Raw genomic sequence first — 57,671 nt, forward strand, 5'->3', positions numbered from 1 at the left:
TTAGGGCTTTTTTACGTCTGAAGAAAAGTAAATGAATTTGTAACCACATGTAGGTATGACGAAGTGTAGTTAATTAGTTTATGAACACTATAAAGATCTAACATTTCCAATTGATTTGATTATAGGAACTTTTAGTGATAACGATTCTACTAAAGTCATTTCAGTATCACTGACATGAGAGTAACAACTATTGTTGATAATAAAAATACTGCATTATCCTTTGCTTAAAACTTAAGATACTTCCTCGAGTCTTTCTATAGCTATGTGAATGTGAACTAATTCTTACTAGGTGGAGCTGATCTTAATCCATTAAATGATTAGTATCATATACTTATGATTTAAAGTTTCTGATGTCAATATAGATTGATTATTTTAGGTATTTTTTCGAATTTAGATCTAATTGACGTTTGATTTTTTGAATTGTTTATATTGGAATTATATAAGCTGATAGAAAAGATATGATAGCTCTTACAAAAACGCTCGATAATAATATCGAGCGTTTCAGTAAAGTCTAATTAGATGAGTTCAATATTATTGAGCTTGAGTTGTTTTTCCTGCTTTTAAACCCGTATTGATATCCATGATATCTTGCTCGCTTAGCGTACCAACCGCTTGTTTAAGTTGTAGTACACTGATGATGTAATCGTAACGAGCATTTGCTAGGTTACGGTTTGCATCATATAAACGACGCGTTGAATCTAATACATCAACAATAGTACGAGTACCAACATCAAAACCAGCTTCTGTTGCTTCTAATGCAGATTGTGCTGAAATAACAGTTTGCTCATAGGCTTTTAAGGCGCCAATAGAGGCATTGATATTGTTATTGAAAGCTCGAACATCTTTGGTTACTTCACGATAAGTTTCTTCTAATGCTTGGCTTGCTGCAACGTATTGGAATTCTGCTTGGCTTGTTAATGAACTTGTATTACCACCTGTATAGAGTGGGATGTTTAAGTTAATACCTGCATTAATATCTCCGTAGCTGTCATCATTGAAACCATTTTTAGTACCACTTTGATCGGTGTAGTTATAACCTGCATCAAAGGTAAGTGATGGCATATGACCAGAACTTGCTAGAGATATATTGTCTTTTGCGATATCTGCACTAATACGAGAAGCTAATAGGCTCAAGTTTTTCTGTTGAGCTTCGTCAATTAAAGTATCTGATGATTGCTCAGATGGGCTTGCTGAAAAGCGCTCAGTATCTAACACACTTAATTGAGTATGACCTTGTCCGGTGATGACTCGTAAATCTTCATAGCTGTTAACTAGTTGGTTTTCAGTGAGTACTTCGTTTGCTAATACGCTATCGTATTCTGCTTGTGCATCGTGTACATCGGTAATTGCTGATAAACCAACATCAAAACGTTGTTTAGTCTGTTCAAGTTGACGGCCTACTGCCGCTTTTTCTGAACGAACAAATTCTAAATTATCATTAGCGCGCAGTACATCAAAGTAAGCTTGAGCAACACGTAAAATAACACCTTGTTGTTCTGCTGCATAAGTAGAATCAGCCTGACGAGCCGTTTTTTCTGCAATATCTAAACTTACCCAGCTTGATTGTTGGTAAAGTTCTTGAGATAAATTAATACCCGCAGTTAGACGGTCATTTTCACGTAGATCTTCATCGCTACGTAAAATATTGTAACCAGCAGTTAAATCAATTTGAGGTAATAACGAACTTTGAGATGAGTTTACCGCTTCAAAAGCTGCATCTTTAGTTGCAGCTGCTCTTAATAGTTGAGGATCATTTTCTTTAGCTTGGTTGTATATTTGCGCAAGGTCATCGGCAGCAGCTAAAGAGCTGAAACTACCTAATGCCATTCCAATAAAGAGTGGAAGCAGTTTTCTCATGGTGGTTTGTCCTGCAAAAATTGTTTTATATAATATAGTACATAGAGTGTACCTTATCTCTACATATTATAGCTGTAAAGATTACGTTTTTTTACGTTGTATCAATTTTTTTGTTGCAATCTTCTGGAAAGGTTCTAAAAAAAATGTAAGCATTATCTTTAATTCTTAGTTAATCATTTTTCGTCATATCTATGAATGATAAAAAAGAGTACAAATATTAAGGAAAATAAATGGGTTCATCATCAAATAGACAATTAAAGAATCAATTTACGCGTGATGATGTTGATATTTTGTCAAAACAATCGCTTTATAATGGTTTTTTCAATATGACTAAAATCACGTTTCGCCATAAATTGTTTAATGGTGGTTGGAGCGAGTATATTGACCGCGAACTTTTTGAACGAGGTCATGCTGTTGCTCTTTTACCTTATGATCCAATTACAGACAAAGTGATTTTGATTGAACAAGTTCGTGTCGGGGCGTTAGAATCAGATAATCCTTGGCAATATGAAATTGTTGCAGGAATGATAGATAAGGATCAAACATCTGAACAAGTTGCAATTAGAGAGGCTGATGAAGAGGCCGGAATTAAAGTATCTAATTTAGAAAAAATATCGAATTTTTATCCTTCATCTGGAGGGTGTACTGAGCAGTTAGATGTATTTATCGGTTGCACTGATGCATCTAAAGCGACTGGTATTCATGGTTTAGATGATGAGAATGAAGATATTCGAGTTCATGTGTTTACTAGAGAAGAAGCATATGCTTTGGTGACTAGTGGTATAATTGAGAATGCAGCCTCAATTATTGCTCTTCAGTGGTTGGAGTTGAATATTTCGCGTTTACGATCACAGTGGAATATGTAATAAAATGCGTAAATACCATGTTGATTTATCCAATTTAATGCGGATTTATGAAACTAATTATGCGAAATTAGTTTCTCTTTTGCCTAGAAATGAAATAATTGGAACTCTGGTTGGCTATAAGGTTTGTCAGCAACAATATCAAATAAAAATAATTGAAGTGACTGTGTATACTACATTAGTTGACATTTATCAGATTGATGAGAAACCGATATACCCGCTTCCTAAGTTGACGGTAAGGCTATATCACGATGCCAGGGTAGCGGAAGTATGTGGAAGTCAACAGCTTACATATATTAAAGCAAAGTATGATTACCCAAATGGAAAGATGCTTCAAAAAGATGAGAAGCACCAATTAAACCAGTTTTTAAGTGACTGGCTGACGTTTTGTTTAAAAAATGGAATAAGCCAAGAACCCATTTTTTAGAAAAGAATTTAAAGGTTGTAGCTATTTTGCTCTCTGAAACACTACTCAATAATAAAAGCGACCTAATACGGTTGTTACAGATAACTGATACTCACTTATTTGCGCCCGAAGATGGGGCGTTACTTGGCATACCTACGCTATATAGCTTTCAAAGCGTAGTTGAACAGGTACAGTTGTTGACTCCTGATTTTGATGCAATTTTAGCCACTGGTGATATTTCTCAAGATCATACTGTTCAATCTTATCAACATTTTGTAAATGGCATCAAGCCATTAAAGAAGCCATGTTATTGGTTGCCTGGGAATCATGACTATAAACCTAGTATGGGAGGAGTATTACCATCTCCTCAAATTAAATCCTCTGAACATGTGCTTATTGGTCTTAATTGGCAATTAATTATCTTAGATAGCCAAGTAGTTGGTGTTCCTCATGGCTTTTTATCTATTGAGCAATTAGACCTATTAGATAATGCTCTTTCCCTGAATCCAGATCGGCACTCCTTGATTTTACTGCATCATCATCCTCTACCTGCTGGTAGCGCATGGCTTGATCAGCATAAATTAAAAGATAATGAGCACCTGTGGAGTATTATAGCTAAACATACTAATGTTCGAGGCGTTGTATGTGGTCATATTCATCAGGAATTGGATCTAATGATTAATGGGGTTCGCTTACTTGCTACACCATCAACCTGCGTGCAATTCCTTCCTGATTCTGATGATTTTGCATTAGATTCTCAATCACCAGGCTGGAGAATTTTAAACTTGCTGCCAAATGGTGATATTGATACAGAAGTGCACCGCCTAGCACATAGTGATTTTTCAGCGGATGCTGATGCAGGAGGATATTAAGATGAAAAAGCCAAGTTTATTATTGTACATTCATGGTTTTAACAGTTCCCCATTGTCACATAAAGCTCAGGTCATGAGTCGTTATTGTAAAAATGAGCGTCCTGATATTCGCGTTATAACCCCACGCTTGCCTTCTTATCCTAAAGAAGCCGCTGAATTTTTAGTGAATCTAATTGAAGAATATAGATCTGATTATACGATTGGTTTAGTAGGAAGTTCACTTGGTGGGTATTTATCAACATGGTTACATGATCAATATGGTTATAAAGCCGTCCTAGTTAATCCGGCGATTAAACCTGACGAGTTGTTAGCAGATTATTTAGGTAAACAAGTTAACCCTTACACAAATGAAACGTATTTTCTTGAAGCGAAGCATATGGCTGAGTTACAAGCATTAGCAATAGCGACCCTTACTTCACCAGAAGATCTGTGGTTATTGCAGCAAGAAGGTGATGAAGTTTTAGATTATCGTCAGGCTGTTGAGAAATACGCACAAAGCAAACAAATATTAGAAAAAGGCGGCGATCATAGTTTTGTAGATTTTGAACGCTATCCAGAACAAATAATTCAATTTCTAAATTTATAGTTACTGTTTATCTACAGTGAACACACACTAACTATACAATCTTTAATACAAAGCCACATATTTAAAGAGGAATAGAGTCGATTACTTGACTTTCCTTCCTCCCTTTCAGACTATGTAACAAATTTTAAGAAGCCTTCCGAGATATGACTGAACAATATAATGCAGGAGCCATTGAGGTTCTAAATGGCCTTGAGCCCGTTCGTCGCCGTCCTGGTATGTATACCGACACCTCTCGCCCTAACCATTTAGGGCAAGAAGTTATAGATAACAGTGTCGATGAAGCTTTAGCCGGACATGCGAAAAAAGTTGAAGTAATCTTACACGCTGATCAATCACTTGAAGTTATTGATGACGGGCGTGGTATGCCTGTAGATATTCACCCTATAGAGAAAATCTCAGGGGTGGAGCTTATTTTATGTAAGCTTCATGCTGGTGGTAAATTTTCAGGGAAAAATTACGAATTCTCAGGTGGTTTGCATGGCGTTGGTATTTCAGTAGTAAATGCCTTATCAAAACGTGTAGAAGTCACTGTGCGTCGTGATGGCGAAATCTATGAAATTGCATTTGAGCATGGCGAAAAAGTATCTGACTTAACTGTCGTTGGCACTTGTGGTCGACGTAATCGTGGTACCAGTGTGCATTTTTGGCCGGATACCAGTTACTTTGATTCCCCTAAATTTTCGGTTTCTCGCCTTGTTAATAATTTAAAAGCCAAAGCAGTATTATGCCCGGGTTTAGAAATTGTTTTTAAAGATAAAGTAAACGATAAAGAATACCAATGGTGTTATGAAGATGGTTTAAAAGATTATCTTTTAGAAGGTGTTGCGGGTTATACCCTATTACCTGAAATTCCATTCACTGGTACATTTTTAGGTAAAGGCGAGGCTGCTGATTGGGCGGTTACGTGGTTACCTGAAGGTGGAGAATTAGTTTCTGAAAGTTACGTTAATCTTATTCCTACTGCGCAAGGCGGTACACACGTAAATGGGATGCGCCAAGGACTTCTTGATGCAATGCGTGAGTTTTGTGAATTCCGTAACTTGCTTCCACGCGGAGTCAAATTAACCGCAGATGATATTTGGGATCGTTGTGCTTACGTCTTGTCGGTTAAGATGCAAGATCCACAGTTTGCGGGTCAAACCAAAGAACGTTTATCATCGCGCCAATGTGCTGCGTTTATATCTGGTGTGGTTAAAGATGCCTTTAGTTTATGGTTGAACGAAAAACCACAAATTGCAGAGTTGATAGCAGAGGCGTGTATTGCTAACGCCCATCGTCGTATGCGTGCTGCGAAAAAAGTCGTCCGTAAGAAAATTGCATCAGGTCCTACATTGCCAGGTAAATTGACAGACTGTTCAATTCAAGATTTAGCTCGTACCGAACTTTTCTTAGTGGAAGGGGACTCGGCGGGTGGTTCTGCAAAACAAGCGCGTGATCGTGAATTCCAAGCGGTAATGCCATTACGAGGTAAAATCCTAAATACATGGGAAGTATCAGCTGACCAAGTATTAGCCTCTCAAGAAGTTCATAATATTTCTGTCGCGTTAGGTATTGACCCTGATTCCGACGATTTATCTGGTTTACGTTACGGCAAAGTTTGTATCTTAGCCGATGCCGATTCAGATGGTCTTCATATCGCAACATTGTTATGTGCTTTATATCTAAAACACTTCACGTCTTTAGTTCGTGCTGGTCACGTCTATGTGGCAATGCCGCCACTGTATCGTATCGACTGTGGTAAAGAAGTTTTCTACGCCCTTGATGAGGCAGAGAAAGAAGGTGTGTTAGATCGTTTAAGTAATAAACGTGCAAAAATTAATGTTCAACGATTTAAAGGATTGGGTGAGATGAACCCACTTCAACTTCGTGAAACAACCATGGATCCAAACACCCGTCGTCTTGTTCAACTGACCATTGATGATGATGAAAAAACTAATGAAATGATGGATATGCTTTTAGGTAAAAAACGTGCTGACGATCGTCGAGCTTGGTTACAATCTAATGGCGATCTGGCAGAGGTATAACAAATGAGTGCAGAAATGTCCTTAGAAGGTGTTGAACAGCTGCCGCTGCGCAAGTTTACAGAAGACGCTTATCTAAATTACTCCATGTACGTAATCATGGATCGCGCGTTACCTTATATTGGTGATGGTTTAAAACCGGTTCAACGTCGTATTATTTTTGCGATGTCTGAATTAGGTTTGTCTGCGAATGCAAAATACAAAAAATCGGCACGTACGGTTGGTGATGTACTCGGTAAGTATCACCCACATGGTGATTCTGCGTGTTACGAAGCAATGGTATTAATGGCTCAACCTTTCTCTTATCGTTATCCATTGGTTGATGGTCAAGGCAACTGGGGGGCTCCAGATGACCCTAAGTCGTTCGCCGCAATGCGTTATACAGAATCAAAACTGTCTAAGTTTGCCGACGTATTACTTGGTGAGATAAGCCAAGGTACGGTTGATTGGCAGCCCAACTTTGATGGGACGATGAAAGAGCCAAAAATCCTACCAGCACGTCTGCCTCATATATTACTGAACGGTATTATGGGAATCGCGGTTGGTATGGCGACAGATATCCCACCTCATAATGTACGTGAAGTTGCGAATGCGACCGTGCATTTATTGGATAATCCCAAAGCGGATTTAGATGAAGTGATGAACTTTATCCAAGGCCCAGATTACCCAACAGAAGCTGAAATCATTACATCGCATTCTGATATTAAGAAGATTTATAGTACGGGTCGAGGCAGCGTTAAAATGCGCGCAGTGTGGCATAAAGAAGGCAGTGATATTGTTATTACTGCATTGCCACATCAAGTGTCGGGCAGTAAGTTATTAGAACAAATTGCCAATCAAATGCGAGCGAAGAAGTTACCAATGGTAGACGATCTTCGTGATGAATCGGATCACGAAAACCCGACACGTATCGTGATTGTTCCTCGTTCAAATCGTATTGAAGCAGAACCATTAATGAATCATTTGTTTGCATCAACGGATCTTGAAAAGAGTTTCCGTGTAAACTTAAATATGATTGGTTTGGATTTACGTCCACAGGTGAAGGGCTTAGTTAGCATTCTTAATGAATGGATTGAATTCCGTCGCACCACGGTACGTAAGCGTCTGCAGCATCGTCTGGATAAAATATTAGCGCGTTTGCATATTTTAGATGGTTTACTTGCTGCGTATTTGAATATCGATGAAGTTATCGAAATTATTCGTACAGAAGACGATCCTAAACACGAGTTAATGACTCGCTTTGATTTAACCGCGATTCAAGCTGAAGCCATTTTAGAGATTAAACTTCGTCAGTTAGCAAAACTGGAAGAGATTAAGATCCGTGGTGAACAAGATGAATTAGCGAAAGAGCGTGATCAACTTGAGAAACTGTTGGGTTCTGAGCGTCGTTTAAGTACATTAATTAAGAAAGAAATCTTAGCCGATGCTGAAAAGTTTGGTGATGATCGTCGTTCTCCATTAATTGAACGTGAAGAAGCGAAAGCAATGACCGAACGAGATCTAATCCCAAGTGAAGCGATTACGGTTATTCTTTCTGATAAAGGTTGGATACGTCATGCAAAAGGCCATGAGGTTGATCCAAAAACGCTAAACTTTAAATCCGGTGATAAATACCTTACTCATGCTCATGGTAAAAGTAATGCACCAGCCGTATTTATCAGTAATAATGGACGAAGTTATGCGCTTGAATCTCATACATTACCGTCAGCAAGAAGCCAAGGTGAGCCAATTACAGGTCGTCTAAATATTACTGCTGGCAGCCAAATTACGCATGTGATTATGGGTGAAGAAGATCAAACGTGGTTAATCAGTTCTGATGCGGGTTATGGTTTTGTCTGTAAAGGTAGTGATTTATTATCGAAAAATAAAAACGGTAAAACATTACTGACTCTTCCTGAAAATGCTTTAGTGATGAACCCTGAAACCGTTGCAGACTTAGATAATGATGAAATCTTAGCGATTACCAATGAAGGGCGGATGTTATTATTTCCAATTAAAGATTTACCTCAATTAAGCAAAGGTAAAGGAAATAAAATTATTAATATTCCAGCTGCACGGTCTAAATCTCGTGATGAATTCTTATCTCACTTATTGCCTTTACCGCAAGGTGCAACAATTACCTTGTATGCTGGTAAGCGTAAGTTAGGTTTGAAACCAACTGATCTTGATAACTTTAGAGGTGAACGTGGTCGTCGTGGCAGCTTATTACCTAGAGGCTTACAACGAGTGACTCGAATTGATATCAATGGTGAAAGTACTTCGATAGAAGACAGTGAATAATAATTAATAAGTTTAATAGCTGAATATAAAAATAGCGCATGATAAATGCGCTATTTTTTTGATTAAAATTAAAATGAGTTAATTTGAGGGTGACTCTTCAATAGTCACCTTGATAATTTGAGCGACACCTTTCCGAATAATATCAACATCTACTTCGGTTCCAGGGCGAAGTTCAGTGACGATATCAGTGACGTTTTGTCGATTAAGAACACTTTTCCCATCAATACTGGTAATAATATCTTGTGTTTCAATACCACTTTTTTCAGCTGGGCTATTTGGCGAGACACCTAAAACTAAAATACCGTTAATGTTATCTGCATTCATTAGGCGAGCCATTGCCGGATTAATATCACGGCCATCAATACCAATATAACCACGAATAACTTGGCCATCAGCAATGAGACGGCGCATTATTTTATCGGCAAGAGCGTAAGGTATTGCAAAAGAAATACCATAGGTTTCGAGTTCTGTAGTTTGTTGGAATGAAGCTGTATTGATTCCGACTAATTCTCCTCGAGTATTGACGAGCGCTCCACCTGAATTACCGCGATTAATTGCGGCATCTGTTTGAATGAGCCCTTGCGTGCCATCTGAACTTAGCGCAGCACGACCGGTTGCAGAAATAATACCAAATGTAGTGGTTTGTCCTAAATTATAAGGATTGCCAATCGCCAATACTACGTCACCAATATCGGCTTGGTAATTAGGGTTTAAGGGGATGACAGGAAGATTAGTATCTTTAATTTGAAGAACAGCGAGATCGGTTCGCTTATCTTTACCAACCAACTGTGAATTAAACAAACGACCATCTTGAAGGGCTACAATTACTTGGTCAGCATCTGCAACGACATGATAATTAGTAATAATATAACCTTTATCACTAACAATAACCCCAGAGCCTAATCCTTCAGTATCTAAACGTAAACGATCTTTATCGTTGTATTTTCGACTATAAATATTAACGACAGCCGGTGCTGCGCGGCGAACTGCGTAATTAAATGAAATTTGATTACTAATTTGTTGTGCATTTTGTTCTGTGGGATTTTGTTCTGTGGTAATTGATGAGCGAAGATTAGGAAATGCAAATAGTAGTACTGTAGCGGTTACGGTACCAATAATAGCTGAGCGCAATAAGAATGAAAGCATTGCCTTCCTAACCTTTAAAAATCCAAAAATAGTGAGTTAGGATAACATTGAACGTCTATAAAAAGTAGGGATTGAATTTGGGATTGAATCGGTAAATTTAATGGATTAAAAATGAATAAAGGTTTCAGTATCAAAACATACTATTGTAAGTAACGAGTATATATGATTGAGAAACCTTCATGAAAGATCGTAATAATAGAGATGCTATACGATTTTATCTTCTTTTTTTACGCTACTCTCGACAACGGACTCATCTTTAAATAGACCAGTTGCACCATTTGCATAATCTTTTGGTTGTTTATTTACTTCTTCTTTTATATGAGCGACTTTTTTGTTCAGCTCAGGCGAAAGTGTCATTTCATCTAAACGAGCTGAAAATGGGTTATCTTGTTCTGGTAAGTTAGGCATGAGTTCTTTTGAGGTCGCAGCCATATGGTCATACATTTTATTAAAATCTTTAGCTAATGCTTCTAACATTGTTGCACTTGTAGCGAAGTGGTCTACAAGTTCTTGTCGGTATTGTTCTAATTCATATTTTGATTTTTCTAAATCTTGTTTTAATGATTTTTGTTCTTTGATACCAGGTACCGTAACTCGAGAAATTATAAAACCAATAATAATACCAACGGCTAAGCCAATTAAGGCATAGGTCCAAGCCATGAAGTGCTCCTTATCATTTATTTAGAGTGATGAGTCGACGTAACTGTGAGTTAGCCCACTCATCGAGTGTATTGAGATCATGCTACTATGAAGCCAGTCAATCAACAAAAGAAAAGATTAAAACTGATGACACCATTAGAAAAATATAATCTCGATTTACAACAGGACAACTTTCATCATGATAATGCTCAACAACAGGCGGTTGAACATTTAGATGAGTTATATCGACGCTTAACTGAACCAAAAGTTCCTTTAACTGATGTTAAAAAAACATGGAGGCATATTTTTAGAAAAAAAGAACCTCAACAAGTGGTTCCAGAGAAAGGATTGTATTTTTGGGGAGGAGTGGGGAGAGGGAAAACGTATTTAGTCGATACTTTTTACGATGCCTTGCCTACTGAACGTAAAATGCGAGTGCACTTCCATCGGTTTATGCAGCGAGTTCATGATGAGCTTGGTGAGCTTCAACAACAAGCGGATCCATTGTTGATTGTGGCTGATAAATTTAAACAAGAAACCGATATTATCTGCTTTGATGAATTCTTTGTTTCTGATATTACCGATGCCATGATATTAGCGACATTATTAGAGGCGTTATTTGAACGAGGCATTGCCCTTGTTGCGACATCAAATATTGTCCCTCAGGAGTTATACCGAAATGGATTGCAAAGGGCGCGTTTTATTCCTGCTATTACGTTGATCGAACAACACTGCCAGATAGTTAACGTGGACAGTGGTATTGATTATCGTTTAAGGACGTTAGAGCAAGCTGAAATCTATCATTTCCCTCTCGATAGTTTAGCTCAACAAAATATGTTGGATTATTTCCATCAGTTAACGTCAGAAACGGAACATGAAGAGAAAGAGATAGAAATTAATCATCGGATATTGTCTGTGAATGCAGAAGGAGATGGGGTTGTGCATTTTGAATTCACTTCTCTATGTGAAAGTGCGCGCAGTCAACATGATTACATTGAATTGTCTCGTTTGTATCATACGGTTCTTCTTTCTAACGTTAAGGTCATGGGAGAGCTCAATGATGATGCAGCTCGTCGTTTTATTGCCATGGTTGATGAGTTTTATGAACGAAACGTGAAATTAATCATTTCAGCGGAAGTCCAATTAGCTGATTTGTATCAAAATGGACGATTAACCTTTGAATTTAAACGTTGTCAGTCAAGGTTGATTGAAATGCAAAGTCATGAGTATCTAGCAAAAGAACATTTATCTTAGTCGAAATGGGATGATTTTCTTTTGTTAACGTATTTATTTAGTGTGATAAGGCTCAAATTTCATTTTTTTTAATGTTTTTTACTGATATGTGAAAAATCTTCAAAAAAAAGGTGATTTTTTCTTCACGCTTCACTATAATCCTCCGACCCACCGTTACTGTACTGGCTTAATAGCCAAGAGTGCCAACCACTCGAAGGGGTGATGACTGGGCTCGAAAATATACAGTGGGAGCGAAAGCTCCTAATCAGTGAATTTATTTAATAACGGGTATCATTAGCATGAAAACTTTCGTTGCTAAACCAGCCGCTGTAAAGCGTGACTGGTATGTTGTAGACGCTGAAGGGAAAACTCTTGGTCGTATCGCAACTGAAATCGCATCTCGCCTACGTGGCAAGCATAAAGCAGAATACACTCCTCACGTAGATACTGGTGATTACATCATCGTTATCAACGCAGAGAAAGTTCGCGTAACTGGTAACAAAGCAGCTGGCAAGATCTACTACCGCCACTCAGAGTTCCCAGGCGGTCTAAAATCTATTTCTTTCGAGAAACTGATTGATCGTAAACCTGAAATGGTTATTGAATTAGCTGTTAAAGGTATGCTTCCACGTGGTCCTCTTGGTCGTGCTATGTACCGTAAACTTAAAGTTTACGCTGGCGTTGAACATAACCACAGTGCTCAACAACCACAAGTACTAGACATTTAACCGAGGATCATGGCAATGGCAGAGAATCAATACTACGGCACTGGTCGCCGTAAAAGTTCAGCAGCTCGTGTTTTTATCAAACCGGGTACTGGCAACATCGTAATCAACAAGCGTAGCCTTGAAGTTTACTTTGGTCGTCCAACAGCACGTATGGTTGTTAACCAACCTCTAGAGCTAGTTGAAATGACTGATAAACTAGACCTATTCATCACTGTTTCTGGTGGTGGTATTTCTGGTCAAGCTGGTGCGATCCGTCACGGTATCACACGTGCGCTTATGCAATTCGATGAAACATTACGTCCTGCACTACGTGCTGCTGGCTATGTTACGCGTGACGCTCGTTGCGTTGAACGTAAGAAAGTTGGTCTACGTAAAGCACGTAAGAAACCACAATTCTCTAAGCGTTAATATTACGCTTACCAAGTGGCTTTGTTTCAAAGCTACTTTGGTTATTGTGGAAAAAGCTCAGCATTTATGCTGGGCTTTTTTTGTTTTTGTGAGGTGTAAACATCTTTAGTCCTTGAATCCTTTCCTCTTTTCTTATCATTTCTCCTATCTCGACGTAAAAAGTAAATCTAGTTCACAAATGTTGCAAAAAAGTAGCTTTACCTTGTCAAAAAGTAAGGATTTCTTTATCATTTATGGGTTAAAACAACGGTGTAATAATAATGAACAAGTTATTAGCTTTTATTTAAAGCTTTGGACATCAATATTCTGTTGTATCACACCTTAAAAAGTTAGCCGTAGCTCGACAATGTATGGACATAATAAAAACTATATAAAGAGCACATGGGAGAAAGTTGGATGAGCAATGCGCCAGTGAGTAATGGTCGACGTCGTTTCTTGACTGCAACAACAGCTGTTGTTGGTGGTTTAGGAGCTGCAGCGGTGGCCGTACCTTTTATTAAATCTTGGAACCCGAGTGCGCGAGCGAAAGCCGCTGGTGCGCCGGTAGAAGTCGACATTAGTAAACTTGAAAACGGACAAATGGTTCGTGTTGAGTGGCGAGGTAAGCCTGTATGGGTAGTTCGTCGTTCAGAAGCACTTCTGCAATCATTAACTGAAATTGACGGACAACTTAGAGATCCTTCTTCAGGCGAAGAGCAGCAACCTCAATATGCACAGAATGCATATCGCTCAATTAAACCTGAGATATTTTTAGCCGTTGGTATTTGTACTCATCTTGGTTGTTCACCTACCTATTTACCTGACAGTTTTAGTGAGCAAGTTAAAGGAGTTAACTCTGGTTTCTTCTGCCCATGCCATGGTTCTAAATTTGATATGGCAGGTCGAGTATTTCAAGGCGTACCTGCACCATTGAATCTCGTGGTGCCAAAACACATGTACCTTAGTGATACTCGTATCCTAATTGGGGTTGATGACGGAGGGGAAGCCTAATGCAACCATTACTTGATTGGGTAGAAAAACGTCTACCTGCAATGAATGCCTATAAAAAGCATTTATCTGAATATCCAATGCCGAAAAACTTTAACTTTTGGTACTTTTTTGGCTCATTAGCAATGCTTGTACTCGTTAATCAGTTAATTACGGGTATTTGGTTAACAATGAATTATGTTCCTTCTGGAGAGGGGGCATTTGCTTCTGTTGAATACATCATGCGTGATGTCGATTACGGTTGGCTATTACGTTATATGCACTCCACTGGGGCGTCAGCTTTCTTTGTTGTGGTTTATCTTCATATGTACCGCGGTTTAATTTACGGCTCTTATCAGAAGCCACGTGAACTGTTGTGGTTATTTGGTATGTTGATTTTCTTAGTGTTAATGGCTGAAGCTTTCATGGGGTATTTATTACCATGGGGACAAATGTCTTACTGGGGAGCTCAAGTTATTATCTCTCTGTTTGGTGCTATCCCTGTTATTGGTGATGATTTAACACTGTGGATCCGTGGTGATTATGTTATCTCGGGTGCGACGCTCAACCGTTTCTTTGCCTTACACGTTATCGCTTTGCCGATTGTCTTATTGCTTTTAGTTGTTCTACATGTTCTTGCTTTGCATGAAGTAGGGTCAAACAACCCAGATGGGATTGAACTTAAAAAACCAAAAGCGAAAGATGACAAGGGTGAGCATAAAACTCAATTTAAATTCCATGAGTATTATACGAAGAAGTACAACATTATTGATTCAGTTCCTTTCCATCCTTATGGAACGGTAAAAGATATGATCGGTGTTGCTGGCTTCTTATTCTTCTTTTGTTATGTATTATTCTTTAATCCTGAAATGGGTGGTTACTTCTTAGAAGGACCAAACTTTGAAGCAGCAAATCCACTGAAAACACCAGAGCATATTGCCCCTGTGTGGTACTTCACTCCATTTTATGCAATCTTGCGTGCTGTTCCTGATAAGTTAATCGGTGTTGCAGCTATGGGTGCTTCAATTGTTGTGCTGTTCCTTCTTCCTTGGTTGGATCGCTGTAAAGTAAGGTCGTACCGTTACCGTAGTAAGTTGCATTTACTTAATATTGCGCAATTTACAGTGAGCTTTATTGCTCTTGGTGTTTTGGGTTCATTACCTGCAACGTCACTGTATACATTGCTAGCTCAGATATTCAGCTTAACTTACTTTATGTTCTTTGTTCTTTTGTTTGTTTACAGTAAAAATGAAAAAACAAAACCATTACCAGAAAGGGTGACATTCAAATGAAAAAGTTGATTTTAGTACTTTTTGCTTTGTTGCCATCAATGGCAATGGCTGCTGGAGCGAGCGTCCCATTAGATAAAGCAAATAATGATATCCGTGACCAAGCATCACTTCAAAATGGTGCCAAGTTATTTATGAACTATTGCGCAGGTTGTCATTCAACTCAATACCAACGTTATGGAAGAGTAGCGGAAGATCTTGGGATCCCTGTTGACTTAATGATGGATAATCTTGTTTTTGATCCAAATGCCAAAATTGGTGATTTGATGGAAAATGCGATTCCAGAAAAACAGGCTGCTAATTGGTTTGGTGCTCCGCCACCGGACCTAACGCTTGTGGCTCGCGTTCGTGGTACTGATTGGTTATATACCTATTTACGCACGTTCTATGCTGACCCAACACGTCCATTTGGTGTGAATAACATGGTATTCCCAAGTGTAGGTATGCCGCACGTTCTTCAAGAAATGCAAGGCGTAACAACCCCTATTTATGAAACCACTGTTGTTGATGGTGTTGAACATAAAACGGTTATTGGTGTGGAATCTGATGGTACTGGTGAGTTAACGGTCGGAGAGTTTGATGACTCTGTGCGCGATTTAGTTAATTTCTTGGAGTATTCAGGTGATCCAGTTCAGCTTGAGCGTCATCGTTTAGGTTGGTGGGTGATGGGGTTCCTAGTGATATTCGCTTTTGTTTGTTATTTACTTAAGAAAGAATATTGGCGCGATGTCCATTAATCGTGATATTCTAGGTCGTTAATTGTATGCAATGGAGGCTCTGCCTCCATTGTTTTTGTGTCACTATTTATTTTTATACGAATGTTATAAAAAAATTAGCTGACTGGCACCAGAAAATGGTGCTTTTTGCTCCTTAGATAAATACCGGAGGGCTCAATGGCTGTTGCTGCCAACAAACGCTCAGTAATGACGCTTTTTTCAGACGCTTCTGACATGTACAGTCACCAAGTACGCATTGTATTGGCTGAGAAAGGAGTAAGTGTTGAAGTTGAATTGGTTGAACCATCCAACTTGCCTGCAGAACTTGTAGAGTTAAACCCTTACAAAACTGTACCTACACTAGTTGATCGTGAGCTTGCTTTATACAACTCAAATATCATCATGGAATATTTAGATGAGCGTTTTCCTCATCCGCCATTGATGCCTGTTTACCCTGTCGCTCGAGGTAACAGCCGTTTAATGATGCACCGTGTTGAAACTAACTGGTATTCATTAGCAAAGATTGTTGAAGGTGGTTCTTTTGAAGAAGCTGAAGCCGCTCGTGCAAAACTGCGTAATGACTTATTAATGTTAGGTCCAATTTTTGCTGAATACACTTACTTTATGAGTGATGAGTTTAGCCTAGTTGACTGTTATTTAGCTCCGTTATTATGGCGTTTGCCATCAATGGGTATTGAATTATCAGGTCCTGGTGCAAAAGAACTTAAAATTTATATGAGCCGTGTATTTGAACGTGATTCATTCCTAGCTTCGTTAACAGAAGCTGAGCGTGAAATGCGTCTAACTAACTAATGGATATGAGTTCAATGATGCCGCGTCGCCCATACTTGTTACGAGCTTTCTATGAATGGATAGTGGATAATGAGTTAACACCTCATCTTGTTGTTGATGCAACAATGAATGGTGTTCGAGTTCCAGAAGAGTTTGTTCAAGATGGTCAAATCGTTTTAAACGTAGCACCACACTCTGTTGGTAATTTAGAAATGGGTAATGAAGCGGTAACATTTAACGCTCGCTTCGGTGGTCGTCCACACTCATTAATTCTCCCTCTTTATGCAATTCAAGCTATCTATGCCCGTGAAAATGGTGCAGGAACTATGTTTGAGCCAGAAGATGCTTATGAATTAACGTCTAATGAAGGTGTTTTTGAAGAAGAGATGTTAAGTCCAACTTCAGAACTCAGCACTTCGGTAGAAGATAAAATTGAGTCCCCACGCCCTACTGGTCGTCCAAGTTTACGAGTAGTTAAATAGTTTAAGCTATTAAATTAATTGTATTAAAAAGCCTGCATTATGCAGGCTTTTTTATTCGTTCTATATTTATTGATTTAAAATATTATTTTTCTACGCTGCCGCCTTGCCCATATTCAAAGGCTTTTATTACACCTTTTACACCTGTAATATTACGAGCTACATCAGCAGCAATATCACCTTGCTCTTCTGTCACAAATCCGACTAAAAATACTTCTTGAGCCTCTGTAAATACACTTACTTTAATGCCATTTAATTCAGACTTTGCAAGTAAAGATGATTTTACTTTTGTTGTAATCCAACTGTCGTTATTTACTTGCGTAAACGTTAATAAAGGGCGAATTCGAATTTGGTTATAAACGGTATTAACACCACTCATGGCTTTAATTTGTGATTCAAATTTTTGATTTATTTCGGCATCTTTAGCTTGGCCCATTAAAAGTATTTTTCCATCATAGGTAACCGCATTTACTCGCATGTTATACTGATAAGGCGATTTATTGGCTAGTCCGGTTACTTCTAATGATAAATTTTTGTCAGAGAGTTGACCTTTCATTGAGCGGTTGTCTGTTACCACAGAGGCGGTTGTAGCGGCCCCTGCGATAAATAAACCGGCGCAACCTTGTAATAAAACAGCAGAAAGTAAAAGTGCGCTTAGTTTTACTAGTTTCATAGGGATAATTACTCAGTATGTTGTGGGAAAAGAACCTGATCAACAAGATCACAAATACAATGTAAAGTTAAAAGATGGACTTCTTGAATGCGGGCAACTCGATGAGATGGAATTCTAATCTCTACATCTGATTCACCGAGTAAACCAGCCATGACCCCTCCATCCATACCAGTAAGTGCAATAATTGTCATATCACGGCTTACCGCTGCTTCCATCGCCTTTAGGATGTCTTGGCTATTACCACTAGTAGAAAGAACAAGTAAAATGTCCCCAGGTTGACCTAGAGCTCTGACTTGCTTAGAAAAGATTTCAGCGTAATTATAATCATTGGCAATTGCTGTTAACGTTGAAGTATCTGCGGTGAGCGCCATCGCAGGTAAGCTCGGACGCTCTGTTTCAAAGCGATTTAATAAACATGATGCGAATTGCTGTGCGTTAGATGCAGAACCACCATTACCGCAACATAAAATCTTATTGCCATTTAATAAGGTTGCAACCATCGCTTGAGAAGCATGCATTATATGATCAGGAAGCGCTTCAGCCGCCGCGATTTGAATTTGAATACTTTCAGTAAAGCTTTCTTTGATGTGTTCTAGCATTGTTTACCCTTCAACAATTGCATTTTTGATCCAGTTGATGTCCTGACCTTGTGAGTGGATAGCAACTACATCAAATCTAAAAGATGAGTGTTCAACCGAGAGGCCATTTTTCATTAGCCAGAAGAGAGCGGTTCGTTGTAACTTACGTTGTTTTTGCCATGTTACCATTTCTTGAGCAGAACCGTAATTTGAAGATGCTCGATATTTTACTTCAACAAAAACGAAAGAATCTCGATCTCGCATAATAAGATCAAGTTCTCCGGTTTTTGAATGGAAATTACGTTCGATGAATGTGAGTTGATGCTTTTCTAAGTAACGTTGTGCCATCAACTCATAGTATTCACCTGTCGCGCGTTTATTCAGTTTTTTCTCCATGAGTCGCCCAACTAATTTGTCGTTGAATAACGCACTCTTTATTAATGCTAAGCTCGCCTGTTTTACCATTCATTTGGTAATCTTCGACCACTTTCATTTGTGGTAATTCGGTGATTAATTGATAAGCATCCATACCTAGTGCGTGAAGTCGAGTCTCGCCATTACTACTGTTTGGCCAAAGTTCATCATATTGTTTTTTAAAATTATGGTCTTCACTTATTAGTAATGGGATATCGCTAAATTCAATGCCGTGAATTTCGACTAACTTCGTTTGGCGCCCACTATTACTGCGAGAGCTAGCATAAAGTTTAGGTGGCGTAATACCTGGGTTAATAGCAACATCAATAAATGGCTTTAATAAAACGAGCTCACTACTTTTAGCAACCATGTATACAGCATCAATATCACGGCGGCTACGAGGTTGCGATTCTAATTCAATATTTGTTAAAGCATTCATCTGGTAGATTCGAGCTTGGCTACTTTCTAGTCCGAAAACACTATTAACTTTTTGTTGTAATTGTGATTTATTACCAAAATAACTAATTGCCGGTTTTTTCGCTGTTAATTGGTACCATTTGTCACTAAATGCTTGGCTAAGGCGTTCTCCCATCGTTCCTTGCGGAGCTAGAAATAATGGGTGTTTATGCCCTTGTTCAAATAAGTGAATTGCTGCCTGTTCAGCTTCTTGCTCTGGGGACAAGGTAAAGTAGCAGCTGTTTTTCTCTACATCAATTTCACTTGGAATATTAAGGGCGAGTTGAGCAATGTTTTTTTCATTTAGCGATTGAAATTCTTCTATCTTGCTGCGAACTAGAGGACCGACAACAAATTGAATTTTTTCTTGCTCTAAAGTCGTCATAATCTCTGCCATCGGTGTGATTTCAGTATCAATGATTTTTAGAGTGGTAAACTCCCCACGTTCTTTATCTTCCATCATCATATTAATGAAGCCGTCACGAACACGAATACCTTGAGGACCAAAGCGTCCAGATAAAGGAAGAAGTAATGCAACATTTTCAGGACGGGTAATCTCAAGAGCAAGAATATCTAACACTTCTTGTGGAGTATAAGTTGCGGCCGGATGAGTTGGATTTGTTTGTAGCCATTCATTTAATGCTTCTTGAAGACGAGTTGGTGAGTGCTTTAACGTATCTAAATAAGTTGCTAATTGAACCCAACCATGAAGATTCGTTTCGCTCTCATCTAATTTTACATCTTGAAGGTTAGCACTATTTAGTGATGAGATGTTTGTCCACACTTGATCCCAAAGTTGTTGTTTTCTATCTTCTGGTGTATATGAATCAAGATTGATTAGTTCTCTTGCAGCATTAAGATTGTCACCATTAAATAGATACAATTCATGACGCAACTTGTAATAACTAATCCATTGTTTATTTTCTATTTTCCACCATTCTTGGAAGTTTAGAACCTGAAGGGCTTCTTCATATTTATTTTGTTTTTTCAGCATGGAAGCATGATTTAATTGCACTTCTGCAGTCTGGCTTGGGGATAATTGTAGGCCAGACAAGCGTGTTAGCAATCTACTTGATAACTCAAAATTCTGCTCTTGTACTGACGCTTTTAATGCCATTATTAAAAAATCAGTTTGTAGAGTACCTTGCTGTTGATCTGCTTTTAAAATATACGCGCTGCTGGTTTCTGCTGGTGATTGCGTTATATCGAGGCGTTCGGGAGTTTTTGGGGAACTCGAACACGCAGCTAAAGTTAGCGCTAAGGCTACAGGAGCAATAAGGCGTGTTACACTGTTCTTTCTAAGGGTCATATTTGCCATGGGTAATATACTGGTCCTACTTAAAAGGGCTGTTGTTACTATGGATGCTAATCACCCGAACAGCTAAAATATTATTTTGATTATAGTGATGTCTACTCATATTCCTATATTAATCGCAGAAGAGATAGTAAACAAATGACAGAACACAATTTATCTGTGGTAGAGACTGCAACTTTATACATTGTTCCTACGCCAATAGGTAATTTAGGCGATATAACGCAGCGCGCTTTAGAGGTTCTAAAGTCTGTGGATTTAATCGCAGCTGAAGATACTCGACATACAGGCAAATTATTGTCTCATTTTGGCATATCTAGTCAAACATTTGCATTGCATGATCATAACGAACAGCATAAAGCAGACCTGTTGATCAGTAAATTACAACAAGGTAAATCTATTGCTCTTGTCTCAGATGCGGGAACGCCATTAATTAGTGATCCAGGTTACCATCTAGTGAATCGTTGTCGTCAAGCAAATGTCAATGTTGTTCCATTACCAGGTGCTTGTGCTGTTATTACTGCATTGTCAGCAGCAGGCTTACCTTCTGACCGATTTAGTTTTGAAGGCTTTTTGCCTCCGAAAAGTAAAGGTCGTAGAGATAAATTCGAAGAGATAGCTCAAGCAGAACGTACGTGTATTTTTTATGAGTCACCACATCGAATTATGGATTCACTAGACGATATGCTAACGGTACTTGGTGCTGATCGACACGTGGTTCTCGCTCGTGAATTAACAAAAAGATATGAAACCATTCATGGCGCGCCATTAGGTGAATTGATTGAATGGGTTAAAGAGGATGAAAACCGTAAGCGTGGAGAGATGGTTTTATTGATTCATGGATTTAGAAGTGAAGCAAAAGACGAACTTCCGTTTGAAGCCACTCGCTCGGTTTCTATTCTTGTAAAAGAGCTTCCGCTTAAAAAAGCAGCAGCAATGGCAGCTGAAATACATGGCGTGAAGAAAAATGCCCTATATAAATGGGGTTTAGAGCATTTAGATTAAGAGAATTGAGAAAAAGAGTGGTAAGTTTTTACTGACTCTTATATCATTCGCTTCAGGAGCTGACTCGGTAATCGCTGCTTCATTCAAGTCCTTCGGGAAACTGGTGGAGGGGAGGAAAGTCCGGGCTCCATAGAGCAGGGTGCCAGGTAACGCCTGGGAGGCGCAAGCCTACGACAAGTGCAGCAGAGAGAAAACCGCCGATGGCTTAATCTTCTTTTATTCTTCGGGATAGGGAAGTAAGCACAGGTAAGGGTGAAAGGGTGCGGTAAGAGCGCACCGGGCGTCTAGCAATAGTACGTTGCAAGGTAAACTCCACCCGGAGCAAGATCAAATAGGCCCTCGCATAGCATTGCTCGTGTTTGGGGGCGGGTAGATTGCTTGAGCCTGTGAGCGATTGCAGGCCTAGACGAATGGTTACCACCGCGCAAGCGGGACAGAACCCGGCTTATATGTCGGCTCCTAACTTAGCCCACCATAAAACTATTTCGGTAGTCTTATGGTGGGCTTTGTGCTTTCTGCTACATTGGTTTAGAATTATCACTAATTTGACACACATCACTGCATTTTTAGTTTACACTTTCAACTAAAATTCAGTTGCTTATTCTCATTATTACGGTAGTAAATACTCACTATGTCTGAACAATTTCAACACGTATCCGTTCTTCTTCATGAATCTATTGATGGTTTAGCGATTAAACCTGATGGTATCTATATTGATGGCACTTTTGGCCGCGGTGGTCATAGTCGTCAAATCTTATCTCGATTAGGTGAAAACGGACGTTTGTACAGTATTGACCGTGATCCTCAAGCAATCGCTGAAGCGAAAACCATTACGGATCCGCGATTCAACATTATTCATGGACCATTCTCTGGTCTAAAAGGGTATGTTGAAGAGTTAGGTTTAGTGGGGCAAATTGATGGTGTTTTACTTGATTTAGGTGTGTCATCACCACAACTCGATGATGCAGACCGTGGTTTTAGCTTCATGAAAGATGGTCCATTAGATATGCGTATGGATCCAACCTCTGGAATGCCTGTGTCTCAATGGTTATTGACTGCCGATGTTGAAGATATTACTTGGGTTATCCGTGAGTTTGGCGAAGATAAGCACGCATGGCGCATTGCTAAAGGTATTGTTGCTTACCGTGATAACGAAGAGAATGAGCCGTTAACTCGTACAGGTCAACTCGCTAAATTAATTTCTGATGTTGCGCCTAAGAATTTTAAAGAGAAAAAGCACCCTGCGACTCGTACTTTCCAAGCATTCCGTATTTATATTAATAGTGAATTGGATGAGATTGATACCGCTTTAAATGGCGCTCTTGATGTGTTTGCTGAAGGTGGACGCTTGTCTGTGATCAGCTTTCATTCATTAGAAGATCGCATGGTTAAACATTTTATTCGTAAAGAAAGCAGAGGCCCACAAGTTCCTCATGGTATTCCTTTGACTGAAAACCAAATTAAAGCATTAGGCAGTGCAAAAATGAAGCCTATTGGTAAAGCCATTAAACCTACCGTTAATGAAGTTGATGTTAATGTTCGTTCACGCAGTTCAGTTCTACGTATCGCTGAGCGCTTATGAGTCAAAATACCTCAACACCATCTAATTTAACAAAGATGATTGGTCTAGATCTGTTTGGAGTAGGCCGTTTTCATACGATTTTATTAATATTTATCTTTTTCAGTGCTATTTGTGTTGTATTGGCGACGCACAATACTCGTCAAATGGCCGTTAAGCGAGAGAATTTATTACTTGAAAAAGATATTTTAGATGGTGAGTGGCGTAATTTGATTTTAGAAGAAAGTGCATTAGCGGAGCATAGCCGGGTCCAATCTCGTTCTGTTGATGAATTGAACATGAAACGACCAGCACCCGATAAAGAAGTCATAATAAAACTACGATGAAATTACCAAGTAGAAAGTCAAATAATAAACGTATAAGCAAAGCGCCACCGACTTTAATTCAGTGGCGCTTTGGCGTTATTGTTTTTTTTGTTTTTCTTGCCTTGGCTATTTTGATTGCTCGTGCGGCTTATATCCAAGTAATAGAACCAGATAACCTTATTAAACAAGGCGATATGCGTTCTATTCGAGTTAAGGCAATGCCTTCCGCTCGCGGTATTATTTCAGACCGAAATGATGAACAACTTGCGGTAAGTGTTCCTGTTGATGCGGTGTGGGCTGATCCTGTTGCGATCTATAAAGCGGGCGGTTTAGTTGAAGTTGATCGATGGCATGCTCTGGCTGATGTTCTCGGTTTAAAGCGTACAGAATTACTTTCCAAAATAGAAAAGAATAAAAAACGCCGCTTTATCTATCTTCAGCGTCAAATTTCCCCTGCGGTTGCTGCTTATATTCGAAAGTTAAAACTCGCCGGTATTGGTTTGAAAGCAGAGTCTCGTCGATATTATCCTTCGGGTGAGATCAGTGCTCACGTTATTGGTGTTACGGGGATTGATAGCCACGGCCTTGAAGGTGTGGAGCGAAGCTATGATGGCTGGTTAACCGGTGAACCAGGTCGACGTACAGTGCGAAAAGATCGTTATGGCCGAGTGGTTGAAAATATTTCGTTAAAAGAGAAGCAAGAAGGTAAGCCATTAACATTAAGTATTGATCAACGCTTACAAGCGATTGCCTATCGAGCAATCAAACAAGCAGTTGCTGACTATCGCGCTATGTCTGGGTCAGTGGTAATGATAGATATTAAAACGGGTGAAGTATTAGCAATGGTTAATGCCCCGTCTTATAACCCAAATGACAGAAGTCAGTTACAAAACTTTAGAATGCGAAATCGTGTTATTACCGATACGTTAGAGCCGGGTTCAACGGTTAAGCCATTTGTCGTATTAGCGGCGCTTGATAGTGGTACTGCAAACCTAAATACGATTGTAGATACCGGTAATGGCATTATGCGCATTGGTGGAAGTCGAGTTCGTGATAGTTCTAAAGTGGGTAAAGCGAATTTAACTACTATTTTAAAGAAATCGAGTAACATCGGTGTGGCGCACTTGGCGTTAAATATGCCCTTACAAGAACTATTGGCTGAATACAGTGCGGTTGGTTTGGCAGACCCTTCTGGATTAAATTTGATTGGTGAAGCGACGGGTATATTCCCTGATCGCCGCCGTTGGTCTGATTTTGAAATTGCCACTCTTGCATTTGGTTATGGCCTTTCTGTTACTCCCATTCAATTAGCTCATGCGTATGCAACACTGGGCGCTTATGGTGAATATCGTCCACTTTCTATTACGAAAACGACGGGACCAATTCCGGGTAAACAAGTGGTTAATCATGAACACGCTAAAGCGGTATTGGCGATGATGGAAACAGTAACCCAACCGGGTGGTACAGCTACTAAAGCGGCGGTTCCTGGATACCGAGTTGCAGCGAAAACCGGAACCTCTCGTAAAGCGGTTCGTGGTGGTTACAGTGATGAATATATGACGGTAACTGCGGGTGTTGCTCCGGTAAGTAATCCTCGTATTGCTTTGGTGACGATAGTGAACCAACCGCAAGGCGATGAATATTATGCGGGGCAAGTTGCTGCCCCTATTTTTGGGCAGGTGATGAAAGATGCACTGCAAATATTAAATGTAGCGCCGGACGAAAGTACCGTAAAGCATATCGATGTATTGAATTAGGAAAAGGATGATGCAGTTATCTGAATTATTGTTGCCTTGGTGTGAATTAAATCAAGTCGTAGAAATATCATCCATGACATTGGACAGTCGCAAAGTAACCACTGGTTGCCTATTTGTTGCGATTCAAGGTCACGCGGTCGATGGCCGACAGTTTATCCCTGTTGCGATTAAGCAAGGCGCATCGGCGGTATTGGCTCAAAGTGATGAGATTAATAAGACGGGAACCATCGGTTTTATCGATCAAACACCTATTATTTATCTCGATGCGCTATCGATAAAACTCAGCGCGGTTGCTGGGCGTTTTTATCACGCTGAACAGAGAAAAATGCAGTTGGTTGGCATTACTGGAACCAATGGAAAAACAACCATATCGCAAATTATTGCTCAATGGGCCACGTTACTTGGCAAACCAGCAGGAGTAATGGGGACGACTGGCAATGGGTTATTAACTGATCTGAAACCTGCGTTAAATACGACGGGTAATCCAATCGAGATCCAACAGACATTATCGGATCTTGAAAATATAGGGGCAAAGTTAACTGCACTAGAGATCTCTTCTCATGGCTTGGTTCAAAGTCGAGTTAACGCCTTAAATTTTGATGCCGCAGTATTTACGAACTTAAGTCGTGATCATCTTGATTATCATGGCGATATGGAAAGTTATGCGAAAGCTAAAAAGTTATTATTTACTACTCATAACCCGACAAAATCAATCATTAATGCAGACGACAGTGTTGGTGTTTCTTGGTTGAAAGAGCTGCCAAGCGCTATTGGGGTGTCCCTAAATGAAAAACAGCTTTCTTTCCATTCTGGTAAAAAAGTGTTTGCAACTTCTGTCATTTATTCTACGGATGGAATTCAAATATCTCTGAATTCTGATTGGGGAAGTGCAAACCTGTCAGTTCCATTAATCGGAGCGTTTAATGCGAGTAATATTCTCGTTGCTTTCGCTACTTTACTGTCTTTGGGTTATGACATTCTTGAATTAGAAGTGGCGGCACCAAAATTAAGTGCTGTTATTGGACGAATGGAACTTTTTAGCTCAGAAGGAAAAGCAAAAATAGTCGTTGATTATGCCCATACTCCTGATGCGCTTGATAAAGCATTGCAAGCCTTACGAGTTCATTGTAGTGGCAAGTTATGGTGTATATTCGGTTGCGGTGGCGATAGAGATACAGGTAAACGTCCAATGATGGCCAGAATCGCTGAACAGCAAGCTGATGTGATCATTTTAAGTGATGATAACCCTCGTTCTGAAGATCCGGGCATCATAACGAAAGATATGTTAGTTGGTTTAAATGAGCCAGAAGCAGCAAAAATAATTCATGACCGCTTTGATGCTTGTCAGTATGCGTTATCTCAAGCAGGTGAAAACGACATAATTTTGCTTGCAGGTAAAGGACATGAAGATTACCAAGTACTTGCGAATAAAACTGTTCATTACTCAGATCGTGAAAGTGCACAGAAATTATTAGGATTACTATCATGATAGCAATGCATCTTAGTCATATTGCTAAAATATGTGATGGACAGTTAGTAGGTACTGACTATCAAGTATCGTCAGTATCGACAGACAGTAGAAATATAGAAAAGGAAGGCCTTTTTGTTGCACTGATTGGTGAGCGATTTGATGCTCATAATTTCGTGTCTACAGCGCAAGAGCAAGGAGCGGTGGCTTTACTTGTTTCTCATGAGGTTGATTCTCCATTACCTCAAGTGATCGTGAGTGATACGGAAAAAGCGCTTGGGTTACTCGGTCAATATGTTCATCAGCAATGCCATTCCTTTACTATTGCTTTAACTGGCAGTTGTGGAAAAACCACCGTAAAAGAAATGTTAGCGTCTATTTTAAAACGTTCTGGTGAAGTGTTAGCCACTGCGGGTAATTTTAATAATGAAATCGGCGTGCCATTAACGTTGTTACGATCTCAACCAAGTAATGATTTCTCTGTCATTGAGCTCGGCGCAAATCATCAAAATGAAATCGCTTATACCACTCAACTTGTTCGTCCTGATGTCGCCTTAGTAAATAATATTGCGGCGGCACATTTAGAAGGATTTGGTTCGATAGAAGGAGTTGCGAAGGCAAAAGGTGAAATCTTTGAAGGTCTAAAAGAAAATGCGACGGCTATTTATAATTTAGACAGTAATGGATTGCCTCGCTGGTCTGATTTATTTGAAAACAAAACGGTATTGAGTTTTTCACAAGAAAATAATCAAGCTGACTTTCATGCAAGTAATATAGAGATCAATCGTCTTGGTGCTTCTTCATTTATATTGAATACGCCGGTAGGAAGCATTGTGATTTCACTCACGATTATTGGTAAGCATAATGTATCAAATGCAGTTGCGGCTGCGGCGTTAGCTGTTCAAGCTAACTGTACATTAGCTGATATTCAACAAGGCTTACAATCGCTAGAAAATGTAAAAGGAAGGGTTGCTGTTGAGGTTTTACCTTCTGGTTTGAAAGTTATCGATGATACTTACAATGCCAGTGTTCCTGCGATGAAAGCCGCAGTGGACTTACTTGGTGGCTTTAATGGCAGTCGTTGGCTGGTTTTAGGCAATATGGCTGAGCTTGGTAAAGAAAGCCTTGCACTTCACCGTGAAGTTGGTGAATATGCTGCCCCATATCAATTTGAGCAAGTAATAACGTTTGGTGATGATACCAAGGTGATCAGCGAATTATGCAATGGCCGACACTTTGAGTCTCGTAACGAATTAAATGCCTATTTATTGCAAGAATTACAATTAATTAAACATAATGAGGTTACCGTGCTAGTAAAAGGTGCCAATAGTTCACGTATGAGCGAAGTAGTTTTAGCTCTTAAGGAGTGTCAGTAATGATTATCTGGTTATCTAACTTTCTAGAGCAATATTTCCCATTTTTTCGTTTATTCGAATACCTTAGCTTTCGAGCTATTTTAAGTATTATTACCGCATTATCTATTTCGTTATGGATGGGACCTAAACTGATCCGATGGTTACAAAATCTTCAAATCGGCCAAGTAGTGCGTGATGATGGTCCAGAATCTCATTTTAGTAAGCGTGGTACGCCAACCATGGGCGGTATCATGATTTTAACCGCCATTTCAGTAACCGTTTTCTTATGGGCAGATCTAACTAATCCTTATGTATGGGCAGTTATGTTTGTGCTACTAGGTTATGGTGCGGTTGGTTTTGTTGATGACTATCGTAAAGTTGTGCGTAAAAATACAGACGGTTTGATTGCTCGTTGGAAATACTTTTGGCAGTCGGCAATTGCGTTAGTGGTTGCTTTTGCATTATATGCTTATGGTAAAGATACGGCGGCAACACAGCTCGTTGTTCCTTTCTTTAAAGATATAATGCCACAACTTGGTTTGACTTATATTTTGCTAACCTACTTTGTTATTGTCGGTACAAGTAATGCCGTAAACCTAACGGATGGATTGGATGGTTTAGCTATCATGCCAACGGTATTTGTTGCCGCTGGTTTTGCTTTCATTGCATGGGCGACAGGCAACGTACAGTTTGCGAATTACTTACATATTCCACACATTCCACAAGCAAGTGAATTGGTTGTAGTTTGTGCCGCAATCGTTGGTGCTGGCTTTGGTTTCCTATGGTTTAACACTTACCCAGCACAAGTATTCATGGGCGATGTTGGTTCATTAGCACTGGGTGGCGCATTAGGTACGATTGCTGTTCTTGTTCGTCAAGAGTTCTTATTAGTTATTATGGGTGGTGTCTTTGTTGTAGAAACACTCTCTGTAATTCTACAAGTTGGCTCATATAAATTACGTGGTCAACGTATTTTCCGTATGGCTCCAATTCATCACCATTATGAATTGAAAGGATGGCCAGAACCGCGTGTAATCGTGCGCTTTTGGATTATCTCTATGTTATTGGTTCTTATTGCATTAGCGACATTGAAGGTACGTTAATATGACTGGTTTTGGTGGTGTAAAAAGCGTTGTGGTGGTTGGTTTAGGTATGACAGGCTTATCTGTTGTTAAGCACCTACTTAGGCAACCAGAGGCGTTAATCGTAAAGGTTATTGATACTCGTGAAACGCCACCAGGCCAAGACCATTTGCCTGAAAATGTTGAGTTATATTCTGGTGGTTGGCAACAAGAGTGGCTGTTAGAGGCCGATCTTATTGTTACCAACCCGGGAATTGCGCTTGCTTCGCCTCAATTGCAACCAGCGATTAAAAAGGGAACACCAGTTGTTGGTGATATAGAGTTGTTTGCGTGGGCAGTGAAGGCCCCTGTGATTGCAATTACCGGCTCTAATGGCAAAAGTACGGTCACCGATTTAACCGGTGAAATGGCCAATGCCGCAGGGGTGAAAACCGCTGTTGGTGGCAATATAGGTTTTGCTGCGTTAGATTTGTTAGAACAAGATGCCGATCTTTACGTTCTTGAGTTATCCAGCTTTCAATTAGAAACAACCTCATCGTTAAAATTAAAAGCCGCTGCCTTTTTGAATCTATCGGAAGACCATATGGATAGATACCAAGGTATGGCTGATTATCGTCAAGCGAAGTTACGTATATTTGATCATGCCGATGTTTGTATTGTTAATCGTGATGATAAAGAAACGTACCCAGACACAGCAGATAAAACGTTAATTAGTTTTGGGTTTGATGCCCGTGATGAGTACGGTTGCGTTGAAGAAAACGGTCAGTTTTTTTTAGCTAAAAATAACACACCTATTATTGCTGCCAATGAGCTTGGTCTTGTTGGTAAACACAATATTGCTAACAGCCTTGTTGCTCTTGCTTTACTTGATGCAGCCGGTGTTAATACCGATAAAACATTAGAAACGTTGAAGCGTTACAATGGATTAACGCATCGCTGCCAAGTTGTCGCTGAAATGAATGGTGTTCGATGGGTTAACGATTCTAAAGCAACCAATGTGGCGAGTACACTGGCTGCACTTTCTGGCCTTAGTATTGAAGGGAAACTTCATTTGTTGGTTGGTGGTGTTGGCAAAGGGGCCGATTTTTCGGAATTATCGCCAGCATTGAACAAATTGGATTTAATGATGTATTGTTTTGGTGATGATGGTGATAAATTTCTGACTTTAGACTCTCGTTCTCAACACTGCAAAACAATGGATGAAGCAATAGAAAAGTTATTTCCGACATTAAGCGAAGGAGACATGGTCATGCTCTCTCCTGCGTGTGCAAGTTTTGATCAATATGCGAATTTTATGGCTAGAGGTGATGCATTTACTCAACTAGCAAAACAGTATTCAGTTGAGAGTTAATTTTGAGCATTGAACGTATTAAACAATCGGTTTTGACCGTACAAGAGTGGTGTTTAACACCATCACCTAAAGTGATGTTTGATCGTCAGTTAATCTGGATTGCCTTAGGTTTAATGTTAACTGGTCTTGTTATGGTAGGCTCAGCGTCTTTTCCTATTAGCACGCGTTTAACCGGACAACCATTTCATTTTATGATTCGACATATGTTGTTTGTTTTTTTTGCACTTGTCGTTTCCTCATTTGTATTACGTATAAAATTAGATAATTGGTTAAAATACAGTAGCCATTTATTGCTGATTTCTTTTTTGTTATTGGCTGCGGTATTAGTTGTAGGTAAATCTGTAAATGGAGCTGCACGTTGGCTACCGTTAGGTATTTTTAATTTACAACCAGCCGAAGTGGCTAAGCTTTCTTTATTTGTCTTTATCGCGGGTTATCTCGTTCGTCGTCATGGTGAAGTCAGGGATAGTTTTAAAGGGTTTGTTAAACCATTAGTTGTTCTCATCGGACTTGCTTTCTTTTTATTAATGCAACCAGATTTAGGGACAACCATCGTAATGTTTGTAACTACGATTGGGATGTTATTTATTGCTGGTGCTAAGTTATGGCAATTTATTGCTTTAGTTATGAGTGGTATTTCCTTGGTTATTGTCTTAATCATTGCTGAACCTTACCGTATGCGCCGTATCACTTCTTTCTTAGACCCATGGCAAGACCCATTTGGTAGCGGTTATCAATTAACGCAATCTTTAATGGCATTTGGTCGAGGCAGCTGGTTCGGAGAAGGGCTTGGTAATTCGATTCAAAAATTAGAATATTTGCCAGAAGCTCATACCGACTTTGTATTTGCGGTGGTGGCGGAAGAGTTAGGTTTTGTCGGCGTATCTTTAGTTCTTATTTTAATTTTTTCTTTAGTATTTAAAGCATTATTTATTGGTCGAAAGTGTTTACAGCATGATCAGAGATTTGGTGGCTTTTTAGCGTTTGGTATTGGTATCTGGTTTGCTTTTCAAACCTTAGTTAACGTTGGTGCCGCTGCGGGCATTGTCCCAACAAAAGGGCTGACATTACCATTGATTAGTTATGGCGGTTCCAGTTTAATTATCATGTCTGTCGCAGTCTCCCTCCTCATTCGTATTGATCATGAATGTCGTGTCTTTTTAGAAAACGAGCCTCCACGGAGCGAAAATGAAGAACAAAAATAAACGTTTATTAGTGATGGCTGGTGGTACTGGCGGTCATGTATTTCCTGGATTAGCAGTAGCAAAACAGCTACAAAGTGAAGGATGGGAAATTCGCTGGTTAGGTACAGAAGATAGAATGGAAGCGGATTTAGTACCAAAGCATGGTATTGAAATCGACTTTATCAAAGTAAAAGGCTTACGTGGACAAGGCTTTAAAAAGTTGCTTGCTGCGCCGTTTCAAATATTGGGCGCGATCTCTCAAGCTAAAAAGCATATTAAAGCATGGCAGCCTGATGTTGTACTTGGTATGGGAGGGTACGTAAGTGGCCCTGGTGGTATTGCTGCTTGGTTATCCGGTATCCCTGTTGTGTTGCATGAACAAAATGCCGTTGCTGGCTTAACCAACCAGTGGTTATCTAAAATTGCTAAACGTGTATTTCAAGCGTTTCCGGGTGCTTTTCCAAATGCAGACGTCGTTGGTAATCCAGTAAGGGAAGATGTATGTCAATTACCTCATCCAAGCGAACGATTTGCTGAACGTAGCGGCCCTATTCGTGTATTAATCATGGGAGGCAGTCAAGGTGCCCGTATTCTTAATACGACCTTACCTGAAGCATTACCAAAACTGAGTCATGCTGTCGAGATCTGGCATCAAGCAGGTAAAGGAAATCAAGAAACAGTAAATGCCGCTTACCAAGAAAATGGTATTGCAGATGCCACAGTTACTGAGTTTATTGATGATGTTGCCGCAGCGTACGCTTGGGCTGATGTTCTAGTATGCCGCTCTGGTGCGCTAACTGTTTCAGAGGTTTCAGCTGCGGGTGTTGGTTCTGTATTTATTCCTTTTATGCATAAAGATCGTCAACAAGCATTAAATGCGGATCACCTTGTACAGTGTGGTGCAGCGCAAATGATTGAACAACAAGATTTAACTGTTCAGCGTTTGGTTGCTACACTTAATGGATTAGAGCGAAAAGAATTATTAGAAATGGCAAGTAATGCTCGTAAAGCAGCCATTATTGATGCTGATGTACGTGTTGCCAATGCGATTAAAACCCTCGCAAGATAAACGAATTGAGATTTAGAATGATAAAAGATCAGAAACTGCAATTAGCTGAAATTAGAACCATGATCCCTGAAATGCGTCGAGTTGAATGCATTCACTTTGTTGGTATTGGCGGAGCAGGAATGAGTGGGATTGCTGAGGTCTTGCTAAATGAAGGCTATCATATTAGTGGGTCAGACTTGGCTGAGAATACAGTTACGGTTCGATTAGCCCAAAAAGGAGCAAACATCTTTTTTGGTCATCAAGCGAGTAATGTTGAGAAAGCAAGTGTAGTGGTTGTTTCAACGGCTATCGATCCAACAAACCCCGAGATTGTCGCTGCGAAAGAAAGTCGAATTCCGGTGATCCGTCGTGCAGAAATGCTGGCCGAGTTGATGCGCTATCGCCATGGTATTGCGGTTGCGGGAACTCATGGTAAAACAACAACAACAGCATTAACGACTCAAATATATTCAGAAGCGGGTTTAGATCCTACTTTTGTCAATGGCGGCTTAGTTAAGAATGCCGGAACTAATGCACGCTTAGGTTCAAGCCGTTTCCTTATTGCCGAAGCTGATGAAAGTGATGCGTCATTTTTACACCTTCAGCCAATGGTAAGTATTGTCACTAACATTGAAGCCGATCATATGGATACTTATGGCGGTGACTTTGAAGTGTTAAAACAAACTTTTATTGATTTTCTTCATAACCTGCCATTTTATGGTCAAGCTGTCATGTGTATTGATGATGATGTGGTAAGAGAGTTATTACCTCGAGTTAGTCGTCAAGTTATCACTTATGGCTTCTCAGATGATGCAGATGTACGCTTAATAAATTACCGTCAAATTGCTCAACAGAGTTTCTTTACAGTACAACGAAAAGACAGAACTGATTTAGATATTGTACTTAATATTCCTGGTAAACATAATGCCTTGAATGCGACGGCTGCAATAGCAGTAGCTACAGAAGAAGATGTTGAAGACAGTGCTATTCTTTCAGCGCTGCTTAACTTTGAAGGTGCTGGACGTCGTTTTGATCAACTAGGTGAATTTGACACTGGTAATGGTTTAGCGATGTTAGTAGACGATTATGGGCATCATCCAACAGAAGTGGATGTTACTATCCAAGCGGCGAGAGCTGGCTGGGCTGATAAGCGTTTAGTTATGATATTCCAACCTCACCGTTATAGCCGAACTCGTGATTTATATGATGATTTTGCAAATGTATTAGATAACGTTGACGTTCTAATCATGCTTGATGTTTATTCTGCAGGAGAAACGCCAATTGCAGGTGCTGATGGTAGGGCGTTATGCCGAACTATTCGTGGAAGAGGGAAAATAGATCCTATTTTTGTTCCTAGTATTGATGCGTTGCCACCAGTGTTAGCGAATATAATTCAAGAAGGTGACTTAATTCTGACTCAAGGTGCTGGTGATATTGGTAAACTAGCAAAACATCTTGCTTCCATGAAGTTAAATATCGAGACAATGAAAGAGTTTGGATAATTATTGTTTAATTAGTTAGAACTTCTAATAAAAAGACGAATTATGGGATAGAATCCTCATTGTATTAATAATATGCTATTAGAGATTGTGATAGAGGGTTTTTGCACCCTATAATTATTAGTAGAGTTTATTTTAGCATCATCATAAAGAGATTCTTTATATTGATGCTAGTTTTAGGACTATTGTGAAAAGAATATGATTAAAGATGGTCAAAATGAAGACATCATTTGATAAAGAAGAAATAAGAAAACACTTACCAGGTGCTCTGTTTCTTTTCTTAGTCGTGATCATTTCATTGTGGCTTGTAATTTCAACGGTAAGTTGGATGACTGATGAAGATCGATTACCTCTATCTCATATGATCATCCAGGGGCAATTAAAACATATTACTGCTGATGATATTCGTGAAGCAATTGATTCAATGGATTCCATTGGAACCTTCATGACTCAAGATGTGAATAAGCTGCAAAACGCTTTATTATCTTTGCCGTGGATTGCACAAGTATCAGTTAGAAAACAATGGCCAGAAACGATTAAAGTGTTCGTAGTTGAGCACAAGCCGGAAGCTACATGGAACAATCGAGTCATTGTTAATCCGGAAGGCATTGTTTTTAATGCACCGATGAGTGATTTAACTGAACAGAAACCAGCATTATTTGGTCCTGAAAGTGATAGCAAAGAAGTACTGGCTTTCTGGCATCAATTACAAAAGCAATTTGCACCATTGCATGTGAGCGTTCGCAGTGTTGCATTAACAGATCGTTTATCTTGGCAAGTTGTGTTGGATAGTGGTATTCGACTTGAGCTTGGACGAGATGCTAGAGAAGAAAGAATTGAACGATTTATTGCTTTATATAAGCAATTAGAAAATAAAAAGAATTCGATAGATTATATAGATCTTCGTTACGATACTGGCGCAGCTGTTGGGTGGAAGCCTGGCAATGTAGAAGATAAAGAAGAGAATTGACATGAGTAAAACGCCAGAAGGCAGTATTATTGTTGGTTTAGATATCGGTACAAACAAAGTGTCAGCATTAGTTGGCGAAGTTTTACCTGATGGCCAAGTGAGCGTTATTGGTTCTGCGTCGTGTCCCTCTCGAGGAATGGATAAAGGTGGAGTTAACGACCTTGAATCGGTAGTTAAATCGGTTCAAAGAGCGATAGATCAAGCCGAACTTATGGCTGAATGCACCATTACATCTGTATTTATTTCTTTATCAGGCAAGCATATTGCAAGCCAAATAGAGAAAGGAATGGGGTCTATTTCGGAAGAAGAAGTGACTCAAGATGACATGGACAGTGTTATTCATACTGCAAAATCAGTTAAAATTGGTGATGAGCAGCGAACATTGCATGTTATTCCACAAGAGTTTTCTATTGATGTACAAAAAGGTATTCGAAATCCAATCGGGTTATCGGGTATGAGAATGGAAGTCAGTGTTCACCTTATTACCTGCCATAATGATATGGCGCGAAATATTGTCAAAGCAGTTGAACGCTGTGGTTTAAAAGTTGAACATATCATTTTTTCTGGTTTGGCATCAAGTAATGCTGTTATTACAGAAGATGAAAGAGATCTTGGTGTGTGTGTTGTTGATATTGGTGCTGGAACAATGGATATCGCAATTTGGACTGACGGTTCTTTACGCCATGCCGAAGTTTTACCTTATGCTGGTAATGCGGTAACTAGTGATATTGCTTATGCTTTTGGTACGCCATTTAACGATGCTGAAAAATTAAAAGTAACATATGGTTGTGCTATTAGTGAACATATTAATCGTGATGAAACGGTTAATGTAGCTAGTGTTGGTGGTAGACCATCTAGAAGTTTGCAACGAAGAATGCTAGCAGAAGTTATCGAACCAAGGTATTCTGAACTGCTAGGCCTTGTAAATCAGCGAATTCTTGCAATTCAAGACAAGTTACGCGCTGAGGGAACAAAGCACCATCTTGCTGCCGGTATTGTTTTAACTGGTGGTGGAGCACAAATTGAAGGTTTGGCTGATTGCGCAGAGCGAGTTTTTCAAACTCAAGTTAGAATAGGCCAACCTTTAGAGGTGACAGGCCTGACAGATTACGTAAAAGAGCCTTCCCAAGCAACCGCTGTTGGGCTTTTGCATTATGGTAAAGAAAGTCAATTGCATGACGATGAAGATTATGTGCCAAGTAAGCACCAGTCTTTTACTACTGTAATGAAGAAATTTAAAAATTGGATACTAAAAGAGTTTTAACCTGAGCGAACAGGAAGGAACGGAGAGAACAGATGTTTGAGCCGATGATGGAAATGTCCGACGAAGCAGTAATTAAAGTAGTTGGTGTAGGTGGCGGTGGCGGTAATGCTATCGAGCACATGGTACGAGAGTCAATCGAAGGTGTTGAGTTCATTAGTGTTAACACTGATGCGCAAGCACTTCGAAAAACAAGTGTAAATACAGTGATTCAGATTGGTGGAGACATCACAAAAGGCTTAGGCGCAGGTGCAAACCCGCAAGTTGGTCGTGATGCTGCATTAGAAGATCGCGAAGCGATTAAAGAAGTATTATCTGGTGCCGATATGATATTTATCGCAGCCGGAATGGGTGGTGGTACTGGTACTGGTGCTGCTCCAATTATTGCTGAAATCGCAAAAGAACTAAATATTCTAACGGTTGCTGTTGTTACAAAACCATTTAGTTTTGAAGGTCGTAAGCGTCTTGCTTTTGCTGAGCAAGGTATTGAAGAGTTATCAAAACATGTTGACTCATTAATTACGATTCCAAACGAAAAACTATTAAAAGTACTTGGTCGTGGTATTACATTGTTAGAAGCATTTGCAAAAGCAAATGATGTTCTTCGTAATGCAGTTCAAGGTATTGCTGAATTGATTACTCGTCCAGGTATGATCAACGTCGATTTCGCCGATGTTCGTACTGTTATGTCTGAAATGGGACATGCAATGATGGGTAGTGGTATTGCGGTAGGTGAAGACCGAGCAGAGCAAGCCGCGGAAGAAGCGATTTCAAGTCCATTACTTGAAGATATTGATCTTGCTGGCGCTCGTGGTGTTCTTGTTAACATTACCGCTGGTCTTGATATGCGTCTTGATGAATTTGAAACCGTAGGTAATACAGTAAAAGCTTTTGCATCTGATAATGCAACGGTTGTTATTGGTACGTCACTTGATCCAGATATGACGGATGAAATTCGAGTAACGGTTGTTGCTACTGGTATCGGTACAGAAAAAAAACCTGAAATCACATTAGTGACTAATAAAGCGGCAACGTCAGCTCAGTCTACATCGACAGCGCAACCAGCAGTTCAGCAACCACAAGTAAAAACACCTGTAGTTGAACCTATGGTAGAAAAAACGACACAAAATGTGCAGGTAACTAAGCCAGCAACATCGCAAACATCAACGTCGCCAGCAGCAGGTGTTCAAAATGCAGGTGCTGCGCAAGTTAAACCAGATCAAAAAGAAGATTATTTAGATATTCCGGCGTTTTTACGACGTCAAGCTGACTAATTAAACATCAACCGATTTGGTTTTATAGAAAGTTGTGTGCTAGAATATTTAGACCAGTTCTAGAATTGGTTTGAAATCAAGCATATTTACAGTTGAGATGAGCATATGATCAGACAACGAACACTGAAAAGTATCGTACAAATGACAGGCGTGGGTTTACACTCAGGTCGAAAAGTCACGCTTACTCTTCGTCCAGCAGCGGCAAACACAGGTGTAATTTATCGTCGTACAGACCTTAATCCACCAGTCGATTTCCCAGCGGACCCAGAGTCAGTACGTGATACTGTTTTATGTACAGCGTTAGTTAATGATGAAGGCGTAAGAATCTCAACGGTTGAACACTTAAATGCTGCATTAGCGGGCATGGGCATCGATAACGTTGTTATTGAAGTCGATGCACCTGAAATTCCAATTATGGATGGCAGCGCTAGTCCCTTTGTTTATCTTTTACAATCTGCGGGTATTGAAGAGCTTAATACAGCGAAGAAATTCATTCGTATTAAGAAACCTGTTCGCATTGAAGATGGTGATAAATGGGCAGAAATTCGTCCTTATAACGGTTTTCGCTTAGATTTCACTATTGACTTCAATCACCCTGCGATTGAATCAGATGATCAAAGACTCGTGTTTGATTTTTCAAGCCAATCGTTTATCAAAGATATCTCACGAGCTCGTACTTTTGGGTTCATGCGTGATATTGAGTACTTACAATCACAAAACCTATGTTTAGGTGGTAGTTTTGATTGTGCCATAGTACTAGATGATTACCGAATTCTTAATGAAGACGGGTTACGTTTTGATAATGAATTTGTAACGCATAAAGTTCTTGATGCTGTTGGTGACCTTTATATGTGTGGTCACAGTATTTTGGGTGAACTAAGTGCTTATAAATCAGGTCATGCTCTGAATAATCAGTTACTTCGTGCAGTTCTTGCAGATCAAGAAGCATGGGAGTGGACAACTATTGAAGATGAAAAAGAAGCACCAGTTGCCTTTATGCAGCCAGGAATGGTTCTAGCCTAATACATCATCAAATTAAAAGCCAAGCAGTTGCTTGGCTTTTTTGTATCTATGATACCGCTATTTCTTATTGGCTAAAGCAGCCAAACTTTCTAATCGTTTTTTAAGTTTTGGTGACGCAGTTTCTGCAACCATTTCTAGAGCGCTGGCCGCGGCTGCTGATAACTCTCGTTTTGCTTGTTTTTCTGTTTTGTATATTGTTGGTTTTTCACCAACAAAAGATCGAGCAAGATCGGGGTTTATTTTAATTTCTAAATTGGATAAACCGGGTAAACCATGCTGACGAAAAGCAGATAATATCGCTAATCGTTCATAATTAATTCGAGTTGACCAGACACTACTAGACACTTCGATAACTAAAGATCCTTGACGATAATTTGCCACGCGGCAATGATCCTCACACCCCGCGGGTAATGAATCTTTTAAAACGCGCGATAGTTTAGATATGATAATCGCTTTTTCTTGGAGATCTTTAAAGCGAGTATTATTAAAAAAATCATTTGCCGGTTGTGGTCGATGGTCTCGCATCATTAGGAATTCTCATATATAGGGAGCTATTTCATAGACTAATACCAAAGAAAAAGTCATAAATGCCAATTAGATCTGAATTTTTCAGAATTGAAATCAAACTCTACGGATTTAGCTTAGGATTGCTTTACGTTATCGCTTATACTTTCCTAATTATTACTTATGATAGCTAGTAACACAACAATCAGAATTGGCCTTGAAAAATCAAAGTTGAATCCCCATAAGATAAGTATATAAAGAAGTATTTTTCTTAGAGCAATTCCTCTAGGTGATTGATTCACATTTTCAGATAAACCGATCAGAGATGGTCATAGAGATAAGAGAAGCAACGGAATTATGTTTTCTAAAATTCTAACAAAAGTTATCGGTAGCCGTAATGATCGTACATTACGTAAGCTACGTAAAATCGTAGATCAAATTAATAAACTCGAGCCACAATTTGAATCATTACAAGACGAAGAATTAAAAGCGAAAACAATTGAATTTCGCGCACGTCTAGATCAAGGTGAAGATTTAGATAGCTTATTACCAGAAGCATTTGCAACCGTACGTGAAGCATCTAAGCGTTTGTATGGTATGCGTCACTTTGATGTCCAAATGATTGGTGGCATGGTATTAAACGATAGCCAGATTGCAGAAATGCGAACAGGTGAAGGTAAAACCTTAACAGCAACATTACCGTGTTACTTAAATGCACTAACAGGTAAAGGTGTTCACGTAGTAACAGTGAATGATTACCTTGCAAAACGTGATGCTGAAACTAACCGTGAACTCTTTGAATTCTTAGGTATGACAGTTGGTATTAACGTACCTAATATGCCACCTCAAGAGAAAAAACAAGCGTATTTATGTGACATTTTATATGGCACAAATAACGAGTTTGGTTTCGATTACTTACGTGACAACATGGCTTTTCGTGCAGAAGATCGTGTTCAGCGTGAACGCTACTTTGCAGTAATCGATGAAGTGGATTCAATTTTAATCGATGAAGCTCGTACCCCTCTTATCATTTCAGGTCCTGCAGAAGATAGCTCTGAACTTTATACTCAAATTAACACATTGATCCCTCAGCTTATTAAGCAAGATGAAGAAGACAGTGAAGAGTATCGAGGCGAAGGTCACTACACATTAGATGAAAAAGGAAAGCAAACTCACTTGACTGAAAATGGTCAAGAGTTTGTAGAGCAACTATTAAAAGATGAAGGTTTAATGGAAGCAGATGATACTTTGTATTCTCCTGCTAATATCAGCTTACTTCATCATATCAATGCGGCATTACGTGCACACGTTTTGTTTGAAAAAGACGTAGATTATATTGTAAAAGATGATGAAGTTATTATCGTTGATGAACATACTGGTCGTACAATGCCAGGGCGTCGTTGGTCTGAAGGTTTACATCAAGCTGTTGAAGCAAAAGAAGGTGTAAAAATTCAGAATGAAAACCAAACATTAGCATCAATTACTTTCCAAAATTTCTTCCGTTTGTACGACAAACTGTCAGGAATGACAGGTACAGCCGATACAGAAGCATTTGAATTCCAATCTATTTATGGCTTAGATACGGTTGTTATTCCAACTAACCGCCCTATGACTCGTAATGATATGGGTGATTTAGTCTACATGACAGAAGTAGAGAAATTTGCAGCTATCATAGAAGATATCAAAGGGTGTTCTGAACGCGGTCAACCAGTACTTGTTGGTACGGTGTCTATCGAAAAATCAGAACTCCTTTCAGATGCACTGAAAAAAGCAAAGATTAAACACAATGTATTGAATGCTAAATTTCATGAAAAAGAAGCAGATATCGTTGCGAATGCAGGTACAACAAGTGCCGTCACTATTGCAACCAATATGGCTGGTCGTGGTACTGATATCGTTTTAGGTGGCAGCTGGCAAGCAGAGATCGCTAATTTAAACGATCCAACAGAAGCACAAATTCAAGACGCTAAAGCAAAGTGGAAAGAAGCTCACGATGCGGTTCTTGCTGCTGGTGGTCTTCATATTATTGGTACAGAGCGTCATGAATCACGTCGTATTGATAACCAATTACGTGGTCGTGCGGGTCGTCAAGGTGATGCAGGCTCTTCTCGATTCTACCTATCAATGGAAGATGCATTAATGCGTATCTTTGCTTCTGATCGTGTATCTAGCATGATGAAGAAATTAGGTATGGAAGAAGGTGAAGCAATTGAGCACCCTTGGGTAACAAAAGCGATAGAGAACGCACAACGTAAAGTTGAAGGTCGTAACTTTGATATTCGTAAGCAATTACTTGAGTACGATGATGTTGCTAATGACCAACGTAAAGTAGTTTATGAGCTGCGTGATGAGCTGATGAATGTTGATGATATCAGTGAAATGATCGCACATAACCGCCAAGATGTTCTTGAAGGTTTATTTGGTCAATACATACCAGCACAATCTCTTGAAGAAATGTGGGATGTTGAAGGGTTAACAACACGTCTACGTGCTGATTTTGATTTGGATATTCCAATTCAAGAGTGGCTAGATAGCGACGATAAACTTCATGAAGATAACCTACGTGAAAAAGTGATTGAAACTGCGATTCAAGTTTATAAAGATAAAGAAGAGTCTGTTGGCGAATCGGTTCTGCGTAATTTTGAAAAAGCAGTCATGCTACAAACGCTTGATGGTTTGTGGAAAGAGCACTTAGCGGCGATGGATCATCTTCGTCAAGGTATTCATTTACGTGGCTATGCTCAGAAAAATCCAAAGCAAGAATATAAGCGTGAGTCTTTTGAGTTATTTGAAGGTCTGCTTGATACGTTGAAATTTGATGTTGTTTCAATTTTAAGTAAAGTTCGAGTTCAACAGCAAGAAGATGTTGAACGCATGGAAGAGCAACGTCGTCAACAAGCTGAAGCAATGGCTCGTCGTCAGCAACTACAGCATCAAGAGGCTGAAAGTCAGTTGGATGATGGTGAAACATCAGAAGATGGACATACTCCTGTTGTTCGTGATGAACGTAAGGTAGGACGAAATGAATCATGCCCATGTGGTTCAGGTAAGAAATACAAACAATGTCATGGTAAGATTTAATTAATTGATATTTAGTATTTATTAATAAAAAAACCGCTATTTTTAGCGGTTTTTTTATAGTTAACATTTTTCATAAAGAAAGGATATTAATGAAACGATTACATATTGTTGCTGCGGTAATTTTGAACCTAAAAAAGGACAAAATATTTATCACTAAACGTCCAGATAAAGCGCATAAAGGCGGTTTTTGGGAGTTCCCTGGTGGTAAAGTTGAAGAGGGAGAAAGTGCAGAGCAAGCTATAATCAGAGAATTAAATGAAGAAGTCGGAATTCTGTCTACTGAGTTAACTATCTTTGAATCGTTAAATTATGATTATCCAGAAAAATCCCTTTATTTTGATTTTTTTACGGTAACTAAATTTGAATCTGAACCGTATGGTAAAGAAGGGCAGCAGGGCTTATGGGTGCCGATTACGGATCTTAAACACTATTCATTTCCGGAAGCCAATATTCCGGTGCTAGAAAAAGTGATGTTGTCTTTTTGTTAAACTTAAATGTATAAAAAAGCGATCGTTACGATCGCTTTTTTATTAGTATTGATCTTCAGACCAACCATCGGAATCTGACATGTCAGGGGCGCCAGGAATTGATTTTTCTTCATCTGCCCATTCGCCGAAATCTATCATTTGGCACTTTTTACTGCAAAATGGACGAAATTGACTTTCTTGATTCCATATTACTTCCGATTGGCAAGTTGGGCATTTAACGATGGTAGGCTTAGTATTATTTAATTCGGGCATATTTTCCTCAGCAGACAGCAAGCCTAAACTCAATGTCTTTTTCATAATTCTTATTGGTTTCGAAAGATATAAAGCGTAACGCAAAACGATTTTTATGCCCAGAGATCATTGGATAAACCCCGTTATCTACGGGGATTTCTAACCGGAGTAAATTGGAGTTCTCCATTTCACTTTGCATAAACCCATTACGTGCAATTTTTGGCTCAAAGCGTGCCGTTTCTCTTGTTAGCCTCAACCATAATGACAGTGCATCAGACAGCGAAAGTAGCTGTGACATCCAATGGTGAGTATTCCGACAGCGAGTTTCTAAAGGAAGGTGTAACCAGTGATGTAATGCAGGGAGATCAAAACAACAGTCGCCACCAGGGATAAAAAATCTCTGTTTTAAAGCGGATAAAAAACGGTCTTCTTTTAAAGAATGACCAGGGCGAGTGGTTTGCATTAAATTTTTATGAACTAGACTGATTTGATCTAAGACAGAAAGCAAAGCTGATTGGTCAACCCCTTCAATATTCATCCAAGAGCGGTACTGTAAACGAAGTTTTTCTAAATCTTTACCTAAATCAGCTTTAACTTGAATTTGCTCTAAAATATCAAGCATATTAAAAAGTGAGCTAAAGAATATTTGGTATTCAAAAGGTTGAGTTAGATCGGCTGAATGACCAAGCTTACGAAATAAAGATTCAATTCGTAAGTAAATTCGAGTCCTTTCATTTAAAGGATGTTCAAACTTTTGCATACTCAATCCATTCATAGTCGTTATTGATTCTCTTCATTTATCCATTATTGGACAATAGCAGATATTTATTATGTAGCAGAGATATTTCATTGTCTAAGTCACGAATATTGTGATCATTCTTAATAATGTCATCAGCAATGGCTAATCGTTCTGCTCGTGAAGCTTGTGAAGCTAGAATTGCCTTTACTTGTTCCTGATTTACTCTATCACGACTAACGGTTCGATTAATTTGAGTTTGCTCTAAAACATCAACAACAAGGACTCGATTTGCCAAATACTGTAGCTGATTTTCAACTAATAGCGGGACAATAAGTAATACGTAATCAGAGGTTGCTAACGAGAGTTGTCGTTGCATCTCTTCTCTAATTAAAGGATGAAGTACATCATTAGTCCATTTTTTTTCATGAGGATTTGAAAAAATACGTTGCCGTAGTTCGGTTCTATTTAGCTGTCCATTGTCTAATAAAATAGACTTTCCGAAATGATCGATGATTTGGTTTAACCCTACACTATTAGGCTCTACAACTTCACGGGCTATGATATCAGCGTCAACGAGGTCAATATTATGATTTTTATGAAAGGCATCGGCAACGGTGGTTTTTCCACTGCCAATACCTCCAGTGATAGCAATAACATAACTCATACTGGGAATCCTAAAATTGAAGTAAAGTACCAATGGCTGATTTCATTACCCCATAAAAGGCATATCCACCCTGCAATAGCGAGATAAGGCCCAAATGGGATCGCTTTATCAAATCCATTTTTTTGAGCTCGAAGCATTGCTATACCAATAATGGCCCCGACAACTGAAGATAATAAAACAAGCAAAGGAAGTTGTTGCCAACCCAACCAAGCACCAAGAGCGGCTAATAATTTGAAGTCACCATATCCCATGCCTTCTTTACCAGTGATAAGCTTAAAACCCCAGTAGATAGACCATAAGATAAGATAGCCTGCCATTGCCCCAATAACAGAATCAACTAAAGTGACAGAACTCCACCCAACTAACGCAAGGTATATACCCGTCCATAATAATGGGAGAGTAATTTGGTCAGGAAGCAGCATGGTATCAATATCAATAAAGGTAAGAGCAATCAGTACTAGAGTAAATAAAACCGCCGCGATAGCAAAATAAGAAAAAGGCAGGAAATAAGAAACGGTGAAACACATGGCACCCGATAATAGTTCAATTGCAGGGTATCTAAAGCTAATTGGATTACTACATTGACGACATTTCCCTTTTAATAAGATCCAGCTTATAACAGGGATGTTGTCGTAAAATTTAATTTGAGTATTGCATTTTGGACAGCGAGAACGTGGAACACTTAAGTTAAACGTTTCTTCTTTCTCTGGTGTCGGTGTTTTTGGTGCTAAATCAGGGAAACAGTCAATGCATTCTTTTTTCCATTCTTTTTCCATCATTATCGGTAAGCGATAAATAACGACATTAAGAAAGCTACCAACTAGCAAACCAAATAGAGTGGCAAAGAGTGGAAAAAGCCAAGGATAGTAATCAAAAACAGCCATGTAAGTGCATCCGATATCATTATAATTTAATACATTGATTTTATCAGAGTTCATCTAAAGGAAGTAGATAAGAGCAAGTATTTCCTAATGAAATAGAGTTAAGCCTATCCAATAACATTCATTAAGTTGAAAATAGGGAGATACATAGAGACTACAAGACCACCAATCATGACCCCTAAAAATAGAATAATAAAGGGTTCAAGAATTTTACCTAAATTATCGACGGTATTATCAACGTCATCTTCATAGACAAAAGCAATTTTATTAAGCATGTCATCTAATTGACCAGATTCTTCACCAATCATGACCATTTGTAATACCATCTCAGGGAAGGCTTGAGTGTGTCGCATAGCTAAATAAAGGGGCATGCCGGCCGCTGTATTTTGTTGTACAGATAGTATTGCTTCTTGGTAATAAAGATTACCAGCCGTTTTACTCGTGGTTTGTAAACTATGCAAAATAGGTAGCCCTGAACTAAAACTGGTGGCAAGCGTGCGGCTAAATTTAGCAATGGCGGCTTTAGAAAGTACCGATCCAATAATTGGTATCTGTAAGCTACGTCTATTAAGCATAAAACGGAATTGATAAGATTTTTGTTTTAGTAACTGTAGGGATAACGTAGTTAGTATTAACGTTAATAAAATCAAAAAACCGTAGTTTTGTAAAAAATGAGAAGCATTGACGACTTGCTGAGTAAACCAAGGAAGTTCAGCCCCAAATCCGTTAAAAATAGCTTCAAATTCAGGGATAACAAACATAAGCATTAAAACGGTAACCGCAATAGCGATTAAAAAAACCATCGTTGGGTAAATCATCGCTTTGACGACTTTTGCTCGTAATGCTTCACTTTTTTCTCTGTATTCTGCTAAGCGAGAAAATGCGTGGGATAAACTGCCTGTTTCTTCCCCTGTTGCCACTAAATCAATATAAAAAGAATCAAAGAGTGAGCAACTGGTAGAGAGTGCTTTTGAAAGTTGAGTTCCAGCCTCAATAGATAAACATACTTGCTTAAGTATGGACTTCATTTCGGCTTTAATATTGTTTTCAGCGATGAGTTGTAATGATTGCACTATGGGTACACCGGCACCAAGCATAGTGGCTAATTGACGCGTAAAAAGGGTGATGTCTTTTCGTTTAACGGCATGCTTCATCTTTTCAAAGCTAGAAATCTTGCGCTTTTTAATTTTCTTTATTTGAATGCTTTGTTCATTAAGTTTTGCTCTGACTTCAATCTCACTAAGGGCAAGGAGTTTTCCTGATACTTTTTTTCCTGTGCTATTAATCCCGCGCCATTGAAAATTGTGTAGGCTAAGCGTTTTTATTTTAGTTTTTGATTTTAGCATGAGGAGTCACTTACTTAAGAATTAGAAATAAAGAACCCGAGTGAGTTCTTGTAAGCTTGTCGTGCCATCTTCAAGACGTTTAATGCCAGAGGTGGCGAGATTGTCCATACCTTGTTTAATCGCAAGTTGTTCTATTTGTCTAACTGTCGCTCCTTTTAAAACAGCAACAGACAGTTCACGAGTAAAAGGCATCACTTCATAAATACCAATACGGCCCGAGTAACCATGAGTACATTCATTGCAGCCTTCAAGCCGAGCCTTAAAAATCGGGTTTAATAAATCGATTCCGTATTGTTCTCTTGTTTCAACGCTAAGGTCATCTATTTCTTTACAATGAGGACAAAGTCTTCTCGCTAACCGTTGAGCAATAATTAAGCTAAGGGAAGAGGCAAGGTTAAAGTTTTCGATCCCCATGTTACCTAAGCGAACTACGGTTTCTGCTGCTGAGTTAGTATGGAGGGTTGAAAGCACTAAGTGTCCCGTTTGTGCCGCTTTTACCGCGATTTCTGCGGTTTCGAGATCTCGTATTTCTCCAACCATCACAATATCAGGATCTTGTCGTAAAAAAGAACGCAGGGCATGGGCGAAAGTAAATCCGATTTTAGGGGCGACTTGTACTTGGTTTACCCCATTGAGGTTTATTTCTACTGGATCCTCAGCGGTGGATATATTCTTTTCGGTGGTATTTAAAATATTTAGTCCGGAATAGAGAGACACTGTTTTGCCACTGCCTGTAGGGCCTGTCATTAAAATCATCCCTTGTGGGCGTTTTAAGGCATTAAGGTAAAGTTCTTTTTGTTTGTCGCTGTAGCCTAATTTATCAATATCTAAGCTGGCCGCGCTACTGTCTAATAAACGCAGAACAATTTTTTCTCCCCATAGAGTCGGAAGAGAGGAGACGCGCATATCTATTGATATTTCACTGTTCAGTTTTAGCTTAATTCGTCCATCTTGTGGTAAACGTCGCTCTGCGATATCAAGTTTAGCCATGATTTTTAAGCGGGCAGATAAGCGACGGCTTAAATGAGAAGACGGTGAACTGTTTTCGACTAAGATCCCATCGCAACGAAAACGGACTCGATAGGTTTCTTCATAAGGTTCAAAATGAATATCTGAGACGCCTTTTCGGACTGCCTCTAATAAAATTTGGTTAATAAAGCGGGTAACAGGCGCATCATCTTGGCTGAGGTCTTCGGTTGATGTCATTTCATCCAGCGATACGTCAACCAATAAAGCGAGTTCATCTTGAGTGATGTCTTTTCGATGTGATGAATCAGACGTTGAAATTGTACGCCCATAAAGACGACGTACTGCCGCTTCTAATTGACCTTGATCAGCTAAAACGAGTGTGATCTGTTTTCCTGTAGTGAAGCGGAAATCATCTTCAATCTGTGCGATGCTTGGATCGCTGACAGCGAGTTGAATATTGCAACCATCGTTAGAAATAGGCAGCGCTTGATGTTTGGTGATGAGATCGCGCAATCCCAACTTCTGGCAACAATCGGCATAGTCATATTGGGTGATATTAATAACATCCAACCCAAATATTTGAGCCAAATGGCTGACGAGTTCGTCAGGGCTAAAAATATGCTCAGCCAAAAGCGCAGAAGGCACGGTGTGTGCCCCTGATTGTACGTGTTCGATAATGGTACTCTCTTGCGCCGAACTGATGAGTTCAGCTTGACGCAAGATTGAGGCTAGGTTGGTGTGCATTTATTATGAACAGCCTGTTATCTTAATATCAGTATTTTCTGAATTTACACATGTCCAAATTCCATCATCAGTCCTTGATAACGTTACATTACTACCGTTACCTGCCCCTTTAGTAATACTTGCTTTGATTGTTCCTGAAGCATCACTCGCAGTAGAATCAAGTTCAATTGTTCCGATATTAAATGCAGCAGAAGTTCCTGAAGGAAAATTTCCAGTTGTTGCTATGACATCTTCTACATTAGTTTTTAAAGCACTTGCTGATGCTAAAGCTGCACCTAAAGCCCCTTTTTTCACATAATTCTGATATTGAGGTATCGCAATCGCTGACAATACACCAATTACCGCAACTACAATCATTAATTCAATTAAAGTAAAGCCTTTCTGTCCTTGACGTTGTTTCATTTTTCTCTCCAAGATGAATCAGGTTGATTCATGTTTTATTTGATATGTAAAATAATAAATCGAATAAAATAAGAGTGTTGAGAGAAAAAGGTAAGGTTCGAGTGGGTCAGCACTTTCATTATGTTGGTTATGAAACAAGTAAAATGAAATATGATAAAACTCGCAATATGGCGTTTGTAAATTGATGCTAGATCGCAATTCTCACTTTAGAAACAAGCGGTTAAATGATATGTATCATAATAGATATCTGTGGTGCAATTCAAAGACTACGGGTGTTGTTTATGTTCAGGTTTAAACAAAAAGAGCCAGCCATATGGCTAGCTCTTGGTAGAACGAGGTAAGAATGCTTTACTTAAAACGCATTGATAGGTCCATTGCTTTAAGATGTTTAGTTAATGCACCTACAGAGATGTAATCAACCCCCGTTTCTGCAAACTCTGCAATCGTATCTAAAGTCACATTACCAGAATTTTCTAATGCCGCACGGCCGGCGTTTAATTTAACTGCTTCACGCATCATGTCGGTAGTGAAGTTATCTAACATAATGATATCAGCACCTGCATCAATCGCTTGTTGCAGCTCTTCTAAGCTTTCTGTTTCTACTTCAACGGGTTTATTTGGGTTTAGTTTTTTCGCTGTAGAAATGGCTTTTTCAATACCACCACAGGCGATGATGTGATTTTCTTTAATTAAATACGCGTCAAACACACCAATACGGTGATTGAAACCACCACCACACGCGACGGCGTATTTTAGCGCGCTACGTAAACCAGGGATTGTTTTACGAGTATCAAGTAAGCGGCATTGTGTATGTGCAATTTTTTCAGCATACGTTGCTGTGATGGTAGAACAACCAGATAACGTTTGAATAAAGTTCATCGCATTGCGCTCACCCGTTAACAACGTGCGAGCAGGGCCAGTTAAGGTACAAAGTGTTTGGTTTGGCTCTACTTTGTCTCCATCTTCTACGTGCCATTCGATAGAAACGGTGCCACCGAGTTGTTTAAAGACTTCATTGGCCCACATTTTTCCACAAAACACCCCATGTTCACGCGTGATGATAGTTGCAACAGATTGAGTTTCTTCTGCGATTAAGCTTGCGGTAATGTCCGTACTTACATCGAGAGTTCCACCTAAATCTTCACGTAACGTATCTGAAACGGCACGAGTAATTTCGGTCGGAAGCTGTTGTTTTAAATATTCAAGACGAGAGGCGCTGTCATGGGTTTTGATCATGGTGAGGTCCATTGAATTATTTGAAATAGGGTTATGGCCACAATAATACTCGCGCTAGAGCAGAATTTCATCATAAGATATACGTAAGTTGCCCAAGTTACTTTAATTCATAGAGGAATAGACGATGAAATTCACTTTATCAACAGAACATTGGCTTAATGAAGCAAAGCACGTGGTGTCGCCATTTTATGATGATCGTCCTGATGATAAAGATATTTCCTTACTTGTGGTGCATAACATCAGTTTACCGCCGGGGCAATTTGGTGGCCCTTATATTGAACAGTTATTTACGGGCACATTAAATCCTGATGAACATCCATTCTTTAAGGTGGTCCACCAATTTCGAGTATCTGCTCATTGCTTAATTCGACGCGATGGCTCAGTTGTGCAGTTTGTTCCTTTCAATGCAAGAGCTTGGCATGCTGGTGCATCATCATTTGCAGGGCGTGAACGATGTAACGATTACAGCATTGGTATTGAGTTGGAAGGGACTGATTTTACAGCTTATACTCAAAAACAATATGATAGCTTGTCTGCTGTAACAAACGTGCTACAAGACGCGTACCCATTGATAGTCGATGAACGAATTACAGGGCATCAATATATAGCCCCCCTAAGAAAGACAGATCCGGGGTTGTCATTTCATTGGGAAAAGTACCATAAGTTAAGGAAATAGAAGAGGTTAGCTTTAAATGGTAAGTTCTTTTATTTCGTGTTTCCTCTCGTTCTTATTTAAAATTAAGGCACAATTGGTCAGACCAATTGTGCCTTTTGTGTTTTCGTATTGTTAATTAACAATGTAAATCAACTCTGTTCTATGATTCAAATCAACTTTTATCTAGACAAATTCCCTTTTTTAATGATAAATTGCACCTCAAATAAAATTGGTAATACCAATTATTTAAAGTGACTAATGACTCACGGTAATGTGAGAAGTAATCAACTTAAATTAGGTTGAGCTACGATGACATATCAAAGGATACGTCAGCCAAAGCTGTCCGATGTAATCGAGCAAGAGCTTGAACGGCTGATTTTAGAAGGAACCCTTTCTCCTGGGCAACAATTACCAGCAGAAAGAGAGTTAGCAAAACAGTTTGATGTTTCTCGCCCTTCGGTACGGGAAGCCATACAGCGTTTAGAGGCAAAGCACTTATTAACTCGCCGCCAAGGTGGTGGAACGTTTGTTAATAAAGGTTTGTGGCAAAGTTTTTCAGAGCCGTTGTTAGATTTACTAGCAACTCACCCTGAAACGCAGTTTGATTTACTTGAATCACGCCATGCGTTAGAAGGCATATCGGCCTATTACGCCGCCTTACGTGGTAATGAAGAAGATTTTAAACGGATTAAAGAGTCACATAAATTAATCCAACAAGCGCAACAAGATGGTGATTTACAAGCAGAAGCGTCTGCGGTTATGCACTGTCTTATTACGGTCACGGAATCTGCTCATAATGTGGTATTACTTCACATGGTGAGAAGCCTAGAACCCTTGCTTGAACAAAATGTATTACAAAACTTTACCTTATTAAACCGTCGTGAAGCGGTGGTTGAAAAGGTGAGAGCACATAGAGCAGAAATAGTAGAAGCGATAGTGTCAGGAAAGCCTGAAGAGGCTCGTTTGGCATCTCATTCTCATCTTGCTTATATTGAAGAAACATTGTTGGAATTGACAAAAGAAGAGAGCCGCCGAGAGTGCTCACTTCGTCGAATTCAACAAAGTAATGATATGAATTAACCTGATTCATTTCATTGTTACCCTATTTGAACCAACAAATAAAAGGATAGCTCGCATGTCTGACATGAAGCATGACGTTGATGCACTAGAAACTCAAGATTGGTTAGAAGCTCTTGAGTCAGTTGTACGTGAAGAGGGTGTTGAACGCGCCCAGTATCTATTAGAGCAAGTTCTTGATAAAGCTCGTTTAGATGGTGTTGATATGGCTACAGGTATCAATACTAACTACATCAATACCATCCCAGCTACGCAAGAACCTGCGTACCCAGGTGATGTTACTCTTGAGCGTCGTATCCGTTCAATTATTCGTTGGAACGCTATCATGATCGTTCTACGTGCTTCTAAGAAAGATTTGGATCTAGGTGGCCACATGGCATCTTACCAATCTGCAGCAGCATTCTACGAAGTCTGTTTCAACCATTTCTTCCGTGCTCCAAATGAGACGGATGGTGGTGACTTAGTTTATTACCAAGGTCATATCTCTCCAGGTATCTACTCTCGTGCTTTCGTTGAAGGTCGTTTAACAGAAGAGCAACTAGATAACTTCCGTCAAGAAGTTGATGGTAAAGGTATTCCTTCTTACCCACACCCTAAACTGATGCCTGAATTCTGGCAGTTCCCAACTGTATCTATGGGTCTTGGTCCTATTTCTGCTATCTATCAAGCGCGCTTCCTTAAGTACCTTGAAGGCCGTGGCATGAAAGAGACTGGCGCTCAGCGTGTATACGCTTTCCTAGGTGATGGTGAGATGGATGAGCCAGAATCACGCGGTGCGATCTCTTTCGCTGCTCGTGAAAAACTGGACAACCTATGTTTCCTAATTAACTGTAACCTACAGCGTCTAGACGGCCCTGTTATGGGTAACGGTAGCATCATTCAAGAACTAGAAGGTCTATTTAAAGGCGCTGGCTGGAATGTTGTTAAAGTTATTTGGGGCAGCAACTGGGATTCACTACTTGCTAAAGACACGACTGGTAAACTTCTTCAGTTAATGAATGAAACTATCGACGGTGATTACCAAACATTCAAATCTAAAGATGGCGCTTACGTACGTGAGAACTTCTTTGGTAAATACCCAGAGACTGCAGCACTTGTTGCTGATATGACTGATGACGAAATCTTCGCTCTTAAGCGTGGTGGTCATGACTCATCTAAACTGTTCGCTGCATTCAACAATGCAAAAGAAACTGGTGGTAAGCCAACAGTTATCCTAGCTAAAACCGTTAAAGGTTACGGCATGGGCGATGCAGCTGAAGGTAAGAACATTGCACACGGTGTTAAGAAAATGGACATGACTCATGTTCAACACCTGCGTGATCGCTTAGGCCTAGAAGACATTCTTTCAGATGAGAAGATCAAAACGCTTCCTTATCTTACATTGGAAGAAGGTTCTGCTGAGTACAACTACTTACACGCTCGTCGTAATGCACTACACGGTTACACACCTAAGCGTCTGCCTAAGTTCACTCAAGAATTTAAAGTCCCAGAACTAGATGCATTCTCTCCTCTATTAGGTGAGCAGAAGCGTGATATTTCTACCACAATGGCTTACGTGCGTATTCTTAATATCTTATTAAAAGATAAGAATATCGGTAAGAACATCGTACCTATCATCTGTGATGAAGCGCGTACGTTTGGTATGGAAGGTCTGTTCCGTCAAGTTGGTATCTACAACCCACACGGTCAAGATTATACACCTGAAGATAAGGGCATTGTTTCTTACTATAAAGAAGCTAAGTCAGGTCAAGTTCTTCAGGAAGGTATCAACGAACTAGGTTCAATGGCGTCTTGGGTTGCTGCTGCAACATCATACAGCACCAACGATCTACCAATGATCCCATTCTACATTTACTACTCAATGTTCGGTTTCCAACGTATTGGTGACATGGCATGGTTAGCGGGTGACCAACAAGCTCGTGGTTTCCTATTAGGAGCTACTGCTGGTCGTACAACGCTAAACGGTGAAGGTCTACAACACGAAGATGGTCACTCTCACATCATGGCAAACACAGTTCCTAACTGTATTTCTTATGATCCAACGTTTGCTTACGAGCTGGCGGTAATCATGCAAGACGGTATTAACCGTATGTATGGTGAGAACCAAGAGAACATTTATTATTACCTAACAGTAATGAATGAAAACTACGCAATGCCAGCAATGCCAGAAGGCGCTGAAGAAGGCATCCGTAAAGGTATCTACAAGCTTGAGTCTTACGCTGGTGAGAAAGCTAAAGTTCAGTTAATGAGCTCTGGTACTATCATGAACGAAGCACGTAAAGCAGCTCAAATTTTGAGTGAAGAGTACGGCGTAGCATCTGATGTTTTCGCAGTGACTTCTTTCAATGAGTTAACTCGTGACGGCCAAGCGGTAGAGCGTGACAACATGCTTCACCCAGAAGCGGAAACAAAAGTACCTTACATTACTACAGTTCTTGGTAACGAACCTGCAATCGCAGTAACGGACTACATGAAGAACTACGCTGAGCAAGTACGTGCATTCGTTCCTGCTGAGTCTTATAAAGTTCTGGGTACTGATGGCTTTGGTCGTTCAGACAGCCGTGAGAACTTACGTCGTCACTTCGAAGTTAACGCAGGCTACGTTGTAGTTGCTGCTCTAGCTGAACTTGTGAAACGTGGTGATATTGAGAAATCTGTAGTTGCAGAAGCAATTGCTAAATTCAATATTGATACTGAAAAAACTAACCCGCTATACGCATAAGGTAGAAAACAATGACAATCGAAATTAATGTACCTGACATCGGTGCAGATGAGGTTGAAGTAACTGAGATTCTAGTTAAGGTCGGTGACCGAGTTGAAGAAGAGCAGTCACTGATCACTGTTGAAGGCGACAAAGCTTCAATGGAAGTTCCTGCGTCTCAAGCGGGTATCGTTAAAGAAATTAAAATTTCTGAAGGCGATTCAGTAACAACGGGTTCTCTAATTATGATCTTTGAAGCAGAGGGCGCTGCGGCACCTGCTGCTCCAGTAGTTGAGGCGGCTCCAGTAGCTGCTCCTGCTGCGGCATCTGTTGCTGAGCTTAAAGAAGTTCACGTTCCAGATATCGGCGGTGATGAAGTTGAAGTAACTGAAATCATGGTAGCGGTTGGCGATACAGTAGAAGAAGAGCAATCTCTTTTAACTGTTGAAGGCGACAAAGCTTCAATGGAAGTTCCTGCACCATTCGCTGGTACAGTTAAAGAAATCAAAATCGCTTCTGGTGATTCAGTGTCAACTGGCTCTTTAGTGATGATCTTTGAAGTTGCAGGCTCTGCTCCAGCAGCGGCTCCTCAAGCGGCAGCAGCACCAGTTGCAGCGGCTCCAGCAGTCTCTGCTGAGAAAGAAGTAAACGTTCCAGATATCGGCGGTGATGAAGTTGAAGTAACTGAAATCATGGTTGCTGTTGGCGATACAGTAGAAGAAGAGCAATCTCTAATTACTGTTGAAGGCGACAAAGCCTCAATGGAAGTTCCTGCTCCTTTTGCTGGTACTATCAAAGAGATTAAGATTGCAGCTGGCGATAAAGTATCAACTGGCTCTCTAATCATGACATTTGTTGTTGAAGGCGCGGCACCAGTTGCTGCACAAGCGACAGCAGCACCAGTTGCACAAGCAGCTCCTGCACCAGTTGCAGCGGCTTCTGCTCCAGCAGCTACAGGTGAATTTGAAGCAAACAACGAATACGCACACGCGTCTCCAGTTGTTCGCCGTCTTGCTCGTGAGTTTGGTGTAAATCTTGCTAAAGTTAAAGGTACTGGCCGTAAAGACCGTATCCTAAAAGAAGACGTTCAAAGCTTTGTTAAAGATGCACTTAAGCGTCTTGAATCTGGTGCAGCGGCATCAGGAAAAGGTGGTGACGGTTCTGCTCTTGGTTTACTTCCATGGCCAAAAATTGATTTCAGCAAATTTGGTGAAACAGAAGTTAAGAAACTTTCTAAGATTAAGAAAATTTCTGGTGCTAACCTGCACCGTAACTGGGTAATGATCCCGCACGTTACACAGTGGGATAACGCTGATATCACAGAGCTAGAAGCATTCCGTAAAGAACAGAATGCAATCGAAGCGAAAAATGATACTGGTATGAAGATCACGCCACTTGTGTTCATCATGAAAGCCGTTGCGAAAGCACTTGAAGCATTCCCATCGTTTAACTCTTCTTTATCTGATGATGGCGAAAGCATCATCCTTAAGAAGTACGTAAACGTAGGTATCGCCGTTGATACGCCAAACGGTCTTGTTGTTCCTGTCTTTAAAGACGTGAACAAAAAAGGCATTTACGAGCTATCTGAAGAGCTAATGGCTATTTCTAAGAAAGCACGTGCTGGTAAATTAATGGCTTCTGATATGCAAGGTGGTTGTTTCACAATCTCAAGCCTTGGCGGTATCGGTGGTACAGCATTTACACCAATCGTAAATGCACCAGAAGTAGGTATCCTAGGGGTATCTAAATCTGAAATTAAACCAGTTTGGAATGGCAAAGAGTTCGCTCCACGCCTACAGCTTCCTCTGTCTCTATCTTACGATCACCGTGTGATTGATGGTGCAGAAGGCGCTCGTTTCATTACTTTCCTAAACAGTGCATTATCAGACATTCGTCGCTTAGTACTGTAATTAGCGGTAATTGAAATAAACAATAAGGTGGCAAATAAGCCACCTTATTGCTTCATAAACTGAAGGTTAACTTCAGTTTTTAGAATTAAATACAATTTGCAGATCTTAATACTTTTCATAGGAAGTGTATTAACCTGAATTGTTGTCTAGCTCACAGGCTAACCCCATCTTGCTTTCACACTGTTAACATATATGTAAAATAAACACAGTCTGAAAACACTATTAGAACATCGGTCAGCCTGTTAGGGAAATGACTATAACGAGGTCAAAATGAGCAAAGAAATTAAAGCACAAGTTGTCGTACTTGGCGCCGGCCCTGCTGGTTACTCTGCCGCATTCCGTTGTGCAGATTTAGGTTTAGAAACAGTTATCGTTGAACGTTACAACACACTTGGTGGTGTATGTTTGAATGTGGGTTGTATCCCATCAAAAGCCTTGCTTCACGTAGCTAAAGTTATCGAAGAAGCAAAAGCGATGGCCGCTCACGGCATCGTATTTGGTGAGCCTCAAACTGACATTGATAAGATCCGTTTGTGGAAAGAAAAAGTAGTAACACAACTGACTGGCGGTCTTGGCGGTATGGCTAAGATGCGTAAAGTAACGGTAGTTAATGGCTTTGGTAAATTTACCGGTGCTAACACGATTGAAGTGACTGCTGAAGATGGTAATACAACAATCAATTTTGATAATGCGATTGTTGCTGCTGGTTCTCGTCCAATTAAACTGCCATTCATCCCACATGAAGATCCTCGTATTTGGGATTCAACGGATGCACTTGAGTTAAAAGAAGTACCTAAGAAACTGCTTATTATGGGTGGTGGTATTATCGGTCTAGAAATGGGTACGGTTTACCATGCTCTGGGTTCTCAAGTTGATGTTGTTGAGATGTTTGACCAGGTTATTCCTGCGGCAGATAAAGATATCGTTAAAGTTTACACTAAACGTATCAAAGACAAATTCAATCTAATGCTTGAAACGAAAGTGACAGCAGTAGAAGCAAAAGAAGATGGCATCTACGTTTCAATGGAAGGCAAAAAAGCACCAGCAGAAGCTGAGCGTTATGATGCTGTTCTTGTTGCTATCGGCCGTGTTCCTAATGGTGCTTTATTAGACGCTGAAAAAGCAGGCGTTGCTGTTGATGAGCGTGGTTTCATCAATGTAGATAAGC

The 57,671-nt window shown here is 39.7% G+C and carries 52 protein-coding genes and 1 other RNA gene (1 of these 53 running past the window's edge); 37 read left to right on the forward strand and 16 right to left on the reverse strand.

Annotation, left to right across the window (positions count from 1 at the left end; translation table 11 throughout):
• Window positions 1-531: 531 nt before the first annotated feature.
• Window positions 532-1,857, reverse strand: a complete 1,326-nt coding sequence (gene tolC / locus A6E06_RS04950; protein ID WP_065591391.1) for an outer membrane channel protein TolC — start codon at window positions 1,855-1,857, stop codon at window positions 532-534.
• 230 nt (window positions 1,858-2,087) lie between these two features.
• On the opposite strand from tolC, the gene nudF reads away from it, so the two are divergent.
• The 6 genes from nudF to parC all read left to right on the forward strand — a co-directional run bounded on the left by nudF (window position 2,088) and on the right by parC (window position 8,885).
• Complete coding sequence (gene nudF / locus A6E06_RS04955; protein ID WP_065591390.1) at window positions 2,088-2,723, forward strand: ADP-ribose diphosphatase; 636 nt, start codon at window positions 2,088-2,090, stop codon at window positions 2,721-2,723.
• 4 nt (window positions 2,724-2,727) lie between these two features.
• Window positions 2,728-3,147, forward strand: coding sequence for a DUF1249 family protein (locus A6E06_RS04960; RefSeq protein WP_065591389.1), 420 nt, complete (start codon window positions 2,728-2,730; stop codon window positions 3,145-3,147).
• A gap of 26 nt (window positions 3,148-3,173) precedes the next feature.
• Entirely contained in the window at window positions 3,174-3,998 is an 825-nt protein-coding gene (cpdA, locus tag A6E06_RS04965; protein WP_065591388.1) for a 3',5'-cyclic-AMP phosphodiesterase, read from the forward strand.
• Between the two features lies 1 nt (window position 3,999).
• Entirely contained in the window at window positions 4,000-4,584 is a 585-nt protein-coding gene (yqiA, locus tag A6E06_RS04970) for an esterase YqiA (RefSeq protein ID WP_065591387.1), read from the forward strand.
• A gap of 143 nt (window positions 4,585-4,727) precedes the next feature.
• The gene (gene parE, locus A6E06_RS04975; RefSeq protein ID WP_065591386.1) at window positions 4,728-6,608 is read left to right on the forward strand and encodes a DNA topoisomerase IV subunit B; all 1,881 of its coding nucleotides are present in this window, start codon (window positions 4,728-4,730) and stop codon (window positions 6,606-6,608) included.
• Window positions 6,609-6,611: 3 nt separating this feature from the next.
• Entirely contained in the window at window positions 6,612-8,885 is a 2,274-nt protein-coding gene (gene parC / locus A6E06_RS04980; RefSeq protein ID WP_065591385.1) for a DNA topoisomerase IV subunit A, read from the forward strand.
• A gap of 78 nt (window positions 8,886-8,963) precedes the next feature.
• On the opposite strand, the gene degS is transcribed toward parC, so the two are convergent.
• Window positions 8,964-10,031 carry an outer membrane-stress sensor serine endopeptidase DegS gene (degS, locus tag A6E06_RS04985; RefSeq protein ID WP_065591384.1) on the reverse strand — a complete coding sequence of 356 codons (1,068 nt, stop codon included), beginning with the start codon at window positions 10,029-10,031 and terminating at the stop codon, window positions 8,964-8,966.
• Window positions 10,032-10,235: 204 nt separating this feature from the next.
• Window positions 10,236-10,691, reverse strand: a complete 456-nt coding sequence (gene zapG / locus A6E06_RS04990; RefSeq protein ID WP_065591383.1) for a Z-ring associated protein ZapG — start codon at window positions 10,689-10,691, stop codon at window positions 10,236-10,238.
• Between the two features lie 126 nt (window positions 10,692-10,817).
• Between zapG and zapE the strand changes: the two genes are divergently transcribed.
• The 8 genes from zapE to sspB all read left to right on the forward strand — a co-directional run bounded on the left by zapE (window position 10,818) and on the right by sspB (window position 17,284).
• A complete protein-coding gene (gene zapE / locus A6E06_RS04995; RefSeq protein ID WP_065591382.1) occupies window positions 10,818-11,924 on the forward strand; it encodes a cell division protein ZapE in 1,107 nt (368 codons plus the stop codon).
• A gap of 278 nt (window positions 11,925-12,202) precedes the next feature.
• Complete coding sequence (gene rplM, locus A6E06_RS05000) at window positions 12,203-12,631, forward strand: 50S ribosomal protein L13 (RefSeq protein ID WP_012551119.1); 429 nt, start codon at window positions 12,203-12,205, stop codon at window positions 12,629-12,631.
• A 15-nt stretch (window positions 12,632-12,646) separates the two neighbouring features.
• The gene (gene rpsI / locus A6E06_RS05005) at window positions 12,647-13,039 is read left to right on the forward strand and encodes a 30S ribosomal protein S9 (protein WP_012551118.1); all 393 of its coding nucleotides are present in this window, start codon (window positions 12,647-12,649) and stop codon (window positions 13,037-13,039) included.
• 396 nt (window positions 13,040-13,435) lie between these two features.
• Window positions 13,436-14,029 carry a ubiquinol-cytochrome c reductase iron-sulfur subunit gene (petA, locus tag A6E06_RS05010; RefSeq protein WP_023604180.1) on the forward strand — a complete coding sequence of 198 codons (594 nt, stop codon included), beginning with the start codon at window positions 13,436-13,438 and terminating at the stop codon, window positions 14,027-14,029.
• Window positions 14,029-15,297, forward strand: a complete 1,269-nt coding sequence (locus tag A6E06_RS05015) for a cytochrome bc complex cytochrome b subunit (protein WP_012551116.1) — start codon at window positions 14,029-14,031, stop codon at window positions 15,295-15,297. The genes petA and A6E06_RS05015 overlap by 1 nt, the downstream gene beginning before the upstream one ends.
• Window positions 15,294-16,031, forward strand: a complete 738-nt coding sequence (locus A6E06_RS05020) for a cytochrome c1 (RefSeq protein WP_065591381.1) — start codon at window positions 15,294-15,296, stop codon at window positions 16,029-16,031. Before A6E06_RS05015 ends, A6E06_RS05020 begins: the two co-directional genes overlap by 4 nt.
• A 156-nt stretch (window positions 16,032-16,187) precedes the next feature.
• Window positions 16,188-16,823: a stringent starvation protein SspA gene (gene sspA / locus A6E06_RS05025; RefSeq protein WP_065591380.1), complete on the forward strand. Its 636-nt coding sequence runs from the start codon at window positions 16,188-16,190 to the stop codon at window positions 16,821-16,823.
• Window positions 16,823-17,284 carry a ClpXP protease specificity-enhancing factor gene (gene sspB / locus A6E06_RS05030; RefSeq protein ID WP_065591379.1) on the forward strand — a complete coding sequence of 154 codons (462 nt, stop codon included), beginning with the start codon at window positions 16,823-16,825 and terminating at the stop codon, window positions 17,282-17,284. The genes sspA and sspB overlap by 1 nt, the downstream gene beginning before the upstream one ends.
• Before the next feature lie 82 nt (window positions 17,285-17,366).
• On the opposite strand, the gene A6E06_RS05035 is transcribed toward sspB, so the two are convergent.
• The 4 genes from A6E06_RS05035 to A6E06_RS05050 are packed head-to-tail and all read right to left on the reverse strand — an operon-like array spanning window position 17,367 to window position 20,720.
• Window positions 17,367-17,954, reverse strand: a complete 588-nt coding sequence (locus A6E06_RS05035) for a BON domain-containing protein (RefSeq protein ID WP_065591378.1) — start codon at window positions 17,952-17,954, stop codon at window positions 17,367-17,369.
• A gap of 8 nt (window positions 17,955-17,962) precedes the next feature.
• The gene (locus A6E06_RS05040; RefSeq protein ID WP_065591377.1) at window positions 17,963-18,553 is read right to left on the reverse strand and encodes a phosphoheptose isomerase; all 591 of its coding nucleotides are present in this window, start codon (window positions 18,551-18,553) and stop codon (window positions 17,963-17,965) included.
• A 3-nt stretch (window positions 18,554-18,556) separates the two neighbouring features.
• The gene (locus tag A6E06_RS05045) at window positions 18,557-18,928 is read right to left on the reverse strand and encodes a YraN family protein (protein ID WP_065591376.1); all 372 of its coding nucleotides are present in this window, start codon (window positions 18,926-18,928) and stop codon (window positions 18,557-18,559) included.
• Window positions 18,909-20,720 carry a penicillin-binding protein activator gene (locus A6E06_RS05050; RefSeq protein ID WP_065591375.1) on the reverse strand — a complete coding sequence of 604 codons (1,812 nt, stop codon included), beginning with the start codon at window positions 20,718-20,720 and terminating at the stop codon, window positions 18,909-18,911. Before A6E06_RS05050 ends, A6E06_RS05045 begins: the two co-directional genes overlap by 20 nt.
• A gap of 135 nt (window positions 20,721-20,855) precedes the next feature.
• On the opposite strand from A6E06_RS05050, the gene rsmI reads away from it, so the two are divergent.
• From rsmI to lpxC, 16 genes are all read left to right on the forward strand, one after another.
• The gene (gene rsmI, locus A6E06_RS05055) at window positions 20,856-21,719 is read left to right on the forward strand and encodes a 16S rRNA (cytidine(1402)-2'-O)-methyltransferase (protein WP_065591374.1); all 864 of its coding nucleotides are present in this window, start codon (window positions 20,856-20,858) and stop codon (window positions 21,717-21,719) included.
• Window positions 21,720-21,774: 55 nt separating this feature from the next.
• Window positions 21,775-22,183, forward strand: an RNA gene (gene rnpB / locus A6E06_RS05060) — RNase P RNA component class A.
• A gap of 167 nt (window positions 22,184-22,350) precedes the next feature.
• A complete protein-coding gene (gene rsmH / locus A6E06_RS05065) occupies window positions 22,351-23,301 on the forward strand; it encodes a 16S rRNA (cytosine(1402)-N(4))-methyltransferase RsmH (protein WP_012551107.1) in 951 nt (316 codons plus the stop codon).
• Entirely contained in the window at window positions 23,298-23,624 is a 327-nt protein-coding gene (gene ftsL, locus A6E06_RS05070; protein ID WP_065591373.1) for a cell division protein FtsL, read from the forward strand. The genes rsmH and ftsL overlap by 4 nt, the downstream gene beginning before the upstream one ends.
• On the forward strand, window positions 23,621-25,360 hold the full coding sequence (locus A6E06_RS05075; RefSeq protein ID WP_065591372.1) for a penicillin-binding transpeptidase domain-containing protein: 1,740 nt from the start codon (window positions 23,621-23,623) through the stop codon (window positions 25,358-25,360). Before ftsL ends, A6E06_RS05075 begins: the two co-directional genes overlap by 4 nt.
• Window positions 25,361-25,367: 7 nt before the next feature.
• Window positions 25,368-26,849: a UDP-N-acetylmuramoyl-L-alanyl-D-glutamate--2,6-diaminopimelate ligase gene (murE, locus tag A6E06_RS05080; protein WP_065591371.1), complete on the forward strand. Its 1,482-nt coding sequence runs from the start codon at window positions 25,368-25,370 to the stop codon at window positions 26,847-26,849.
• Complete coding sequence (gene murF, locus A6E06_RS05085) at window positions 26,846-28,204, forward strand: UDP-N-acetylmuramoyl-tripeptide--D-alanyl-D-alanine ligase (protein ID WP_065591370.1); 1,359 nt, start codon at window positions 26,846-26,848, stop codon at window positions 28,202-28,204. Before murE ends, murF begins: the two co-directional genes overlap by 4 nt.
• On the forward strand, window positions 28,204-29,286 hold the full coding sequence (gene mraY, locus A6E06_RS05090) for a phospho-N-acetylmuramoyl-pentapeptide-transferase (protein ID WP_065591369.1): 1,083 nt from the start codon (window positions 28,204-28,206) through the stop codon (window positions 29,284-29,286). The genes murF and mraY overlap by 1 nt, the downstream gene beginning before the upstream one ends.
• A gap of 1 nt (window position 29,287) precedes the next feature.
• On the forward strand, window positions 29,288-30,616 hold the full coding sequence (gene murD, locus A6E06_RS05095) for a UDP-N-acetylmuramoyl-L-alanine--D-glutamate ligase (protein WP_065591368.1): 1,329 nt from the start codon (window positions 29,288-29,290) through the stop codon (window positions 30,614-30,616).
• A gap of 2 nt (window positions 30,617-30,618) precedes the next feature.
• The gene (gene ftsW, locus A6E06_RS05100) at window positions 30,619-31,821 is read left to right on the forward strand and encodes a cell division protein FtsW (protein WP_065591367.1); all 1,203 of its coding nucleotides are present in this window, start codon (window positions 30,619-30,621) and stop codon (window positions 31,819-31,821) included.
• Window positions 31,805-32,869, forward strand: coding sequence for an undecaprenyldiphospho-muramoylpentapeptide beta-N-acetylglucosaminyltransferase (gene murG / locus A6E06_RS05105; protein ID WP_065591366.1), 1,065 nt, complete (start codon window positions 31,805-31,807; stop codon window positions 32,867-32,869). Before ftsW ends, murG begins: the two co-directional genes overlap by 17 nt.
• Window positions 32,870-32,886: 17 nt before the next feature.
• A complete protein-coding gene (murC, locus tag A6E06_RS05110) occupies window positions 32,887-34,350 on the forward strand; it encodes a UDP-N-acetylmuramate--L-alanine ligase (RefSeq protein ID WP_065591365.1) in 1,464 nt (487 codons plus the stop codon).
• Window positions 34,351-34,564: 214 nt separating this feature from the next.
• Window positions 34,565-35,317: a cell division protein FtsQ/DivIB gene (locus tag A6E06_RS05115; RefSeq protein WP_065591364.1), complete on the forward strand. Its 753-nt coding sequence runs from the start codon at window positions 34,565-34,567 to the stop codon at window positions 35,315-35,317.
• 1 nt (window position 35,318) lies between these two features.
• On the forward strand, window positions 35,319-36,581 hold the full coding sequence (ftsA, locus tag A6E06_RS05120) for a cell division protein FtsA (protein WP_065591363.1): 1,263 nt from the start codon (window positions 35,319-35,321) through the stop codon (window positions 36,579-36,581).
• Window positions 36,582-36,613: 32 nt separating this feature from the next.
• Window positions 36,614-37,852, forward strand: a complete 1,239-nt coding sequence (gene ftsZ / locus A6E06_RS05125) for a cell division protein FtsZ (protein ID WP_065591362.1) — start codon at window positions 36,614-36,616, stop codon at window positions 37,850-37,852.
• 105 nt (window positions 37,853-37,957) lie between these two features.
• Window positions 37,958-38,875 carry a UDP-3-O-acyl-N-acetylglucosamine deacetylase gene (lpxC, locus tag A6E06_RS05130; protein ID WP_065591361.1) on the forward strand — a complete coding sequence of 306 codons (918 nt, stop codon included), beginning with the start codon at window positions 37,958-37,960 and terminating at the stop codon, window positions 38,873-38,875.
• A 57-nt stretch (window positions 38,876-38,932) separates the two neighbouring features.
• On the opposite strand, the gene A6E06_RS05135 is transcribed toward lpxC, so the two are convergent.
• Window positions 38,933-39,403 carry a DUF721 domain-containing protein gene (locus A6E06_RS05135; protein ID WP_255310663.1) on the reverse strand — a complete coding sequence of 157 codons (471 nt, stop codon included), beginning with the start codon at window positions 39,401-39,403 and terminating at the stop codon, window positions 38,933-38,935.
• A gap of 333 nt (window positions 39,404-39,736) precedes the next feature.
• Between A6E06_RS05135 and secA the strand changes: the two genes are divergently transcribed.
• Complete coding sequence (gene secA, locus A6E06_RS05140) at window positions 39,737-42,460, forward strand: preprotein translocase subunit SecA (protein WP_065591360.1); 2,724 nt, start codon at window positions 39,737-39,739, stop codon at window positions 42,458-42,460.
• Between the two features lie 89 nt (window positions 42,461-42,549).
• The gene (gene mutT, locus A6E06_RS05145) at window positions 42,550-42,948 is read left to right on the forward strand and encodes an 8-oxo-dGTP diphosphatase MutT (protein WP_065591359.1); all 399 of its coding nucleotides are present in this window, start codon (window positions 42,550-42,552) and stop codon (window positions 42,946-42,948) included.
• Between the two features lie 42 nt (window positions 42,949-42,990).
• Here mutT and yacG read toward each other — a convergent pair whose 3' ends face one another.
• From yacG to nadC, 8 genes are all read right to left on the reverse strand, one after another.
• Window positions 42,991-43,200 carry a DNA gyrase inhibitor YacG gene (yacG, locus tag A6E06_RS05150; RefSeq protein WP_065591358.1) on the reverse strand — a complete coding sequence of 70 codons (210 nt, stop codon included), beginning with the start codon at window positions 43,198-43,200 and terminating at the stop codon, window positions 42,991-42,993.
• Between the two features lie 7 nt (window positions 43,201-43,207).
• A complete protein-coding gene (gene zapD / locus A6E06_RS05155; RefSeq protein WP_065591357.1) occupies window positions 43,208-43,954 on the reverse strand; it encodes a cell division protein ZapD in 747 nt (248 codons plus the stop codon).
• A gap of 22 nt (window positions 43,955-43,976) precedes the next feature.
• Window positions 43,977-44,582, reverse strand: a complete 606-nt coding sequence (gene coaE / locus A6E06_RS05160; RefSeq protein WP_065591356.1) for a dephospho-CoA kinase — start codon at window positions 44,580-44,582, stop codon at window positions 43,977-43,979.
• Window positions 44,579-45,466: an A24 family peptidase gene (locus A6E06_RS05165; RefSeq protein WP_065591393.1), complete on the reverse strand. Its 888-nt coding sequence runs from the start codon at window positions 45,464-45,466 to the stop codon at window positions 44,579-44,581. The genes coaE and A6E06_RS05165 overlap by 4 nt, the downstream gene beginning before the upstream one ends.
• Window positions 45,467-45,570: 104 nt before the next feature.
• Entirely contained in the window at window positions 45,571-46,809 is a 1,239-nt protein-coding gene (locus A6E06_RS05170) for a type II secretion system F family protein (RefSeq protein WP_065591355.1), read from the reverse strand.
• 21 nt (window positions 46,810-46,830) lie between these two features.
• Window positions 46,831-48,522 carry a type IV-A pilus assembly ATPase PilB gene (gene pilB / locus A6E06_RS05175; RefSeq protein WP_065591354.1) on the reverse strand — a complete coding sequence of 564 codons (1,692 nt, stop codon included), beginning with the start codon at window positions 48,520-48,522 and terminating at the stop codon, window positions 46,831-46,833.
• A gap of 3 nt (window positions 48,523-48,525) precedes the next feature.
• Window positions 48,526-48,924: a pilin gene (locus A6E06_RS05180; RefSeq protein WP_061037447.1), complete on the reverse strand. Its 399-nt coding sequence runs from the start codon at window positions 48,922-48,924 to the stop codon at window positions 48,526-48,528.
• Window positions 48,925-49,272: 348 nt separating this feature from the next.
• Window positions 49,273-50,160 (reverse strand): carboxylating nicotinate-nucleotide diphosphorylase, encoded by an 888-nt coding sequence (nadC, locus tag A6E06_RS05185; protein WP_065591353.1) that lies wholly within the window; start codon window positions 50,158-50,160, stop codon window positions 49,273-49,275.
• Between the two features lie 124 nt (window positions 50,161-50,284).
• Between nadC and ampD the strand changes: the two genes are divergently transcribed.
• From ampD to lpdA, 5 genes are all read left to right on the forward strand, one after another.
• Window positions 50,285-50,836: a 1,6-anhydro-N-acetylmuramyl-L-alanine amidase AmpD gene (gene ampD / locus A6E06_RS05190; protein WP_065591352.1), complete on the forward strand. Its 552-nt coding sequence runs from the start codon at window positions 50,285-50,287 to the stop codon at window positions 50,834-50,836.
• Window positions 50,837-51,124: 288 nt separating this feature from the next.
• The gene (gene pdhR, locus A6E06_RS05195; RefSeq protein WP_065591351.1) at window positions 51,125-51,895 is read left to right on the forward strand and encodes a pyruvate dehydrogenase complex transcriptional repressor PdhR; all 771 of its coding nucleotides are present in this window, start codon (window positions 51,125-51,127) and stop codon (window positions 51,893-51,895) included.
• 55 nt (window positions 51,896-51,950) lie between these two features.
• Window positions 51,951-54,614, forward strand: a complete 2,664-nt coding sequence (aceE, locus tag A6E06_RS05200) for a pyruvate dehydrogenase (acetyl-transferring), homodimeric type (protein ID WP_065591350.1) — start codon at window positions 51,951-51,953, stop codon at window positions 54,612-54,614.
• 11 nt (window positions 54,615-54,625) lie between these two features.
• Complete coding sequence (aceF, locus tag A6E06_RS05205) at window positions 54,626-56,503, forward strand: pyruvate dehydrogenase complex dihydrolipoyllysine-residue acetyltransferase (protein WP_065591349.1); 1,878 nt, start codon at window positions 54,626-54,628, stop codon at window positions 56,501-56,503.
• Between the two features lie 270 nt (window positions 56,504-56,773).
• Window positions 56,774-57,671, forward strand: partial view of a dihydrolipoyl dehydrogenase gene (lpdA, locus tag A6E06_RS05210; protein ID WP_065591348.1) — the 5' portion only. It continues 533 nt past the right edge of the window; 898 of the gene's 1,431 nt are visible here — the first part of the coding sequence; it begins with the start codon at window positions 56,774-56,776; its stop codon lies beyond the right edge, outside the window.

Source organism: Aliivibrio sp. 1S175 (assembly GCF_001690985.1).
Taxonomy (GTDB): Bacteria; Pseudomonadota; Gammaproteobacteria; order Enterobacterales; family Vibrionaceae; genus Aliivibrio.

Bases quoted from the DNA above. Each gene is read 5' to 3' on its own strand.
- tolC (WP_065591391.1), bottom strand. From the start codon at position 1,857: ATGAGAAAACTGCTTCCACTCTTTATTGGAATGGCATTAGGTAGTTTC.
- nudF (WP_065591390.1), top strand. From the start codon at position 2,088: ATGGGTTCATCATCAAATAGACAATTAAAGAATCAATTTACGCGTGAT.
- A6E06_RS04960 (WP_065591389.1), top strand. From the start codon at position 2,728: ATGCGTAAATACCATGTTGATTTATCCAATTTAATGCGGATTTATGAA.
- yqiA (WP_065591387.1), top strand. From the start codon at position 4,000: ATGAAAAAGCCAAGTTTATTATTGTACATTCATGGTTTTAACAGTTCC.
- parE (WP_065591386.1), top strand. From the start codon at position 4,728: ATGACTGAACAATATAATGCAGGAGCCATTGAGGTTCTAAATGGCCTT.
- parC (WP_065591385.1), top strand. From the start codon at position 6,612: ATGAGTGCAGAAATGTCCTTAGAAGGTGTTGAACAGCTGCCGCTGCGC.
- degS (WP_065591384.1), bottom strand. From the start codon at position 10,031: ATGCTTTCATTCTTATTGCGCTCAGCTATTATTGGTACCGTAACCGCT.
- zapG (WP_065591383.1), bottom strand. From the start codon at position 10,691: ATGGCTTGGACCTATGCCTTAATTGGCTTAGCCGTTGGTATTATTATT.
- zapE (WP_065591382.1), top strand. From the start codon at position 10,818: ATGACACCATTAGAAAAATATAATCTCGATTTACAACAGGACAACTTT.
- rplM (WP_012551119.1), top strand. From the start codon at position 12,203: ATGAAAACTTTCGTTGCTAAACCAGCCGCTGTAAAGCGTGACTGGTAT.
- rpsI (WP_012551118.1), top strand. From the start codon at position 12,647: ATGGCAGAGAATCAATACTACGGCACTGGTCGCCGTAAAAGTTCAGCA.
- petA (WP_023604180.1), top strand. From the start codon at position 13,436: ATGAGCAATGCGCCAGTGAGTAATGGTCGACGTCGTTTCTTGACTGCA.
- A6E06_RS05015 (WP_012551116.1), top strand. From the start codon at position 14,029: ATGCAACCATTACTTGATTGGGTAGAAAAACGTCTACCTGCAATGAAT.
- A6E06_RS05020 (WP_065591381.1), top strand. From the start codon at position 15,294: ATGAAAAAGTTGATTTTAGTACTTTTTGCTTTGTTGCCATCAATGGCA.
- sspA (WP_065591380.1), top strand. From the start codon at position 16,188: ATGGCTGTTGCTGCCAACAAACGCTCAGTAATGACGCTTTTTTCAGAC.
- sspB (WP_065591379.1), top strand. From the start codon at position 16,823: ATGGATATGAGTTCAATGATGCCGCGTCGCCCATACTTGTTACGAGCT.
- A6E06_RS05035 (WP_065591378.1), bottom strand. From the start codon at position 17,954: ATGAAACTAGTAAAACTAAGCGCACTTTTACTTTCTGCTGTTTTATTA.
- A6E06_RS05040 (WP_065591377.1), bottom strand. From the start codon at position 18,553: ATGCTAGAACACATCAAAGAAAGCTTTACTGAAAGTATTCAAATTCAA.
- A6E06_RS05045 (WP_065591376.1), bottom strand. From the start codon at position 18,928: ATGGAGAAAAAACTGAATAAACGCGCGACAGGTGAATACTATGAGTTG.
- A6E06_RS05050 (WP_065591375.1), bottom strand. From the start codon at position 20,720: ATGGCAAATATGACCCTTAGAAAGAACAGTGTAACACGCCTTATTGCT.
- rsmI (WP_065591374.1), top strand. From the start codon at position 20,856: ATGACAGAACACAATTTATCTGTGGTAGAGACTGCAACTTTATACATT.
- rsmH (WP_012551107.1), top strand. From the start codon at position 22,351: ATGTCTGAACAATTTCAACACGTATCCGTTCTTCTTCATGAATCTATT.
- ftsL (WP_065591373.1), top strand. From the start codon at position 23,298: ATGAGTCAAAATACCTCAACACCATCTAATTTAACAAAGATGATTGGT.
- A6E06_RS05075 (WP_065591372.1), top strand. From the start codon at position 23,621: ATGAAATTACCAAGTAGAAAGTCAAATAATAAACGTATAAGCAAAGCG.
- murE (WP_065591371.1), top strand. From the start codon at position 25,368: ATGATGCAGTTATCTGAATTATTGTTGCCTTGGTGTGAATTAAATCAA.
- murF (WP_065591370.1), top strand. From the start codon at position 26,846: ATGATAGCAATGCATCTTAGTCATATTGCTAAAATATGTGATGGACAG.
- mraY (WP_065591369.1), top strand. From the start codon at position 28,204: ATGATTATCTGGTTATCTAACTTTCTAGAGCAATATTTCCCATTTTTT.
- murD (WP_065591368.1), top strand. From the start codon at position 29,288: ATGACTGGTTTTGGTGGTGTAAAAAGCGTTGTGGTGGTTGGTTTAGGT.
- murG (WP_065591366.1), top strand. From the start codon at position 31,805: ATGAAGAACAAAAATAAACGTTTATTAGTGATGGCTGGTGGTACTGGC.
- murC (WP_065591365.1), top strand. From the start codon at position 32,887: ATGATAAAAGATCAGAAACTGCAATTAGCTGAAATTAGAACCATGATC.
- A6E06_RS05115 (WP_065591364.1), top strand. From the start codon at position 34,565: ATGAAGACATCATTTGATAAAGAAGAAATAAGAAAACACTTACCAGGT.
- ftsA (WP_065591363.1), top strand. From the start codon at position 35,319: ATGAGTAAAACGCCAGAAGGCAGTATTATTGTTGGTTTAGATATCGGT.
- ftsZ (WP_065591362.1), top strand. From the start codon at position 36,614: ATGTTTGAGCCGATGATGGAAATGTCCGACGAAGCAGTAATTAAAGTA.
- lpxC (WP_065591361.1), top strand. From the start codon at position 37,958: ATGATCAGACAACGAACACTGAAAAGTATCGTACAAATGACAGGCGTG.
- A6E06_RS05135 (WP_255310663.1), bottom strand. From the start codon at position 39,403: ATGATGCGAGACCATCGACCACAACCGGCAAATGATTTTTTTAATAAT.
- secA (WP_065591360.1), top strand. From the start codon at position 39,737: ATGTTTTCTAAAATTCTAACAAAAGTTATCGGTAGCCGTAATGATCGT.
- mutT (WP_065591359.1), top strand. From the start codon at position 42,550: ATGAAACGATTACATATTGTTGCTGCGGTAATTTTGAACCTAAAAAAG.
- yacG (WP_065591358.1), bottom strand. From the start codon at position 43,200: ATGCCCGAATTAAATAATACTAAGCCTACCATCGTTAAATGCCCAACT.
- zapD (WP_065591357.1), bottom strand. From the start codon at position 43,954: ATGAATGGATTGAGTATGCAAAAGTTTGAACATCCTTTAAATGAAAGG.
- coaE (WP_065591356.1), bottom strand. From the start codon at position 44,582: ATGAGTTATGTTATTGCTATCACTGGAGGTATTGGCAGTGGAAAAACC.
- A6E06_RS05165 (WP_065591393.1), bottom strand. From the start codon at position 45,466: ATGGCTGTTTTTGATTACTATCCTTGGCTTTTTCCACTCTTTGCCACT.
- A6E06_RS05170 (WP_065591355.1), bottom strand. From the start codon at position 46,809: ATGCTAAAATCAAAAACTAAAATAAAAACGCTTAGCCTACACAATTTT.
- pilB (WP_065591354.1), bottom strand. From the start codon at position 48,522: ATGCACACCAACCTAGCCTCAATCTTGCGTCAAGCTGAACTCATCAGT.
- A6E06_RS05180 (WP_061037447.1), bottom strand. From the start codon at position 48,924: ATGAAACAACGTCAAGGACAGAAAGGCTTTACTTTAATTGAATTAATG.
- nadC (WP_065591353.1), bottom strand. From the start codon at position 50,160: ATGATCAAAACCCATGACAGCGCCTCTCGTCTTGAATATTTAAAACAA.
- ampD (WP_065591352.1), top strand. From the start codon at position 50,285: ATGAAATTCACTTTATCAACAGAACATTGGCTTAATGAAGCAAAGCAC.
- pdhR (WP_065591351.1), top strand. From the start codon at position 51,125: ATGACATATCAAAGGATACGTCAGCCAAAGCTGTCCGATGTAATCGAG.
- aceE (WP_065591350.1), top strand. From the start codon at position 51,951: ATGTCTGACATGAAGCATGACGTTGATGCACTAGAAACTCAAGATTGG.
- aceF (WP_065591349.1), top strand. From the start codon at position 54,626: ATGACAATCGAAATTAATGTACCTGACATCGGTGCAGATGAGGTTGAA.